58 protein-coding genes (2 of these 58 only partly in view) are annotated in these 57,671 nt (G+C 46.5%); 41 read left to right on the top strand and 17 right to left on the bottom strand.

Features of this window, described 5'->3' with window-relative positions; all coding sequences use genetic code 11:
- Together HZB61_15910 and HZB61_15905 are read left to right on the top strand one after the other, a co-directional pair.
- On the top strand, positions 1-605 hold the end of the coding sequence (locus HZB61_15910; GenBank protein MBI5058096.1) for a sigma-54-dependent Fis family transcriptional regulator. Its footprint begins 862 nt before the window's first position; the window shows 605 of its 1,467 coding nt (coding positions 863-1,467); the start codon falls outside the window, past its left edge; it ends in the stop codon at positions 603-605.
- 47 nt (positions 606-652) lie between these two features.
- Positions 653-1,882: an N-acetylmuramoyl-L-alanine amidase gene (locus HZB61_15905; GenBank protein MBI5058095.1), complete on the top strand. Its 1,230-nt coding sequence runs from the start codon at positions 653-655 to the stop codon at positions 1,880-1,882.
- Positions 1,883-1,888: 6 nt separating this feature from the next.
- Here the strand turns inward: HZB61_15905 and HZB61_15900 are convergent, their stop codons facing one another.
- Both HZB61_15900 and HZB61_15895 read right to left on the bottom strand, forming a co-directional pair.
- Positions 1,889-2,587, bottom strand: a complete 699-nt coding sequence (locus tag HZB61_15900; protein ID MBI5058094.1) for a hypothetical protein — start codon at positions 2,585-2,587, stop codon at positions 1,889-1,891.
- 55 nt (positions 2,588-2,642) lie between these two features.
- Positions 2,643-4,253 (bottom strand): hypothetical protein, encoded by a 1,611-nt coding sequence (locus HZB61_15895; GenBank protein ID MBI5058093.1) that lies wholly within the window; start codon positions 4,251-4,253, stop codon positions 2,643-2,645.
- A 408-nt stretch (positions 4,254-4,661) separates the two neighbouring features.
- Here HZB61_15895 and HZB61_15890 point away from each other — a divergent pair, with 408 nt between their 5' ends.
- From HZB61_15890 to HZB61_15840, 11 genes are all read left to right on the top strand, one after another.
- Complete coding sequence (locus tag HZB61_15890; GenBank protein ID MBI5058092.1) at positions 4,662-6,239, top strand: D-aminoacylase; 1,578 nt, start codon at positions 4,662-4,664, stop codon at positions 6,237-6,239.
- Between the two features lie 213 nt (positions 6,240-6,452).
- A complete protein-coding gene (locus HZB61_15885; GenBank protein MBI5058091.1) occupies positions 6,453-7,487 on the top strand; it encodes an AI-2E family transporter in 1,035 nt (344 codons plus the stop codon).
- Positions 7,488-7,843: 356 nt separating this feature from the next.
- The gene (locus HZB61_15880) at positions 7,844-9,748 is read left to right on the top strand and encodes a hypothetical protein (protein ID MBI5058090.1); all 1,905 of its coding nucleotides are present in this window, start codon (positions 7,844-7,846) and stop codon (positions 9,746-9,748) included.
- A gap of 32 nt (positions 9,749-9,780) precedes the next feature.
- On the top strand, positions 9,781-11,043 hold the full coding sequence (locus HZB61_15875) for a hypothetical protein (GenBank protein ID MBI5058089.1): 1,263 nt from the start codon (positions 9,781-9,783) through the stop codon (positions 11,041-11,043).
- Between the two features lie 160 nt (positions 11,044-11,203).
- Positions 11,204-11,518, top strand: coding sequence for a hypothetical protein (locus HZB61_15870; GenBank protein ID MBI5058088.1), 315 nt, complete (start codon positions 11,204-11,206; stop codon positions 11,516-11,518).
- Entirely contained in the window at positions 11,518-12,099 is a 582-nt protein-coding gene (locus tag HZB61_15865) for a hypothetical protein (GenBank protein MBI5058087.1), read from the top strand. The genes HZB61_15870 and HZB61_15865 overlap by 1 nt, the downstream gene beginning before the upstream one ends.
- On the top strand, positions 12,099-12,545 hold the full coding sequence (locus tag HZB61_15860; protein ID MBI5058086.1) for a DUF2846 domain-containing protein: 447 nt from the start codon (positions 12,099-12,101) through the stop codon (positions 12,543-12,545). The genes HZB61_15865 and HZB61_15860 overlap by 1 nt, the downstream gene beginning before the upstream one ends.
- 104 nt (positions 12,546-12,649) lie before the next feature.
- The gene (locus HZB61_15855; protein ID MBI5058085.1) at positions 12,650-13,651 is read left to right on the top strand and encodes a hypothetical protein; all 1,002 of its coding nucleotides are present in this window, start codon (positions 12,650-12,652) and stop codon (positions 13,649-13,651) included.
- 310 nt (positions 13,652-13,961) lie between these two features.
- Positions 13,962-14,192: a ribbon-helix-helix protein, CopG family gene (locus HZB61_15850; GenBank protein ID MBI5058084.1), complete on the top strand. Its 231-nt coding sequence runs from the start codon at positions 13,962-13,964 to the stop codon at positions 14,190-14,192.
- Positions 14,189-14,500: a type II toxin-antitoxin system PemK/MazF family toxin gene (locus HZB61_15845; GenBank protein MBI5058083.1), complete on the top strand. Its 312-nt coding sequence runs from the start codon at positions 14,189-14,191 to the stop codon at positions 14,498-14,500. Before HZB61_15850 ends, HZB61_15845 begins: the two co-directional genes overlap by 4 nt.
- A gap of 19 nt (positions 14,501-14,519) precedes the next feature.
- The gene (locus tag HZB61_15840) at positions 14,520-15,263 is read left to right on the top strand and encodes a tetratricopeptide repeat protein (protein MBI5058082.1); all 744 of its coding nucleotides are present in this window, start codon (positions 14,520-14,522) and stop codon (positions 15,261-15,263) included.
- On the opposite strand, the gene hemG is transcribed toward HZB61_15840, so the two are convergent.
- The 8 genes from hemG to hemW all read right to left on the bottom strand — a co-directional run bounded on the left by hemG (position 15,254) and on the right by hemW (position 24,537).
- Positions 15,254-16,639, bottom strand: a complete 1,386-nt coding sequence (hemG, locus tag HZB61_15835) for a protoporphyrinogen oxidase (GenBank protein ID MBI5058081.1) — start codon at positions 16,637-16,639, stop codon at positions 15,254-15,256. The two genes, HZB61_15840 and hemG, sit on opposite strands and share 10 nt — an antisense overlap.
- Before the next feature lie 75 nt (positions 16,640-16,714).
- Positions 16,715-17,779 carry a ferrochelatase gene (gene hemH / locus HZB61_15830; protein ID MBI5058080.1) on the bottom strand — a complete coding sequence of 355 codons (1,065 nt, stop codon included), beginning with the start codon at positions 17,777-17,779 and terminating at the stop codon, positions 16,715-16,717.
- Between the two features lie 77 nt (positions 17,780-17,856).
- Positions 17,857-19,104: an HD domain-containing protein gene (locus tag HZB61_15825; GenBank protein MBI5058079.1), complete on the bottom strand. Its 1,248-nt coding sequence runs from the start codon at positions 19,102-19,104 to the stop codon at positions 17,857-17,859.
- Positions 19,101-20,393, bottom strand: coding sequence for a PAS domain S-box protein (locus HZB61_15820; protein ID MBI5058078.1), 1,293 nt, complete (start codon positions 20,391-20,393; stop codon positions 19,101-19,103). Before HZB61_15820 ends, HZB61_15825 begins: the two co-directional genes overlap by 4 nt.
- Before the next feature lie 240 nt (positions 20,394-20,633).
- A complete protein-coding gene (hemE, locus tag HZB61_15815; GenBank protein ID MBI5058077.1) occupies positions 20,634-21,686 on the bottom strand; it encodes a uroporphyrinogen decarboxylase in 1,053 nt (350 codons plus the stop codon).
- Positions 21,687-21,752: 66 nt separating this feature from the next.
- Positions 21,753-22,136 (bottom strand): four helix bundle protein, encoded by a 384-nt coding sequence (locus HZB61_15810; GenBank protein MBI5058076.1) that lies wholly within the window; start codon positions 22,134-22,136, stop codon positions 21,753-21,755.
- Positions 22,126-23,208 carry a radical SAM protein gene (locus HZB61_15805; protein MBI5058075.1) on the bottom strand — a complete coding sequence of 361 codons (1,083 nt, stop codon included), beginning with the start codon at positions 23,206-23,208 and terminating at the stop codon, positions 22,126-22,128. Before HZB61_15805 ends, HZB61_15810 begins: the two co-directional genes overlap by 11 nt.
- 75 nt (positions 23,209-23,283) lie before the next feature.
- Positions 23,284-24,537: a radical SAM family heme chaperone HemW gene (gene hemW / locus HZB61_15800; GenBank protein MBI5058074.1), complete on the bottom strand. Its 1,254-nt coding sequence runs from the start codon at positions 24,535-24,537 to the stop codon at positions 23,284-23,286.
- Between the two features lie 50 nt (positions 24,538-24,587).
- Between hemW and HZB61_15795 the strand changes: the two genes are divergently transcribed.
- From HZB61_15795 to HZB61_15785, 3 genes are all read left to right on the top strand, one after another.
- Positions 24,588-25,199: a hypothetical protein gene (locus tag HZB61_15795; GenBank protein MBI5058073.1), complete on the top strand. Its 612-nt coding sequence runs from the start codon at positions 24,588-24,590 to the stop codon at positions 25,197-25,199.
- A gap of 148 nt (positions 25,200-25,347) precedes the next feature.
- Complete coding sequence (locus HZB61_15790) at positions 25,348-26,514, top strand: DUF1343 domain-containing protein (GenBank protein MBI5058072.1); 1,167 nt, start codon at positions 25,348-25,350, stop codon at positions 26,512-26,514.
- A gap of 97 nt (positions 26,515-26,611) precedes the next feature.
- A complete protein-coding gene (locus HZB61_15785; GenBank protein ID MBI5058071.1) occupies positions 26,612-28,525 on the top strand; it encodes a phosphotransferase in 1,914 nt (637 codons plus the stop codon).
- Positions 28,526-28,626: 101 nt separating this feature from the next.
- Here HZB61_15785 and HZB61_15780 read toward each other — a convergent pair whose 3' ends face one another.
- The 5 genes from HZB61_15780 to HZB61_15760 all read right to left on the bottom strand — a co-directional run bounded on the left by HZB61_15780 (position 28,627) and on the right by HZB61_15760 (position 30,827).
- Positions 28,627-28,824, bottom strand: coding sequence for a hypothetical protein (locus HZB61_15780; GenBank protein ID MBI5058070.1), 198 nt, complete (start codon positions 28,822-28,824; stop codon positions 28,627-28,629).
- A 10-nt stretch (positions 28,825-28,834) separates the two neighbouring features.
- Positions 28,835-29,548: a sulfite exporter TauE/SafE family protein gene (locus HZB61_15775; GenBank protein MBI5058069.1), complete on the bottom strand. Its 714-nt coding sequence runs from the start codon at positions 29,546-29,548 to the stop codon at positions 28,835-28,837.
- 132 nt (positions 29,549-29,680) lie between these two features.
- Entirely contained in the window at positions 29,681-29,860 is a 180-nt protein-coding gene (locus HZB61_15770; GenBank protein ID MBI5058068.1) for a hypothetical protein, read from the bottom strand.
- A gap of 350 nt (positions 29,861-30,210) precedes the next feature.
- Positions 30,211-30,513 (bottom strand): hypothetical protein, encoded by a 303-nt coding sequence (locus HZB61_15765; GenBank protein MBI5058067.1) that lies wholly within the window; start codon positions 30,511-30,513, stop codon positions 30,211-30,213.
- An 11-nt stretch (positions 30,514-30,524) separates the two neighbouring features.
- Complete coding sequence (locus HZB61_15760; protein ID MBI5058066.1) at positions 30,525-30,827, bottom strand: cation transporter; 303 nt, start codon at positions 30,825-30,827, stop codon at positions 30,525-30,527.
- Positions 30,828-31,160: 333 nt separating this feature from the next.
- Between HZB61_15760 and HZB61_15755 the strand changes: the two genes are divergently transcribed.
- The 3 genes from HZB61_15755 to holA are packed head-to-tail and all read left to right on the top strand — an operon-like array spanning position 31,161 to position 35,144.
- The gene (locus HZB61_15755) at positions 31,161-33,626 is read left to right on the top strand and encodes a leucine--tRNA ligase (protein ID MBI5058065.1); all 2,466 of its coding nucleotides are present in this window, start codon (positions 31,161-31,163) and stop codon (positions 33,624-33,626) included.
- Between the two features lie 41 nt (positions 33,627-33,667).
- Positions 33,668-34,201 carry a hypothetical protein gene (locus HZB61_15750; protein ID MBI5058064.1) on the top strand — a complete coding sequence of 178 codons (534 nt, stop codon included), beginning with the start codon at positions 33,668-33,670 and terminating at the stop codon, positions 34,199-34,201.
- Positions 34,191-35,144, top strand: coding sequence for a DNA polymerase III subunit delta (gene holA / locus HZB61_15745; protein ID MBI5058063.1), 954 nt, complete (start codon positions 34,191-34,193; stop codon positions 35,142-35,144). The genes HZB61_15750 and holA overlap by 11 nt, the downstream gene beginning before the upstream one ends.
- On the opposite strand, the gene rpsT is transcribed toward holA, so the two are convergent.
- Entirely contained in the window at positions 35,113-35,409 is a 297-nt protein-coding gene (gene rpsT / locus HZB61_15740) for a 30S ribosomal protein S20 (protein MBI5058062.1), read from the bottom strand. The two genes, holA and rpsT, sit on opposite strands and share 32 nt — an antisense overlap.
- Before the next feature lie 87 nt (positions 35,410-35,496).
- On the opposite strand from rpsT, the gene murJ reads away from it, so the two are divergent.
- Positions 35,497-37,083, top strand: coding sequence for a murein biosynthesis integral membrane protein MurJ (gene murJ / locus HZB61_15735; GenBank protein ID MBI5058061.1), 1,587 nt, complete (start codon positions 35,497-35,499; stop codon positions 37,081-37,083).
- Between the two features lie 12 nt (positions 37,084-37,095).
- Positions 37,096-37,719 carry an MBL fold metallo-hydrolase gene (locus tag HZB61_15730; protein ID MBI5058060.1) on the top strand — a complete coding sequence of 208 codons (624 nt, stop codon included), beginning with the start codon at positions 37,096-37,098 and terminating at the stop codon, positions 37,717-37,719.
- A gap of 100 nt (positions 37,720-37,819) precedes the next feature.
- Here the strand turns inward: HZB61_15730 and HZB61_15725 are convergent, their stop codons facing one another.
- The gene (locus HZB61_15725) at positions 37,820-38,179 is read right to left on the bottom strand and encodes a hypothetical protein (GenBank protein ID MBI5058059.1); all 360 of its coding nucleotides are present in this window, start codon (positions 38,177-38,179) and stop codon (positions 37,820-37,822) included.
- Between the two features lie 235 nt (positions 38,180-38,414).
- Between HZB61_15725 and nifH the strand changes: the two genes are divergently transcribed.
- The 20 genes from nifH to glnA form a co-directional block, all read left to right on the top strand.
- The gene (gene nifH, locus HZB61_15720) at positions 38,415-39,257 is read left to right on the top strand and encodes a nitrogenase iron protein (protein ID MBI5058058.1); all 843 of its coding nucleotides are present in this window, start codon (positions 38,415-38,417) and stop codon (positions 39,255-39,257) included.
- A gap of 113 nt (positions 39,258-39,370) precedes the next feature.
- A complete protein-coding gene (nifD, locus tag HZB61_15715) occupies positions 39,371-40,795 on the top strand; it encodes a nitrogenase molybdenum-iron protein alpha chain (GenBank protein MBI5058057.1) in 1,425 nt (474 codons plus the stop codon).
- Between the two features lie 135 nt (positions 40,796-40,930).
- Positions 40,931-42,436, top strand: coding sequence for a nitrogenase molybdenum-iron protein subunit beta (gene nifK, locus HZB61_15710; protein ID MBI5058056.1), 1,506 nt, complete (start codon positions 40,931-40,933; stop codon positions 42,434-42,436).
- Between the two features lie 213 nt (positions 42,437-42,649).
- A complete protein-coding gene (gene nifE / locus HZB61_15705; protein MBI5058055.1) occupies positions 42,650-45,457 on the top strand; it encodes a nitrogenase iron-molybdenum cofactor biosynthesis protein NifE in 2,808 nt (935 codons plus the stop codon).
- Between the two features lie 4 nt (positions 45,458-45,461).
- Positions 45,462-46,595 (top strand): hypothetical protein, encoded by a 1,134-nt coding sequence (locus HZB61_15700; GenBank protein ID MBI5058054.1) that lies wholly within the window; start codon positions 45,462-45,464, stop codon positions 46,593-46,595.
- Between the two features lie 25 nt (positions 46,596-46,620).
- A complete protein-coding gene (gene nifX / locus HZB61_15695; GenBank protein ID MBI5058053.1) occupies positions 46,621-47,025 on the top strand; it encodes a nitrogen fixation protein NifX in 405 nt (134 codons plus the stop codon).
- Positions 47,026-47,189: 164 nt separating this feature from the next.
- Complete coding sequence (locus HZB61_15690) at positions 47,190-47,507, top strand: P-II family nitrogen regulator (GenBank protein MBI5058052.1); 318 nt, start codon at positions 47,190-47,192, stop codon at positions 47,505-47,507.
- A gap of 55 nt (positions 47,508-47,562) precedes the next feature.
- Positions 47,563-47,979, top strand: a complete 417-nt coding sequence (locus HZB61_15685) for a P-II family nitrogen regulator (GenBank protein ID MBI5058051.1) — start codon at positions 47,563-47,565, stop codon at positions 47,977-47,979.
- A gap of 110 nt (positions 47,980-48,089) precedes the next feature.
- The gene (gene fdxB / locus HZB61_15680; protein MBI5058050.1) at positions 48,090-48,365 is read left to right on the top strand and encodes a ferredoxin III, nif-specific; all 276 of its coding nucleotides are present in this window, start codon (positions 48,090-48,092) and stop codon (positions 48,363-48,365) included.
- A 9-nt stretch (positions 48,366-48,374) separates the two neighbouring features.
- Positions 48,375-48,827 carry a GNAT family N-acetyltransferase gene (locus tag HZB61_15675; GenBank protein ID MBI5058049.1) on the top strand — a complete coding sequence of 151 codons (453 nt, stop codon included), beginning with the start codon at positions 48,375-48,377 and terminating at the stop codon, positions 48,825-48,827.
- A gap of 237 nt (positions 48,828-49,064) precedes the next feature.
- Positions 49,065-49,961, top strand: a complete 897-nt coding sequence (gene nifB / locus HZB61_15670) for a nitrogenase cofactor biosynthesis protein NifB (protein MBI5058048.1) — start codon at positions 49,065-49,067, stop codon at positions 49,959-49,961.
- 28 nt (positions 49,962-49,989) lie between these two features.
- A complete protein-coding gene (locus tag HZB61_15665) occupies positions 49,990-50,715 on the top strand; it encodes a HesA/MoeB/ThiF family protein (protein MBI5058047.1) in 726 nt (241 codons plus the stop codon).
- 132 nt (positions 50,716-50,847) lie between these two features.
- Positions 50,848-51,039 (top strand): hypothetical protein, encoded by a 192-nt coding sequence (locus HZB61_15660; GenBank protein MBI5058046.1) that lies wholly within the window; start codon positions 50,848-50,850, stop codon positions 51,037-51,039.
- A 79-nt stretch (positions 51,040-51,118) separates the two neighbouring features.
- Positions 51,119-52,225: a porin gene (locus tag HZB61_15655; protein ID MBI5058045.1), complete on the top strand. Its 1,107-nt coding sequence runs from the start codon at positions 51,119-51,121 to the stop codon at positions 52,223-52,225.
- A 26-nt stretch (positions 52,226-52,251) separates the two neighbouring features.
- Positions 52,252-53,601: an ammonium transporter gene (locus HZB61_15650; protein MBI5058044.1), complete on the top strand. Its 1,350-nt coding sequence runs from the start codon at positions 52,252-52,254 to the stop codon at positions 53,599-53,601.
- A gap of 105 nt (positions 53,602-53,706) precedes the next feature.
- Positions 53,707-54,045 (top strand): P-II family nitrogen regulator, encoded by a 339-nt coding sequence (locus HZB61_15645; protein ID MBI5058043.1) that lies wholly within the window; start codon positions 53,707-53,709, stop codon positions 54,043-54,045.
- Positions 54,046-54,268: 223 nt separating this feature from the next.
- Positions 54,269-55,564 (top strand): ammonium transporter, encoded by a 1,296-nt coding sequence (locus HZB61_15640; protein ID MBI5058042.1) that lies wholly within the window; start codon positions 54,269-54,271, stop codon positions 55,562-55,564.
- A 52-nt stretch (positions 55,565-55,616) separates the two neighbouring features.
- On the top strand, positions 55,617-55,955 hold the full coding sequence (locus HZB61_15635) for a P-II family nitrogen regulator (GenBank protein MBI5058041.1): 339 nt from the start codon (positions 55,617-55,619) through the stop codon (positions 55,953-55,955).
- Positions 55,956-56,048: 93 nt separating this feature from the next.
- A complete protein-coding gene (locus HZB61_15630) occupies positions 56,049-56,735 on the top strand; it encodes a type 1 glutamine amidotransferase (GenBank protein MBI5058040.1) in 687 nt (228 codons plus the stop codon).
- Between the two features lie 109 nt (positions 56,736-56,844).
- On the top strand, positions 56,845-57,671 hold the 5' portion of the coding sequence (gene glnA / locus HZB61_15625) for a type I glutamate--ammonia ligase (GenBank protein MBI5058039.1). Its footprint extends 586 nt past the window's final position; 827 of the gene's 1,413 nt are visible here — the first part of the coding sequence; its start codon is at positions 56,845-56,847; its stop codon lies beyond the right edge, outside the window.

Raw genomic sequence — 57,671 nt, 5'->3', positions numbered from 1 at the left:
TCGGACAGCTCTCGATGAACCTGCAATCAAAACTCCTGAGATTTCTTGAAGACAGGATCGTGGAAAAGATCGGATCGAACGGCGGGGTGAGGATAGACGTCAGACTCATCGCGGCAACCAATAATGACCTTAAGTCGGCTATAGCCAAAGGGACTTTCAGGAAGGACCTTTTCTACAGGCTGGACGTATTTAATATAAATCTCCCTCCTGTCAGGGACAGGGGCGAAGACAAAGTCATACTTGCCAGATATTTTCTTAATAAATTTTCCAAGGAGATGAATTTATCCAAAACATTTTCGCTTGAGGCAATTGAGGCCATTAAAAGCTACAATTGGCCCGGAAATGTCAGGGAAATTATCAATAAGGTCAGAAGGGCGGTAGTGATGTCTACTGAACCTTCTGTAACAGTCAGTGATCTGGATCTGGAATCTCTCTCTATAAAGATGGATGAAGTCGCGTCACTGAAAGACGTAAGGAGCGCTATCGAGAAACAGAAAATTGTAGAAGCCATGAAGCACTGCAATAATAATATTTCAAAAGTAGCAAGGATCCTCGGTATCAGCAGGCCGTCAGTTTACAGTCTTAGGAGAAAATATAATATTTAATACTGAGTTGTATTGACATTGGAACATTTTTATTTTAAAAATATTACATGAAAAAGGCTTTAATAGCGCCTTTACTGTTTATTGTTTTTGTCAGTTATGCTTCCGCAGCAAGGCTTACCCCGGTCAATGGGGTCCGCACAAAATCCTATAAAAACCATACAAGGGTCATCGTTGAAACAGGCAAGGCAATAGAGTTTACTCAAAACCGCATTATCAATCCCGACCGCCTGTATTTCGATCTGAAAAATTGTATGCTCCAGGAAAAGTCCGCGCCTTCATTGCCGGTGGAAAACGGTATTTTAAAACAGATCCGGATCGCCCAGTTCGACAGGAGCACTGTAAGGATAGTGCTTGACGTACAAAAGCTGGAAAGCTTTTACGCGTTTGTGCTTGATAATCCGCACAGGCTTGTAATCGACGTGTACGACCAGAAACAAACCGCGCCTCCTGCTGAATCGGAAGAAGATATTTCCGGATCTGATATCCAGGCAGTCAAGACAATTGTAATTGATCCCGGTCACGGCGGCGACGATCCCGGGGCCATCGGGCCGACAGGACTGATGGAAAAAAACATTGTGCTTGACGTCGGGAAAAAACTCGGGGACATCCTTGCCTCTAAACAGGGGGTCGAAGTGATTTACACACGTGACAAAGACGTCTTTATCCCGCTTAACGAGAGGACCGAGATAGCGAATTCCAAAAAGGCCGACCTGTTTATTTCCGTTCACGCTAATGCGAGCCCGCGAAAAAACGCAAAGGGAATAGAAACGTATTTTCTCAACTGGACCAATGACGCGGAAGCCATGAGGGTGGCTGCGAGAGAGAACAAGATCACGTTCAGGAAGATGGAGAAGATGCAGGGCGACCTGCAGATGATCCTTCAGGACCTTGCCCGGAAAAACAAGAACGAAGAGTCAATGAAGCTCGCATCGAGCGTGCAAAACGCGATGGTCAATGCCCTGAAAGCAGATTACGGCAAAGTTGAGGACCACGGCGTGAAGTATGCCTTCTTCTACGTTCTTGTGGGGGCCGAGATGCCGTCAATCCTTGTTGAGATATCCTTTATCAGCAACCGGGAAGAAGAAAAGAGGCTCTCAAAAGACCACTACAAAGACAAGCTTGCAGAGGCAATTGCCCAAGGGATCAATTCCTACCTCACACAAACAACGCTTGTTGTATCCCCAGTTAAAAATCAGGAGAAAGATTCGCAAGATGTAAGTGGGTCCGCTTCCGAAGTGCATCTGCAAAGAAAATACGCAAAGGGGCAACATTTTTAAACGGCGTTAAGAAATCCGGCGCATGTTAAAATTTAAATCAATCTTTAAGCCATTGCCTTTAGCGCTTCCTTTTGGGGTTATGGCTATATAATCCCCTGGAATTATAAAAACCTTTTCCTTGTTGTCCCATATGACAGCATTGCTTTTAATGACCTTTTGGGTGGATGCGTCTTCGATAGAGACATCTTTCATCTTCGTTACCCTCTTCCTGAAATCGATGACTCCCTGACCAGCCCTTGCCGACATTGATATTTTTCCATTCTTGTACACCTCAATACTCATTTTATTTATCATTCCCCTGGTGATACGGCCAAACTCTTTTGATGATCCACCTGTATTGCTATGCGGCAAAATGCTCTCGCTGAGAGAAATAAGATCAACCTCAGGGGTCTGTTCCTTTTCGTAAACATACAATTCTATCCTGGCATTAGTTATAGTAACTTCATTAATGGATTTTACGTTAAAGACATAGAATCTTCGTGGGTTCACCTTAAATCCGTCCGCCTCAATCTTTGCCAGAAGTCTGCCGTTGTAGTCATGAATACTTTGAGACAGCCCCGTTATATTCAGAGGAGTGGAAAAGTCTTTATCTGTTATTGCAGTAGAAACAGTAGCTCTTTTTTGTAGCAGATTCAAGATAATAAAACCGGAAAAGAAAATTAGTGTGGATACAATGAGGGCTCTTACTATAAAAGGACGGTTCATATTATAATAAAAACAGGCGCCCGGAAAGAAACCGGACGCCCGTTTTTATTCCTTGTTACTCAAGAATATCAGGGGTGCCGTTTACATCCAAATCTTCATTAATATTTATGTCCGTTGTCGCATTAGGTAAAATTCCACCAAGCGTTAGAGCACCAAGGGGGAACATACCGGGAGTATTATCAGTATTATCTGCAAAGATTGGAAGATAACTTCTGAGATTCGGCCCTTCAAAAAATTTACTCATGTTAAGTGTAAATTCATCCCCGGGATTGCTGGGATTATTATCCAGCATCATGGTGGCTCCGCTTAGAGACGCCTTCATGTCCGCAACATCAGCCAATGCCTGATTTATTTCATCAAGTGTCCAGTCCCCAAGTGTGATCAGGTCATCTGCCTGATTGTCTGTTTCTGCCTTCACAGAATTAATGGCGTCTCTCAGGTCATCCAGAGCTCCGGTCAACTCTGTCTTGGCTGCGCTGAGCCTGTTGACGTCCGGGAGGGTCAGAAAGGCGGGATGATTGTTAAGAAATTTCTGAATGGTGTTGTTTATATCATTCAACTCAAGATCGATGTCAGCTTCCTGATGATATGCTTTACTGATGTCCATGTTTGCAAGCTCGCCTTTTAGCCCCGCCCTGAGGAGTAAAACATCTCCATAGTCAAATTCGGAACTTTCGTTATCAAAGGCGCTTACCTTATTGAAAGCTGATGATACGCTGCCGAGATTGGCAATCGCTCCTTCAATCTCAGGTCTTATCAAGTTGTCTGAAAAGCTCTTGAGGTCGGTAGTTGATGGCGAATTATTTGGCAGTGATCCACGGGCAGGACAAACAACGGCCCTCACGTTTGCGCGCTTTGAATCGTCAGCATCACACCCGAATCTGTCCAGGATATCTCCGGCCCTGTTCATGTCGCCTGAATTGCCGTCAGAGGTAATGTCAAAGCCGAGCGCGATTATCCTTGTGGCTGCATAGAAGAACCTTGCAGTATCTGCGTCATTCGGAGACTCACTGCCGTCAAGCTTGGCAACCGCAGACTTGAAATAATTATTGGCCTTGCTCATCCATCCGCTATTTAATGCATTGAGTCCGCCGGTTATTAAATCATTTAAAGAAGAACCGCTCGGAGGTGTCGGATTAGTAATGCTGTCAGGAATATTTGTATTTTCCGCCTTGCCGCTTACGCCGGAAGTATCGGTCGGGTCATTTTCCGGGATGGCCTTTCCGTCTTGTCCTTCCACATGAACATCTACAAATCCGAGGTTGATATTGACCGTAGATGATAAAGAGAAAACATTTGTGTCAGGTGCGCCGTCATTATTACTGTCAAAGTACATAGGGAATGCACCGCCCCCGGTTATTAGATAAACGCGTACGCTTACTCCGGCAGGAATACCTGTGAGTGTGAATGAATATTTACCATTTGCATCAGGTGTCTTCCCCATGGTGTCATCGCTGGCAACTATGTCCCCGTTATCGTTTACAGCTATTACAGTTGTTCCGCTTACAGTTCCGCTGATAGTTCCTGTGGCAGTCTGACTCACAGGCCCTCCGCCATCGGAAGAACCGCCCCCGCCCCCTCCTCCACAAGCTCCGAGGCCTAAAATCAGGCTGCATGCAAATAAAATAAAAAATAGACCTTTGCTCAACTGCTTACTTCTTTTCATGATACCCCTCCTTAATAATAAAAAAAGTTAACAACAGGCAATCTGCCCTTAATTATGAGTTGTGACGTTATTTAGTAAATGAATTCGAGAAGTAATGCCAGCCCAGTTAGTGAAACGTAGCCTAACAAAAGAGATGTCTTGCTGTCAATCATTTTTTTGATATTTACCACTGAGGCACGGAGACACTGAGAAAATAAAAGCAATCCGTAAAAACTTGTGTCACCCCCACGGTGAACGATGCGTCTTGGTTCTTTCTCTTATTTTTCAACCCGGTGCCTCTGTGTCTCTGTGGTTAACTGCTTTTTATAGGTTAATCAATCATCCCGACGAGGCAGAATCTATTTCGACAAAATGTTAATATTTACCGGATAGGCATGTCCCCTGATTGAAGTTTGCTGAAGGCAACAAATGACCATTGATTATTTGATAAAAGACGGATTCGTTATTGACGGCGCAAGAGACAATAGTGCCCCTTTTAGATCGGACATTGCTATTGAAGGCGGCCGCATAAAGGAAATTGGCGAGCTTTCAAATATTTCAGCGGATAAAGTTATCAGCGCGAAAGGCCTTGTTGTCTGTCCGGGATTCATTGACGCGCACGCGCATTCCGAATTCACACTGCTTGCGGACGGAAGGGCTGAGGGGAAGATCAGCCAGGGGATTACGACTGAGATAAACGGCAACTGCGGGATGTCGGCGGCCCCCCTTTACGGCGCTGCGCGGGAACAGAGAGAAAAGGACCTTGACGAATTAAATATTAAAGACAGGTGGAGCGCCTTCCCCGAATACTTCGCGCTCTTAGAGAAAAGAAGGTTCGCCACTAATTTCATCACCCTTACAGGCCACGGCAATATCCGCGCGTCTGTTGCGGGATATACTGACAAACCTCTTTCGGAAACCCAGATGAAAGAGATGATCGCACTCCTCAGGGACGCAATGGCTGCCGGAGCAAAAGGCCTGTCCACGGGGCTCATATATCCTCCGGGGATCTATTCCGACGTCCTGGAAATAATCGACCTCGCGCGGGAGGCCGTGAGAAGCAACGGGATCTACGCGACCCATATGAGAAGCGAGGGAGACTTGCTTCTTGAGGCGGTTGACGAGGTGATAACAATAGCCCGCGAATCCGGGATACACCCCCACATATCTCACTTAAAAACAGGTGGCGAAAAGAACTGGTGGAAGCTGAAAGAGGTTTTTGAAAAAATTAATTACGCTCATGAAAATGATATCCCCTTAACATGCGACAGGTATCCTTATATTGCGGGAAGCACGGACCTCGACGCGGTCCTGCCGGCCTGGGCATTTGAGGGAGGACGCAAAAGGGAGATCGAAAGATTGAAGAATGAAAGACAAAGGCTTGCCGGAGACATTCTCAAAGAACATCCTGAGGCGTCCTGCTGGGACAATATAGTGATCTCGTCCCTGAACCTTGCGAAAAACAAATGGATGGAGGGCAGGAGCATCTCGGACATCAGCTCGTCTGCGGGCAAGCAGCCGCTTGAATTGGTCTTCGATGTCCTTGTTGAAGAGGAATTGCAGGTTGGGGCGATATTCTTTTCAATGAATGAAGAGAACCTGAAAGAGATATTAAAACAGCCGTACACCATGATAGGCACTGACAGCAGCTCAAGGAGTTTCGATGGAATCACCGCAAAAGGAAAGCCTCATCCACGTGGCTTCGGCAGTTGCCCGAGAGTACTCGGAAGGTACGCAAGAGAGTTAGGGCTCTTAACTTTGAGCGAGGCGGTTTATAAGATGACAGGATTGCCTGCGAAAACCTTTCGCATTGAAAACCGGGGCGTCATCGCCAAAGACCACTTTGCTGATATTGTCGTTTTCGATCCTGATAAAGTAAATGACACTGCGGAATTTAACGATCCATTTCAGAAGCCGGAGGGCATCCATCATGTGTTTGTAAACGGCGTGCCAGTTTATTCCGAAGGCAGGATCACCGGGAATTTGCCGGGCCGCATTTTGAGATAGTGTTGTAAAATGGACATTGCTGAATGTAAAATGCTGATTGAAATTGAAAAAGAAAGGTGAGCCTCTTGCAAAAGTATCGAGGAAATTGCTTTTGCCGTCATACCCGCGAAGGCGGGTATCCAGAAGTCTTTAATTTCAAAGAATACTGGATTCCCGATTACTACCTCGGGAATGACAACCCAAGACTTTTCCAAAAGGCTCAGGTATTAGAAAATGCAGGCTGAGCGCTTATCTACAGTAATTTATTTCGGGATCGTATTGCTCCTTTTCTATCTCTTCTACAAGATACTGAACCCCTTCATGATCACGATCGCGTGGGCCATGGTGCTGAGCATTACATTTTACCCGCTGTATAAATTGGTCCTCAAATACATAAAGCGTCAATGGGCCGCCTCACTGATCACTCTCATCGTCATTTTGATTACCATATTCGGGCCGTTCTCATATATTATCGGCGCCCTCACAGACGAGATCACAGGTGTCTACCGCTCGATCGAGGAGAAGGGGCTTGAGACCATTACAAATATTCAGTCATACCCCAGGCTTCAGGAAATACTCAACAAGATTTCTTCATACAAGGCACTCGGGGAATTTAATTTCCAGGAAAGCATCGTATCCACTTTGAAGACAGCCGGGGAATATTTTGTAAGGCACGTCTCAGATGTCTTTACGAACGTATTTGTCCTCCTGTTCAATTTTATCATCATGTGCCTGACGATCTATTATTTTCTCAAGGACGGTGAGACGCTTACCGAGTATCTGCAGAAACTGCTCCCCTTTTCTGAAGGACAAAAAAATAAATTGGTTGAACGCATCAAGGAGACAGTGGTGGCCGCGGTATACGGACAGCTTGCCGTGGGCATCGCGCAGGGGGGGCTCGGCGGGATCGCCTTCTGGGTGCTGGGATTGCCCTCGCCTGTATTCTGGGGGACCGTGATGGCTATTACCTCACTTGTGCCTCTCTTTGGAACGGCCCTGGTGTGGCTGCCCGGGGCTTTGATTTTGATCTCCTCCGGCAGCCTGGGAAAGGGGATAGGCCTCCTGCTTTTCGGGGCCCTGATAATCAGCAGCATAGACAGCGTCCTGAAACCCCTGATAATAGGAGGCAAGACAAAACTGCACACGCTCCTTGTATTCTTCAGCGTCCTTGGCGGGATAAAGTTCCTCGGCTTTTTAGGCTTCATCCTCGGCCCGCTCATCGCCGCATTGTGCCTCTCCCTGTTTGAGATCTATACCGAAGAGGCGTAGGTGAAAATTATAGAAACAGGCATGGCAGCATTTCACCGTGAGCAAAGACAATATCGGAGACCTCCAGGATTTTGTTGATCAGATAGATGTTTTTGCTGCAGGGCAGAGGGGATAGTCTCTTTTTTTTCTTGTCTTTTCATCTTCGCTTACAGTAAACTTATTCCACGCTCTTATTAATTTTCAAACCTGTCCGTAAAGAAGCGGGACTGAAACAGGCTTTTAGCAAAACCAAAAAACTCAGCAGTTAAAGATCAGTTTTTTCAATATTGTGCTAAACAGAAAGAGGCATAGCATGAAAATGCAGATTCTTTTCTATCTCCAATATTCCTTCTTCTGTTTAATATAACAGGGAAGCCATGAGAAAATATATAAAAATTACCGGAGTGCTATTACTATTTATTTCTCTTTCTTCTACCTTTATTGCATGTGGAAGTGGTGGGGGGGGCGGGAGCGATAGTGGAACTAATAGTAACAGCGGTGACGGTAATAATGATGGCGGAGGCGACAGTAATAGTGTACAAACCACTATAGAGGCATCAGCAACCATTGGCGCTTCAGGTGGAACAGTTGAAGTTACTGATCCTTCAAGCCCTTTGCATGGGGTAAAAGTGGAGATTCCTGCTGGCGCACTATCAACAGATACAAACATAAGTATCTGTATTCCAGAAGATGAGCCTAACATCCCATCTTATTTAAAAAAAGTAAGTGCTCCGGTATCCTTATCCCCTGAAGGAGTTCTTTTTACTATTCCCGTAACTATATCTTTCCCATATAATTCTCAAATTGTCACAGATATAAACATGTTAGGAGGCTATACATATGATACTGTAATGGCATCGTGGGATCCAGTAATGTTAAATGATATGGGGACAGGAGTAATAACGGTTATGACATGGCATTTCTCAACATTTGTTACAGCAGAATTTGTTGAAACTTTGCCTGATTCGCAGGAGGTAAAAAATTATCTTCCAAGCAACAACGGATTTTCGGTAAAAAATAGTAACCAGTGCCATGCTATGGTTGATTTTGCTTTGTGGTATAGGAAGAAAAATAATGGATCCCTTCATAACGATTATTCTGAGTGTGAAGCCAGGGCGATTGTTCAAGCGTCGCAAAATTACGGCAGAACAATTCCGCGTGATAAATTAAAAGATATGAAAAATGGGAAAAAATGGATTGCGAATCAATTGATGGAAGGTATAAGGAACAATCAACTACAGATTCTTGCAATGAATGATATAAATTTTAATCCTGCTTCAGGCCATGCTGTTTTAGTATATAAATATAAAAAGAACCCGGATGCTTCAATTACGTTTTATATTTATGATCCGAATTATCCGTATATTCTGGGGGATCAGATTTACACCAAAGAAAATGCAGATAATAGAAAAATTGAATATACAAAAGATGGCTACTTTGAAAATTATGTTTATAAAAATCTTACCGAATATAGATTGATATATCCAATACAGGAGATATATATAAATGATCATTTCTTCAAACGCATATCCACCCTCGAAATGATGCCTAAAGTCGAAATTGCCTCTCCTGCACCTTTCGGATTTATCACAGGAAACCGACTATATAATAAGATTGACCTCGCCTCTAATGGCAGCGCATCCGGAATATTTATTAATGATTGGGGACAACATACTTTTTCGAGCTTTGGCACACAATCTGTTGAATTGACACGTGCAACTACTCCGTTTATTTCATTAACCGTAATTCCAGGTTTCAAGCTGGATGATTCCATTTCTATTAAAGAGATATCTTCAATTGATATGTTCTTGGACGAAAACTCTCTTAATTTTAAAGGCATTGTTCCTGAGAACAGCAGCAGAGTCAGTGTGTCTTCCACACCCGACTACGATTTAAATCAAGGGAAGCATACGGTGAAATTGCAAGCTGTGGATATGGAAGGTATCACTGCTTGTCCAAACGAATGGGATTTTTACGTTGAGGGTGAGTGCCCTAATATTGCAGGAGACTGGAATACCACCGGAACTGGTACTGAGACTCAAACAATTGATGGGATGACTGAAACAAAAACTTCATCTTGGGATGTTTGGGCTGGGCTGGTAGTTACTTTTAATCAAAGTGCTTGCAATATAAGCTGGAAACTTCCCTGTTGTGATTCATACAGAACAGGAACAATAATTGGAAATAATTTACAGGCGAGCGGGGTATGGACTCTTGCTTTTCCAAATGCAACCTATACAGAAAATAATCAAACTTTTCAGGGAACACTTAGCTATAAATAGTTAATCTTTTTAAGCTATAGAGGGAGGCTGCCATGTGTAAATTTACACCTTGTCGAAAAATCATACTACTTATTTTACTCACCGCTGTTTTAATTGCCTGTGGATCGGGAGGCGGTGGAGGCGGAGGAAATGATGGAGGTGGTGGAGACTCAACCACGATATCTGGGGCTGCTCCTATCACTTACGATGCCACAGATATTACAGATACCTCTGCCAAATTAAACGGACTCTTTGTTAATCACAGCGGATATCAGACTACTGTATGGTTTGAATATGGGGTAACATCTTCATACGGTAATGTTACCGCCTCTGAGATATATGCAAATGGACAAAACGTGGAAATATTTCCTTTAGCAGATATCACAGGACTTATGAGTCAGACCACTTATCATTTCAGGTTTGTAACACAAAACACCGGGGGTACATTTTATGGCAGTGATAAAACTTTCTCTACACTCATTACCCCTACAATCCTTGCATCAGGGCTGGGTGATCCTCGGGGCTTAGCTGTTGACTCGACAAGCGTATATTGGACGGAATATAACAATGGCACAGTCCAGAAAGTAGGGATAAACGGAGGGGCGATAACAACCCTTGCATCGGGACTGACTTCTCCTACGAACTTAGCTGTTGACTCAACAAGCGTATATTGGACGGAATATAACAATGGCACAGTCCAGAAAGTAGGGATAAACGGAGGGGCGATAACAACCCTTGCATCGGGACTGACCTCTCCTTGGGACTTAGCTGTTGATTCAACAAGCGTATATTGGGTGGAATTTAACGGTGGCACAGTCAAAAAAGTAGGGATAAACGGAGGGGCGATAACAACCCTTGCATCGGGACTGACTTCTCCTACGAACTTAGCTGTTGATTCAACAAGCGTATATTGGGTGGAATTTAACGGTGGCACAGTCAAAAAAGCAGGGATAAACGGAGGGGCAATAACAACCCTTGCATCGGGACTGACTTCTCCTACGGACTTAGGTGTTGATTCAACAAGCGTATATTGGACTGACATTAACGGTGGCACTGTCAAAAAAGTAGGGATAAACGGAGGGACTGTGACAACTCTTGCATCGGGGCTAAATGGCCCTACTGACATAGTAGTTGACTCGACAAGCGCATATTGGACGGAATTTAATGAAGTCAAAAAAGTAGGAATAAACGGAGGGACTGTGACAACTCTTGCATCAGGACATTGCGATTTTATAAGAGTTGATTCAGCCAATACATACTTTACAGACTTTCCTTCTGCAGGAAATGGAACTGTAAAGAAGATACCGAAAAATTAAAACACAGCCCACACGCTGCACATGAACGAGTGCCACAGGACGCTTTTTCGGCATACGGTTGGTTTGGTAAAGCGAAACAGTTTTTTACACTTTGATGTGTTTCAGTGGTTCGATTTCCAACTTCCGAGTTAGGTGCCATTAAGGCTAAAAGGACATAAAGATGAGAAGATTACTGGCAATATTTATTTTGTTGGCTATAAGCATATTGTTTGTCTCAGGTTGCAGTAAACACAATGATAAGAAAGATTATGAGGAAATTGTTGCCACGATGTCCATGGAAAGAGCAAAACGTTTTTTTGATAATTATCCGGAAAGCCAATATAGAGATAAGCTTGTAAATGAAATTATAGGATGGTGTAAGCACGATGAAACCGAAGCGTGTTACAAGATGATCATTGATGTCTTGCCGAAAAACCATTCACGATATAAAGAAGTAGTTGATTATTATGAAACTCATTTTGGGAAGAAGAAATAATGAAACTCATAGCAAAAGGAGGATGCATAATGGGAAGAAAAATACCATATGTTGTTTTAAGTGTGTGTTTTTGTTTTTTAATTGGCTGTATGACAAGAATGGTTGTTACTCCAGAAGTCAACTCGATAGAAAACGTGGATTTTAAGTTAAAGGGTAACGTTATATATGACGGCAACGCTGAGTATCTTCCCGGAACAATAACGAATGATCCTGTACCGGAGGCTGTTCTTACTTTCCAATATACATACAACGTAGTTTATGGAAGAGATAATATGCCCCAGTTGCTTCCTCTTTGGAGTCCTCTTACAGGTTTGGGATTTCCTATAGGTGAAGACACATTGGTTGTCATCGGAAAGCTGGACGTATTAAAAGGAAGGGAGGTGATAAAATCTTATTCGTCGACGTGTGGTTTTGAAAAAACGCGCAGTCTGTTTTTTGAAGGCAAGTCTTTCAGTGAACTTAGAAAGAATGGATTAATAGCTGTAAGAGATAATATCGAAGTGCAGATGTATCAGGATAGAAATAGTTTGTCCCAACTGATTAATCCGAGTATTTCACAAACAACGAAAGGAGAGCTTTAATGACAAAAATTATTACAAAACTACTGACGATTTCTCTATTACTGGCAGGCATGTTAGTGTTATCAAATTGCGCCAGTCTCGGCCCAGTTTACCAGAAGGTCGAGATGGTCCCGGATAACGTTGGATTGGTTTATATATATCGACCGAGCGGCTTTGTGGGCGGGGGCGTTTCATATGATATAAAAGTTGGTGAAACCCCCATTACTACATTATATAGCGGCGGCTACTATCCATATTTCTCAAATCCTGGTGAGGTAGAGTTTTGGGCCCAAACGGAGTCAAAAAGCTCTGTAACCCTTGATATAAAAGCAGGACAGACTTACTACATAAAAGGCACGGTTGGTGTTGGTATTTTTGTTGGAAGACCTCATCTGATGGTGATGTCACCAGAAACAGCAGAGAAGGAAATCGTAGAGTGTAAGTTAATACCGGAGGAGAAGAAATAGGAAACGCATAAACATCTCATCCATAATCCACCACAGAAGATCGCCTTGCGATCATAAATCTTTAACGTTATCTGCTCACAGCGGGCGGGGAAAGGGGACGTATCATGAAGAACAATATCAAAATTATGGAGGTATTATTCGCTGCATTACTGTCCGTACTCATAATTGCATGTGGAGGCGGTGGCGGCGGCGGAGATAATGGTGGAGGAGGCGGTAGCGGCGGCGGAATTTCGTATTCCGGGTCTACAAGTCAGGCCGCTATAGATAATAGTAATGCTGGAGAAATATCCACCAGCGCATATCAGAACGGCAGCACAGGCAGTGCATTATCATTGGGATCACTTCAGTCTGATGATAGACAAATTGGCAGCTCGCGTTCGTTAAGACTGACACAAACGTTAGAGAAGGCACTCCTTAAGGTTGACGTGATATCCTCATCAGATGATGCTGTTTCAGGCGCTTCTGCCACTGATGCCGGAACAATACAAGGTGACTGTGCAAGTCCGGGGAACGCGTCATATACCATAACTTATGATGATGTTACCGGAAATTTCTCCGGCAGTATGAACTTTAGCAGTTATTGTTCTGAAGGTGTAACGATTTCCGGCAGTGCAAATTTCTCCGGCAAGGTTGACGTTAACACTGAAGACTTCCTGCAACTGAGCATTTCCTTTGACACCCTCAGCGCAGCATCGGGCAGCGATTCCTTTACAGCGGATGGTGACATTGCTTTCGACTTTGATGCTTCGCCTATGACTGCAACTATTAATGTATTGCTGAAGGACAACAGCACAGCGGATGTTTTTAAAATTGAGAACTTTAGCATGACCATGTCTGATGGGAGCAATTATGTAGATGTGAGTGTTGTCAGCGGGCGCTTTTATCATCCTGATTATGGTTATGTCGATGCCTACACCTCAACTGCGTTACGAATCTATTCCGGTGACGACTGGCCGTCTCAGGGAGTTCTGGTGTGCGCAGGAAATACCGGCACCAAATCCAGACTGACCGCGCTTTCCTCCACTCAGTACACGGTGGAAGCAGACACTAACGGTGACGGAACTTTTGATTACAATTCAGGGCCGCTGAATTGGGCCGACCTTTAAAAGCAGATTACAATCGTTAAACTGAACGAGTGCCACTGGACATTGATATGCAATTCCATTAAGTGTTTAAGTTGTCATTCCCGCAAGCGGAGCGCGTCGGGAATCCTTCTGAAAACAAAGAAAGATTCCGGACAAGCCGGAATGACAAAGGTGTCATCTTGATTGCAAAGTAGAATAAGATTGGTTTTCAGGCATGTAGTGGCACTCGTCAGTCATCAGGGCTATATGCGGAAGGCATAATCAATCAATTGACTCCATGAGGGATGTGGGTTATCATAGCTATAAATAGCCACATTGTTCGGAGGAGATCATGAGGACAATTCAAATGACTTTAGATGATGAATTAGTAGCATCCGTTGACAGGGTTGTTAAGAGGCTGAAAACAACCCGTTCTGCATTTACTCGAAAGGCATTGAAGGACGCTATTAAGCAAGTGAATATCAATATGCTTGAAAAAAAGCATAAAAGAGGATACGAATGTCATCCTGTCGGCAAAAAAGAATTTAGCGTTTGGGAATCAGAGCAGGAGTGGGATGAATGAAACGGGGCGAGGTGAGATGGTACAAGTTTCAAAGTCCTGACAAGAAACGCCCCGTGGTGATTTTAACAAGAAATTCCATATTGGATTATTTAGGCGAAGTCACTGTTGCGCCAATAACTTCAACCATAAGAGACATCCCGAGCGAGGTACTCTTATCGAAAGAGAACGGCATGCATAACGATTGTGCTGTTAATTGTGATCATATCCAGACGGTTTCAAAAGAAAAGATTGGAGCGTTGATTACAACTTTATCTAAAGAAAAACTGTTTCAAGTTCGTAACGCTATTAGTTTTGCATTGAATCTTTGAAGGGGGGAGGCGAGTTTTTATGGCAAGAGTAAGGACCAGGGATTCAAAGGTCCGCAGCTGGCTGGTTATCGGAATTACCGCTTTTACGTTTTCATGTATTTCATTCGCCTGCGCCGAGAAGGCTTCTGTTAAAAAAGACAATGACACAGGGATAAAAGAAGAGATCATTGCCGCTGCAGAGAATGAAAAGACAGCGGAGAAAGAGGCCGTCAGTAAGACTCTGGAAGACTGGCTTGTCCTTGGAATAAGCTACAGCAGCGAAGGCAGGCATAAGGAGGCAATGGACGCCTTCAAGGAGGCGGTCAAGATAAACCCTGACTCCGCGGAGGCGCACTACAGGCTCGGCCTTGAATACAAGGAAGCAGGCGACATCCAATTTGCAATACGCGCCCTCGAACAGGCGGTCCGGCTTAACCCTGATTTTACAGAGGCGTATCTGGGCCTCGGGTTTATATACAAAAATGCAGGGTCGGACAATCTCGCGCTGGAGGCCTTTAAAAATGTAGTGAGGCTCGATGCTGATAACGCGGACGTGCATAACCATATCGGGGAGATATATCTGAGCCTGCATTTAAGAAATGAAGCGCTAACTGCTTTCCTGAAAGCGGTAAAGATCAAGCCTGACTTTGCCCAGGCCCATTACAACCTCGGCAGCGTCTACGTATTGTTCAACAATATAGGCTCTGCGCTTGATGAATACAAAACACTTGTGAATATTGACCGGCGGCTGGCATATAAGTTGTTCAATCAGATCTACAAATGAGCGATGATCTCATCCGCGAGTTTGTACCCGCTCTCCACGCAATCGTTCATGCCGATCCCCCTGTAGGCATTGCCTGTCAGATAAAGTCCCGGATATGATCTCAGTCTTTTTTCGATCAGCATTATTTTTTTGCTGTGTCCAAGCATATACTGCGGGATCGCCTTTTCCCACCTGTAGACCCTTATCATGTCGGGTTCTGCTTTCAGGGAGAGTATCGGCCTGAGTTCATCAAAGACCAGGCTTATGATCTTATCATCATCAAGCATGGCCATCTCAGGGGCCTGGGCGCCGCCGACCATTGTTCTCAGAAGGGCATGGCCCTCTGAGGCCCGGTTCGGGAATATGCTTGAGTCCCAGAGCGTGCCGAGGATCTTCCGGCCTTCGATATGTGGAATGAGGAAACCGAAACCGTTTAAGTGGTGCCCGATCTTTTCTTTTTTGTATCCAAGGCAGACGACCGATACGTGGGGGTAGGGGATATCCGAAAGGAATCTTGAGATCTCCGTGTCAAAGTCCTTTAGTATCTCCGCTGCCGCGTAAGCCGGGGACGCGATAATTACAATATCGGCTTCGACAGTGTCCTTTGATGTGTATAGTTTATATGAGGAGCTGTCTTTTACAATGCCGTAAACTGAGACCCCGAGTTTTACCCTGTCGCCAAGTTTTTCCGCAAGCGTGTCCGTCATTGTCTGAGCGCCGTTATAAAATGAGGTGAGCGTGCCCCCGGGGGCAACCGACACTTTTTCGCCTGAGGCTTTTTGCTGCTGCTTCTTCTGTTTGCGTATCTTTAATAAAGCCTTTATAAGGCCGCCGTATTCCTGCTCAAGTTCCTTGATGCGGGGGAAGCAGCTCTTTATGCTCATCCTGTAGGGGTTGCCTGCGTAAATCCCGGACGCCATAGGATCAATGAGTTTTTCAAGCGCCTCTTTTCCGAGACGGCGGGTTATAAAATCCGCTACTGTTTCATCCTCCGGCCCTTTGGGCGCGTTGTATTCCATCAGCATCCTGAGTTTGCCGCCCCATGAAATGAGGTCTGATTTTATAAAAGCGGGAGGTGACTCTGGCAGGGCATTGAGTTTTCCGTTAACAAAAAGAAACCGCTTCCTGGAATTTTCATTGCTCCTCAAAGGGTCAATGCCGAGGCTCTTGCACAATTCAAGGGTGCGGGGCTTATTGTCAAGAAAACCGTTTGCGCCCTTCTCGCAAAGGAAACCGTCTGTTCTGTCCGTCCATATCTTCCCCCCGGGCCTGTTGTCCGATTCAAAGACAGTGATGTCCATCTGTGTTCTGTGCTCTGTGTTCTGTGCTCTGGTCAACAGCGCGTATGCGACTGTCAGCCCGGATATGCCGCCGCCGACTATGGCTATTCTTTTCATAATGATTTTCTCCTAAACACTGTGTAAGTGTTTAGTGTCAGTGTCAGTTTTTTCGTGCTGGCACTGTCACTGACACTATTGTATTTTAGACATAACAAGCTGCTTCATCGCAAGTATGAATTTTTCGGATGTATTCAACGACCGGCATCTTTGAAGAGTTATACCATGTTTTTTAGCAAGCTCTTTATACAGAATGTCTATTTCATATAGTGTCTCGATATGGTCTGAGACAAAACTGATCGGCACGACAAGTAAATTTTTACAGCCCTCTCCGGCAAGTTTAATAATGGCCTCCTCTGTTGCGGGCTCAAGCCATTTGACAGGCCCGCTTTTACTCTGAAATGAAAGATGCCATTTCAGAGGTAACGAGTAACGGTCAGCGAGTAACGAGTTGACGGCCGCAATGGTGGATTTTATGTGGTCGAGATACGGGTCCCCTTCGTCAATAAAAGACTGCGGCAGGCTGTGCGCGCTGTAGAGGAGTGTAACCCCCCCCGGCCCCCCGGGGGGATTGAATTTCAACATTCCTTCTGCAATTAATTCTGCGAGGGCCTCTATGTAAGGCTGGAAATCATACCATTGTTCAATGTACTGAATGTCGGGTGTTGAGCGTTGAGCGTTGAGCGTAGACATTGCCTGTTTGAAATCTTCTACTGATGAACCTGTCGTCGCCTTTGAGTAATGCGGATAAAGACTGAGGACGACAAGATGCTTAACGCCATCCTGGATGATTTTATCTGCGGTATCTTTCATGAAAGGCCGCCAGTAACGCATCCCGATGTAGACTTTGAAGTGAAGTTGAGAAGTTGAGAGGTTGAGAAGTTGAGATTTCTTATCTTCTGAATTTCCTGTCTTCTCAGCTTCTGCATTTAATGCCTTCTCCAGCGCCTCAGCCTGTGCTTTTGTGATTTCAAGAATGGGAGACTTCCCGCCTATCTGATTGTACATGGCTTCAGTCTTTTTTGAACGCAAAGTTGAGATGAGCCATGCGATAGGCTTTTGGAGAAAGGCCGGGCCGAGCCTGATGATCTCCCTGTCGGAGAAAAGGTTGTAGAGAAACGGCCTGACTGCCTGCAAGGAGTCGGGTCCGCCGAGGTTCAGTAAAACAACGCCGATAGTTTTTTGATCGAGTTCAGTCAAGATTTCTTCAAACAAATACAGGTTTTTATTTTTGCTATATTACCATAAAAGGAGGGCTGATTTTGGGCCCTTGGGGCTTAAGCGGCGGAAACCCGTTCCATTGTATTTACGAAGGCATCTACAATATGCGGGTCGAATTGTTCCCCAGAGCATTGTTTCAACTCTGTGACCGCGTACTGCCTGCCGCGCGAGAGACGGTATGGCCTGTCCGACACCATCGCGTCGAAAGAATCGGCAACGCAAAGTATCCTTGCGAGAAAGGGTATCTCATCTCCCTTCAGCCCGTCAGGATAGCCTGCGCCGTTGACTTTTTCATGATGGGACCTGACGATCGGCAGTATTTTATCAAGCCCTTTTATGGGCCTTAATATCTCCTCGCCTTTTATGGTGTGTGTTCTTATGAGCGAGAATTCCTCATCAGTGAGTGTGTCCGGTTTATCAAGGATGACATCGTATGTCCCGATCTTTCCGATATCGTGCAGGAGGGCGGCCACCCTGAGGGTCTCGATCTCCAGTTCGCTTAATCCCATCTCTCTGGCTATTGCCGTTGCATATTGCGCAACTTCTATTGAATGCCCCCTGGTCCACGAGCTCTTGGCATCCAGGATATTGGAGAACGTTACGATGAGGCCGTCATAGACGGCCCTCATTTCCTTGTAAGTGGCGTCCATGTCTTTAAGCATGTTAAAGAACGCGTCTTTGGACTGGATGAGTTTATATTCCTTTTCTTTCATGTCGGTGATATCGACCAGGACATGCACATAGGTAACAACATTCCCCTCATCATTGAGCATCGGGGTAATGCTTTCGCTGAAAAACTTATTGTATTTCCGGTTGTAGAACTCGTAATTCCCGGTGGCTTTGTTCTTTGCCGCGTTATGCACATGGCAAAGGTTTGACCTGTCCTTCATGCAGACCGTGTCCTGGCATTTTTTACGGAAGACGAGGTCCCTGGCAGGTACGCCTGATAATCCTGCTATGTACTGGTTGGCCCTGATGATATTGCACTCGCCGTCAGTCAGCAAAACACCGTAGGGCATGGAATCAAAGGTTGCTGTCCATTCACGCGCCGCATGTCTCAATTGTTCTTCAGAGTGTTTGGTCTGGTCGAGGAGTTTCTTCCTGTCATTGATAAAATAGGCTGCTATAAATGAGCCGATAAAGGCGCAAAGGACCAGGATGAAGAAAACAGCGTCGAAGGGGTTCTGCGTAGAGAACAAGTGCTTTGTTATCCATTCACCGTGATGCTTATAATCGTAATACAGGTAACCGGTGAAAATAAGGAAAGCGAAAATAATAACAGTAATTGATAACTTTGATTTCATGTCCTGCCGGCCGGTTTATATCGCTGAAGCTCTGCTTTCAGATTTTGGACTTCCGCCTTCAACTCTATCATTTTAATTTCCCTGCCGACAGCCATTTCATAAAATTCCTCAAGCTCTTTCATGCGCTTCTTCAGCTCTTCATCGAGCCGCAGTTTCTCAGTGATGTTGCTTACCCTCTCGGCAACTGACGTAATATTGCCTGAAAGGTCCCTGATCGGATAAGCCGCGGTCTCGACATAAACGGGGTTATCTTCTTTGTCGAAGTGGGTATGGATTATCTTGTTGCCGGCCCCTGTGGCAAACGCGTTCTTTACGCTGCATTCCTCGCCCTCCATGTAGCAGGGCCTCTTGCGGTGATGCGAAACTTCGTAGCAGCGCTTTCCCATTATCTCATCTAAGGGGAAACCGGTCTGCCTGCTGTAACTGCTGTTTGCGTAGAGTATTGAAAAATTTCTGTCAACAACCACCATGCCGTCCTGCATCCCCTCAAAGATGGAAGAAAATAATAACTCCTGGTTTCGGGACAGCGCCTCCATCTTTTTGCACTCCGTGATGTCCATCATCATGCCGGACATGGTCTCCCCCTCAAGGACCGCACTCATCAGGACGTCCCTCGTTTTGCCTGTCTTTGTAAGAAGCGCGACCTCAATGGTCCTGACGCCTCCTGTCACCTTTAAACTCTCAATTATTTTCTCGCGTTCATTTATGTCCTTGTAAAACGTAAGCACGCTCCTGGTCATCACTTCATCAGGGGAGTCAAATTCAAGCATTTTTGCCAGCGCATTGTTTGCGTAAATTACATCTCCTTTGATGTTGGTCTTATACACCCCGGCAAGCGAATTGTCTACGAGTGACCTGTACTCTTTCTCGGACCTCTTTAAAACTTCTTCAGTGCGTTTTTTCTCTGTGACGTCCTGGAAGATCTTGACGATCTGTATGACTTCGCCGTTACTGTCTTTCACAGGCGCCGCGCTGACGCTGAAAATTTTCTTCTCCCCGCTTATCAATACAAAAGGGAGGGTTGAGCTTACCGGCTTGCCTGACAATGTGACTTCTTTATGGGGGCATGTTTTGAATTTGTAATTTTCATTGCACGGGACGGAGAGTTTATGCAGGAACTCATAACAACGCCGGCGCGGAAGCTCGTTGTCGAAGGCGAATAATTTAGAGGCGACCCTGTTGGCGAAAACAATATTATAATCCCGGTCAATGATCAGTATGCCGTCGTTTATTGAATTTATAATATTGTCCCAGTGACTGCCGATGTCTGTTATTTCAGCTTTAAGCATAAGATGATCTGTGCATCCTAATGAAAACTCTTGATGAAAATCCCTTCTGTTGTAAATAGTAGCATCTCTTCTTTAGCTTGTCTACCGCAAAAGACTTTTAGCTTTATAAAGAAATGCAAAATCAATGCCAAAATAGCAATTGCTATTTTTCAGAAGCTTAGCTTAACTGCTGATAATTGTTTTGACAGAATGATGGTCATTTTGACAGGGCGACTTGGTAATTTTACCGAGGGAAAACCCTTATCGCTGTCTGCTTAGCCGGTGGACCATCTCAACAAGCGCGATGACATTATCCGGCGAGGTTTCAGGCAGCACCCCGTGGCCGAGATTAAAGATATGCCCGCGAGCGGAGGATGCCCTCTGGAGGACGTCTTTCACGCGCTGTTCTATCTTGTGCTGCGGCAGGAACATCGCGATCGGGTCGAGATTCCCCTGGACCACTGCATCGTTGCCGAGTTGTTTTATCGCGTCATCAAGATTGATTCTCCAGTCAACGCCGTAAACATCGGCGCCGGAGGTCTTTATTTCTTTCAGCAGCCCGGCAGTTTCCCCGACAAAATAAATGATCGGGACCTGCTCAAGCTTTTCAGCCTCCTGCCATTTCCTGAGTTCATCGATTATCCTGATGACATATGATAATGCGTATTCTTTAAAATCAGCGGGAGAGAAAATGCCTCCCCATGTATCAAACAACTGGATGGCCTGCGCTCCGGCTTTTACCTGGGCCTTCGTGTATTCGATAATTGTGGCGGTTATCTTGTCCATCAACGAGCCGTATAATTCGGGAGACTGGAAGATCATTCTCTTTGTGTTAAGGAAATTCTTTGAAGTGCCTCCCTCGATCATATACGTGGCAGTTGTAAACGGCGCGCCTGAAAAACCGATCAACGGGACTTTATTTGCAAGCTCTTTCCGAAGAATCCGTATAGTGTCCATAACGAATTTCATTTTATCCTCTGGGTCGGGCACCGAGAGTTTTTTTACGGTATTTTCATCACGGATGGCCGGGCTCATGACGGGACCTCTCTTTTCGTGAAACTCGAGATTCATCCCCATTGCCTCAACTGGGATAAGGATATCTGAAAAAAGGATGGCGGCGTCAACCTTCAGAATATCCACCGGCTGGATAGTCACCTCAGCCGCAAGTTCAGGTGTCTTGCAGAGCGTCAGGAAATCAACTTTGCCTCTGACCTTCTGGTAATCAGGTAAATATCTCCCTGCCTGGCGCATGATCCATATCGGGGTGTAGTCTGTTTTTTCTCCACGGCATGCCTTAAGAAATGTATCGTTCATTATTCCTCCATAAAATAAAGTGAGAAGTAAGAAGTGGGAAGTAGGAAGTAATAAATCCTAAAGTTCTCAATTCTTATTTCCGTGCTTTGCTGTTTTTACACCTTTCCCTAAAATGTTTCTTATCTCTTCAGATTCTTTAATTACCTCATTTAGTTGCTCATCTTTCATAATTTTTGAATCATTTAAAAGTCTTAACCAGAGGTTCGTTTCTCTTGCCTCTTTAAAAGCTGTGTTCAGTTTGTAAGTAAAATCATCTTTACTGAACGCTCCTTTAGCTTCTTCATAATTTGCAGTAATTGAAGTTCCCGACCTGATCAATTGTCTTCCGATTTCGTGGGCTGCAATTTCTTTTGGGAGCGTCCTTACCAATAAAACGATCTTTAAAGCAAAATTATACAGTCGCTTGCTTAGGTCGTTTTCTTGTTTCACTTCCCACTTCTCACTTCTCACTTCCTGCTTTTCTTATCTTATACGGGATGTATCCGCAGAAAGGCTCCTCCTCCATATAATCTCCGGTCACAGCGTACGCGCGGGCGCGGCAGCCGCCGCAGACATTGACATATTCGCAGGAGCCGCACCTGCCTTTATAGGCTTTAAAATTTCTCATGTCCTTGAACAGCTCGGAATTCTCCCAGATGTCCTTGAAGGATTTCTCCCTTATGTTCCCGGCTGATTTCGGGAAGTAACTGCAAGGCAGGACATTGCCGTCAACGTCGATAAGGCAGATAAGCTGTCCCGCGAGACACCCTTTGGAGCCGCCTGTTGAAAACTTCAGTGTGCGGCGCTCCATTTTTTCGCCTTCTTCTTTTTGTTTCTGAAGTACCACCCTGTAATAATGCGGGGCGCATGTGGGCCTTACAAGAATATCCTTCTCATTCTTTTCCATCTGATAATGCCATTCAAGCAATTCCTCATAGTCTTCTTTTGAAATGAGCTCATTCATAATGTCTTCTCCTCTTCCGGTAGGCACTATCATGAACATATACCATGCGGTGGCCCCGAGTTTCTTTGCGAGTTTAAAGACCTTCGGGATCTCCTGCTGATTGCGCTTTGTGAAAGATGAGTTAATAAGGAACTTGATGCCGTGCTTATTAAACAGTTCGGTTGCCTTCATCACTCCGGCAAATGCTCCGTTCTGGTTTCGGAAATTATCATGTACCTCTGCCGTAGAACCATCAAGGCTGAGCGACACCATCTTGATGCCGGATGCCTTCATGCCCTCGCATACTTCCTCCGTAACAAGAGAGCCGTTTGTCGCCATACACATACGGAGGTCTTTTGAAGTACCGTACTTTGCTATATCAAAAACATCTTTTCTCAATAAAGGCTCGCCGCCTGAAAGCACCATAACAGGTTTGGCGTAACTCGCGATGTCGTCGATAACCCTGTAGGCCTCTTCTGTTGAAAAATCGGGATGCCCTTTTGCCTCCATCTCGGAAGAAGACCGGCAGTGCACGCACCTGAGATTACATCTCCTCGTGATTTCCCAGGCAATCCATTTCGGCTCAAATTTGTCTATCATAGTTACCTTCTTTGTGTGTAATGAAATAAAGCAGTTACTATTTTACCTTTTTTTATCAGGTTATGTAACCCTTGGTTATACAAATTTTAGAAATACCTCATTAGACAGGGGGGTCCCTTTTCTCGTAAGCCTCAGGTTCGTTTCATATGAACAGCCGGAACTGACAATTTCAATCAACCCCGCTTCCTGCAGCGCTGCTATTTCATTTTGATAACGGCTCAAGATATTTATTTTGTAACGTTTTGAAAAAGACTCTATGTTTATCCCTCCGGTTTTCCTCAATCCAAGAAAGATGGCCTCTGACAAGGCCGTGTCTTCCGTGATATGCTCTGTCTCTTTAACAGGACTTTTATTTTCTGAAATGGCCTTCAGGTATTCTTCAAGATCGCCGGTGTTATAGAAACGGTTCCCATCTACAAAAGAATGCGCGCCCAGTCCGGCCCCGTAATATTCGCCCCTGTCCCAGTAATTCAGATTGTGCCTGCATTGAAAACCTGGCATCGCGAAATTTGATATCTCGTAATGGCCATAGCCTTCGGATGCCAGATAATCGATAGTGTGTTCATACATCTCGATGATTTTGTCTTCTTCTGGCATGGTAAACTTATTTCCCCCTCCCCCTATCCCCCTCCCGCGCGGGGAGGGGGGACTTTGTGAGCGGGTTTTTTTTAATGCCCTCTCCCTTGACGGGAGAGGGTTAGGGAGAGGGTGAAACATCAGATATTCATATAACAACGTCCCTTTCTCCACTGTCAGCTCATATGTGGAAATATGCTCCGGCTTTAGCATCGCTGCTTTCTCAAGTGTTTTCTTCCAGCTTCCGATATCCTGTCCGGGAATACCGTATATGAGATCGATCCCGATATTTTCAAAACCCGCGTCCCTTGCAAGACGGACTGCGTGCACGGCTTCTTCAGAGGTATGTATCCTGCCGAGCAGCGCAAGCTCATCATCATTAAAGGATTGAATGCCGATGCTGATCCTGTTTATCCCGGCAGAACGTATCGCCTGTAATTTTTCTTTATCCACTGTGCCGGGATTTGCCTCGATTGTGGCTTCGTAGTTTTCTGTGAAGCTGCAATGGGAGAAGATATGGCGGATCAGCTTTGTTAACGTGTTCTTAGAAAGCGTTGTCGGCGTGCCGCCTCCAATGAAGAGGGTCGAGAGATGCGTTTTCTCAGGGATATTGTGGATCTCTTTGTTCAGCGCATCGATGTAAGCGTCCGCCTTCCGGGGATCATAAATACCCGACACAAAATCGCAGTATATGCATTTTTTCAGGCAAAAGGGGATGTGGACATAGAGGCTTGTCATGCGTAATTTTAGCACAGATTTTCTCCCTGCTGACTGGTCAGCCAGTATGTGATATAATTTTGTTAATGCCAGATAATAATTTTTTTAAGAAGGGATTGCTGTTTTTAGCAATATCTTTTTTTGCCTTCATTACGGTTGGCTGTAGTTCATTGCTTCCCAGCACAAAGGAGATGACAAAGACACATTTGTGGGGGAGCTTTGAAGAGGCCAAGACGGCTTTCGATATGATAATTCCTTACCAGACCACCGTTGATGAACTGAAACAGCTCGGTTACGATCCTTATTCAACGCCTAATTTTAAGATCCTGACACATCTGGATATTATCCAGCGCTTTATGATCAATCCCTCCATTAAAAAAGAGGACCTTGATAAAGGGATACAGGACTGCATTGAGGCAAAAACTGATTGCAGGTCCTATGAAATTCGTCTGAGGAACAGTACAAGAAAAAGGTATGGCAATGTCTTTCTGGACCTGTTTAATTTCAAGAGGACAACAAAAGAAACCGGATGGACGTTCGAATCTCTGATAGTTATGGTCAATGGGACCGTTGTGCATAAGCTCTGGGGAGGGACCCCGATAATAGATGAGACAACAGAAGTGAAAAATCCGCTTGGTCCATTGCAGGACCCTTCAGGTATAGTAAGGGACAGGGCATATAATGCGGTACAGCCGTAAATAATCCCTTGCTGATGTTTGGTAGAAAAGAAATCCCGCGTATCTCTTTTTTCACCAAACCGTTATAATTCAAACAACCTTCACAAGTTGCACAATTGTTGTAACCCCGAAGCAGAGCTTTGAGGAATTATTTCGATTAAAAACGAAAATGCAAAACGGATTAGACATATTTGAGAAAAACTGGCCCGCGAAATTAAAAGGCGCGCGGGTGGGACTTGTTGTGCATCCCGCATCTGTGAGCAGGAGGCTGGAACACGCGGTGGACTGTTTTATCAAGAGCAGAAAGTTTGAAGTGAAGGCGCTCTTCGGCCCACAGCACGGAATCCGCGGAGAAACGCAGGACAATATGATCGAATGGAAAGGGTTCAGGGACAAAAAGACAGGACTGTCCGTATACAGCCTCTACAGTTATACCAGAAGACCGGAGCCTTCAATGTTGAAAGACATTGATGTGCTGGCAATTGATATGCAGGATGTCGGATCGCGGTATTACACGTTCATATGGACAATGGAGCTATGTATGCAGGCATGTGATGAGATGAATAAATCCGTTGTCATCCTCGACAGGCCGAATCCTCTTGGCGGCGCTGTTACAGAAGGGCCGGTGCTTGATACGGCTTATTCATCTTTTGTCGGACAGCGTCCGATTCCTGTCCGTCACGGCATGACGATATGTGAGATAGGAAACTACTTGAAAAATGAATTCTACCCCTCACTGAGTTTTCACATTGTCCCCATGAAAGGCTGGAGCCGGAAGATGTATTTCGACGAGACAGGCCTTCCGTGGGTCATGCCTTCTCCCAATATGCCGACACCTGATACGGCAATTGTGTATCCCGGCATGTGCCTTCTTGAAGCCACTAATTTAAGCGAGGGGCGCGGCACAACAAGGCCGTTTGAAATTTTCGGGGCCCCGTTCATAGACCCTGAGCAGCTTGTTAATCATCTTGGAAAATTCAAACTCCAGGGTGTCATCTTCAGGCCGGTGTATTTCCAGCCGACTTTCCAGAAGCATTCCGGCAAGCTCTGCGGAGGAGCGCAGATTCACGTTATAAACAGAAAGAGATTTAAACCATTCAAAACAGGCGTTGCGGTTATCAAGGCGATACATGACCTTTATCCTGAACACTTTGAATGGAAACAGCCTCCGTATGAATATGAGGCGGAGAAGATGCCGGTTGATGTCCTCGCGGGCACGGACAGGCTCAGGAAGGATATCGAAAACGCTAAACCGCTTGAGCGGATGGAAGCTTGGTGGACTGAACAGTGCATGGAGTTTAATAAAAAAGTACGAAGGAGTTTTTTGATTTACTAAATAATCAATCCGCAGATTTCACAGATTGCACAGATTAAATAAAAGCACGCAGGGTCCTTAATAAAATCTGTGGCATCTGTGGATAAGATTTTTCACTATGAACAAGACAATCAACATATTCATGCTTGCTGCCGGGCTTGGTGAAAGACTCCGGCCTATCACAGATCATATTCCCAAGCCGCTGCTGCCGGTCCTGGGCAAACCGGTCCTTCAATACATTCTTGAAAGGGTTTCAGTATTGCCTGTAAATAAGATCGGGATAAACCTTCATCATAAGAAAGAGATGATCGAGGAGTGGATCAGCAAACATTTCCTCAGTAGGGGCGGGTTTGAAACCCGCCCCTACGTTCTCTTCCCGGAAGAACAAATTCTCGGCACTGGCGGGGCATTAAAAAATGCAGAGGGATTTTTAAATGAAGGGACATTCTTGGTGCACAATTCGGACATACTCTCTGATATAAGTCTCGAAAGGCTGCTTGACCATCATCGCTCCTCAAAAGATCTTGTGACGCTTGCTGTCCATGATTGTCCTGAATTTAATAATGTTGTAGTTAATGAAAACGGGTTTTTGATGGGTGTTGGGAAAATACCCCCCCCACGCCCCCCCTTAAATAAAGAGGGGGATAAAAGAACAGCCTTCACTGGAATTGCCGTCTATGAACCTGAGTTCCTGCAATTCCTTCCTCCCGGCGCATCGAGTGTTGTGGAGTCATGGTTGAAAGCCGTAAATGCCGGACATAAGATAGGGACTTTTGATGTAAGCAGCGACCGGTATAAACCCCGCCACTACTGGAGCGATATAGGAACTCCTGCCGCATATGCCTCTACAGTTTTTAATTTATTGAAGGCTGAAGGAGAAACGATGTATGTTCACCCGTCAGTAAAAGGCTGCGGAAGTGTTGAAACGCAGGGGTATGTTGTGATAGAAGAGGGATATGTATTTGATAAAGACGTTTCATTGAGGAATTGTATCCTGCTGCCGGATGGCAGTGGAGGGGGAATTGAAAGTGAGTTAATTGAAAACTGCATCATCGGCCCTGATCTCAGGATTGACCTCATTGAACCTGAAGTCCTCGCGGCGTCATTTGAAGACGGCAAAAAGATAATCGGCTCAGGCGGCTCTGACAGGAAATACTACAGGATCAAAAGGGGCAAGAAGTCCTCAGTGCTGATGCAGTGTAAAAGGGACGACCCTGATTTTAACCGGCAGATGGAATACTCGCGGTTCTTTCTGAAATATCTCATCCCCGTCCCTGAATTGCTGGAAGTAGATACCGACGAAAAACATGCCGTATTTGAAGACGCCGGAGATACCTCTCTCTATAATTGGTTGAAATGCCCCCGTGAAGAACCAGAGATAGAAAAAATATACATGAAGGTAATTGATGTACTGGCGAACCTTCACACTACCGCAACCGATTATGTAGCGGATTGCCGGCTTCTTAAAAACAGGATCTTCGATTATGAATATTTCCGCTGGGAGGTGGATTATTTTCTCGAAAGATTTGTCGATGGAATTAAAAATATACAGACCGGTGACATCCCTGAATTTGAAGAAGACTTAAACAGCCTTGCGTTTAAGGCGGACTCTTTCCCCAAGACAATAATTCACAGGGACTTTCAGTCGCAGAATATCATGGTCCTGCAAAACGGTGACTTGCGGATAATTGATTATCAGGGAGCGAGGATGGGACCTTCAGCCTATGACGTGGCCTCACTGCTCTGGGACCCGTACTACCGCCTCGAAGACAATCTGAGGGAGCGGCTTGTGGCTTATTACATAAGTAAGATCGAGGACAAGTTTGACGCTGACTATTTCAGGGAGACGCTGCTTATATGCAGGCTCCAAAGGCATATGCAGGCGCTTGGCGCATACGGCTTTCTTTTCTCAGTGAAAGGGAAAAAATATTTCCTGAAATACGTGCCGGAGGGATTGAGGCTGCTGAAAGAGGATGTGTCGCTTTTAAAAGATGAGTATCCGAGACTGTATGAGTTGATTATGAGATTGTAACTAAAAGTAGTTAGTAGTCAGTAGTCAGGATAAGAAAAGAGCAATATTTGCCCCTGCAGCAAAAACAAAATAAGTCTTTTGTCATGGCCTGTCCCTTGTCTTTACAAAATTCCATTTGCCTTTTTGAACAGATCGTTCAACTTTCTGCTCTCATCGACGATCTGCCGGAGTATTCCTGCAATCTCGTTTTCTCCGATGGCATCTACCTTTGACGCCCATTCGCTGTATGTCTTTACGTGGGCTTCGTTGTGTTCCATCCAGTGTTCGAGCAGGTGTTTAAGCTTTTCCATATCTGTCATGAAATTATTCCTATAATCCGAAGAGCAGAATCGACGCTCCGCAGACACTTATTATTGCCCCGGCTATTGCGTGAGTATATTTTTCCAGTTTTTCAGACGGGATGATGTTTATTCCGTAATATGAGACCAGCACTATCCCGAGCATGGTAAGCACCGTTATTGAACCGAATACCCCGGTGACAAGCAATAAAGCTGAGGTGCTGCTTTTTGCAGCCGGGTACATGAGCATCGGTATCAACGGCTCGCAGGGGCCGAGGATGAAAATTATAAAGAGCACCCAGGGTGTCATGTTTTTTTTGGACTTTGCTTCATGGACGTGCATATGTTCAGTTGTGTGGTTATGATGATGAACATGATCAACATCGCCTTCATGCATATGGAAGTGTTCATGGGATTTATGCCTCATCGCCCTCCGCATCCCCCACACGAAATATATTAAACCGAACGCGATGAGCGCCCACGTTGCTATATTGCCGCGTGACGATTCGAGGATTTGCAGTTTTGATACGGCCAGGCCGAACATTATGCCCAGGATACCCAAGACAACAGAGCTTAATACATGGCCGACACCGCACAGAACAGTGACCCAGGTTGTCTTGCGCAGTGACCATTTACCCGAACGCGACATAGCAATGAACGGGATATAATGGTCGGGGCCTAAAAGCGTATGAAAAAAAGCGATTGAAGCCGCGGCAGTTAAAAGGATCAATAATTCCTCTGACATAATTTTTTCTCCTGTCTCTAAAAATAAAAAAAACCACGAAAGCGTTCCGGCGTTTTTGCCGTTAAAGCCTTCGTGGCTTGTTGTGGTTATATTAATAACATACAAAAAGAAGTGTGTCAAGCTTATCGCTACCTAAGCCATATCAATGGAGATTAAAATATATTCATTCTTTTTGCCGAAGTACACAACAGCCCCGCCATCTTCATTCTCATAAAGAACAATGCCATCGCTGAACTCTTTCACTTTCTTAAGTTTCATCTTCTCTGTTTTTATTGTTTGCCCGCCTTCAACGATTTTTACCTCTGCCTGCATAATTCCCCCTTTCTGTTTTAGTCACGAATTATCACGAATAGACACGAATTATTTGCAGCAGCATGGCGAATGGCTGTTTGTCCCTGCCCATTATTTATTCGTGTGTATTCGTGCATATTCGTGGCAAACAGCCTCTTTTTATAATTGACTGGTTCATGATAGTCATTATTGCACCAAGCATTTGGGATTGCAAGAAGGAAAGAATTTTAAAATTTATTTTTTTACGGCTCCACCGGGAAACCAGCCTGCTTCCAGTCCGCGAGCCCGCCGTGCAAGACAGACAGGCGGGTGAATCCGCGCTTATATAACAGCAGCGCCGCACGGGCGCTGATGTGCTCGGCAGGTCAGTTTCAGTAAAAGACGATCTCCCTGTCGCGGGGGAGGTCATTCAGCCGGGATTCGATCTCTTTAAAAGGGATTGATACCGCGCCTGCCACGCGCATGGTATCATACGCTTTTACCGAGCGGACATCTGCAATCAGAATGGGTTCGCCTTTGTCGAGGCGGTCCTTGAGCTCCTGCGAAGTAACGCGGGGTACGGAATTTATATCTTCAAAAGCGGCGTTTTTGCCGGCGGTTGTGGTTTGCCGCAGAGAGCATCCGGGCAGGGCAAGAATAATGGCAAGTAAAATGATCGTGTAATGCCGGGTCATCGCATTCAAGTTCACCTCTGATAGTCACAGCGTTTAATGGACCTGACATTGTAAGGCCCTGCTTTTCCCAAGGTATTAATTAACGTCCTATCTGCAACGGACTCATCGGCAATAAGGACTATTTTTTCTTCTTCAGGGGACATAATGACATCCTTTACTCCGTGTATTTTTGACAGGGACTCTTTTACAATTAACGGACAGACCTCGCAGTTTAACCCCTCGACTTCCATTACTATATTCTGTTCCTCTGCATGAGCATAAGCAACCGGTACGAACAGACAACAAATAATTATCATCGCTCGAATCATTCTCATTTACACCTTCATTTCTGCGCGTCTCCGCGACGGATCTGCGAAATACACCTGCCCGGTACTGAGCAAAAAAAGTGCTAAACAATTTAGTTGAAAATTTTATTTCGATGAATCAAAGGGATAGGAGTATTTCGCTTTTTCCACTGAAAGCCATAAAGAGCAACAAATCTTGACGCAAAGCCGCGCGTGGAAGATAACACTTTAAAAACAACAAACTTTTTAGAATGCAATAATTGTTGCATATGCAAGAATTCTTTCAGACATTGTGTCCTGCCGCTGGCAGTTTGATTATGGTACAATACAAAACTTATTTTAAAGCATGAGCGGAGGCGTTTCTTGGAAGAAAGATATGACCCTAAAAACATAGAAAGCAGGCGGCAGGAACACTGGGTGAAAGAGGACCTGTTTGCTGTCAGGGAAGATGATGATCTCCCGAAGTTCTACTGCCTTGAGATGTTTCCGTACCCCTCCGGCAGGATCCACATGGGGCACGTGAGAAATTACGCCATCGGGGACGTCATCACCAGGTACAAGAGGATGCGCGGATTCAACGTGCTTCACCCGATGGGCTGGGATTCATTCGGCCTGCCCGCAGAGAACGCCGCAATAAAACACGGGGTGCATCCCGCGAAATGGACCTTTGAAAATATTGACTACATGAGGGCGCAGTTAAAGAAGATAGGCCTGAGCTATGACTGGCAGAGGGAAGTCACAACCTGCAAGCCTGAGTATTACAGATGGAACCAGTGGTTCTTCCTCAAAATGCTTGAACGGGGGCTCGCCTATAAAAAAACTTCCGCTGTCAACTGGTGTCCTTCGTGCGAGACAGTCCTTGCAAATGAGCAGGTCATAGATGAAAAGTGCTGGCGCTGCGACAGCGTTGTGATACAGAAGGAGCTTGAGCAGTGGTTTTTTAAGATCACAAGTTATGCCGAGGAGCTCCTGAAAGACGCGGACACTCTCACGGGCTGGCCTGAGAAGGTCGTAACCATGCAGCGCAACTGGATCGGGCGAAGCGAGGGAGTTGAGGTTGATTTTAAGATCGCGGGCATGGACAGGAAGATCAGGATCTTCACCACGAGACAGGATACGCTTTATGGCGCGACGTTCATGAGCATTGCAAAGAAGCATCCGCTGGTAACCGAGCTGGTAAAAGATGAAGAGACGTTGAAGGCGATAGCCTCTCTCTCAGACGACCCTGAGAAAAAGGAGGGCGTCTTCACAGGTCATTACGCGGAGAATCCGCTGACCGGGGATAAGATACCGATCTGGGCTGCCAATTTCGTTCTTATGGAATACGGCACAGGCGCAGTCATGGCAGTGCCAGCGCATGACCAGCGGGATTTTGATTTTGCGACGAAATATGATTTACCAATAAAAGAGGTAATAATACCTCAGAAGACAGAGGACAGAAGACAGAAGACAGACAAGGCCTTTGAAGACGATGGCGTTCTTATCAACTCCGCACAATTCTCCGGACTGTCAAGCAAAGAAGCGAGAGAGAAGATTGCCGATCATATCGAACAAAAGGGCTTCGGTAAGAAGGTTGTCAATTACAAGCTGAGGGACTGGGGCATTTCCCGTCAGAGGTATTGGGGGACACCGATCCCGATAATCTATTGCGACACTTGCGGCGCTGTGCCGGTGCCTGAAAGCGAATTGCCGGTGGTGCTTCCACAGGATGTTGTGTTTAAAGGCAAGGGCGCGTCTCCGCTGTCTGAGTCGAAGGATTTTATAAACACAAAATGTTCCCGGTGCGGAAAAGACGCGCGGAGAGAGACGGACACGATGGACACCTTCGTGGATTCATCGTGGTATTTTATCGCGTACTGTCTTGGAGGGAATGAGAAGATCGATTTAAATTCAGCCCTCGGCAATCAGCAATCAGCCCTCTCTTACTGGATGCCGGTTGATCAGTACATCGGAGGGATTGAACACGCGGTCCTTCATCTGCTTTATTCACGCTTTTTCACAAAGGTCATAAGGGATATCGGCCTCATAAAAGTCGATGAACCCTTTACCAGCCTCCTGACGCAGGGGATGGTAATCAAGGACGGCGCAAAGATGTCCAAGTCAAAGGGCAATGTCGTAGACCCGGATTTTCTGATCAACAAATACGGCGCTGACACCGTGAGGGTCTTCTGCATGTTCGCGGCCCCGCCTGAGAGGGACCTCGAATGGTCGGACCAGGGAGTGGATGGGGCGTCCAGGTTTTTGAACAGGATATGGGGGATTGTTTATAAAAATAGTGCAGAAGTGCAAAAGAGCAAAAGTGCAAAAGGAGAAAACGTTCTCCCTGTTTTGAACTCCGGGGCTTCCGCACTTTTACGAAAAACACATCAGACCATCAAGAGGGTCACAAACAGCATTGAACGCGATTATCATTTTAATACTGCTATCGCGGCGCTGATGGAGCTTATTAATGAGATCACTGCATTTAGTCCGCTGAGCAAAGAGGACCATGGTGTTTTGAAGTTCAGTATTGAGCAGATGCTACTGCTCCTGTCTCCTTTTGCCCCGCATATTACAGAAGAGCTCTGGGAGCAGGCCGGCGGCAAGAAGAGCATCCAGAAAGAACCCTGGCCTGTGTGGGACGAGGAGATCGTAAAGGAAGAAGAGGTCGAGCTTGTGATACAGGTAAACGGAAAGGTGAGGGGCAAGATCCTGATACCTGCGGGGCTTGATGATGACGCTGTTAAGGAAAAGGCCTTCTCAGCTCCGAAGGTCCAGGAATATATTAAGGGTAAGACGTTGAAAAAAGTTGTGGTCGTCAAAGGCAAGCTTGTCAATATAGTGGTTTAAAATAAGTAAGAAGTTAGAAGTAGGAAATGGGAAGTTAGATAATGAGAAAAATAAAAATAAATGAGAGAGGTCTTTTATCTATTGCTTTTTACTTCTTACTTCTCACTTCTTACTTCTTACTTTCATCTTGCGGCTACCACATGGTCGGTTCCAAGCTTCTGCCGTTTAACTCCATAACGATAAATCCCGTTCAGAATAAAACCTATGAGCCGAGGCTGGAGGAAAGGCTTCACAACGCCCTTTCAAAGGAGTTTATAAATGAAGGCATTGAGGTCAAAGGTGCGGGGGGTGATGCCATGCTTGAGGCGACTGTGACGACCTTCGAGCTTGGCGCTATCGCGGCAGTCGATGATAAGATCAAGGAACAGGTAATAACAATGCGGGTCAACATCAAGCTCAACGACAGGGGAAAGATCACCGAATTTAAGACAATGGAGTCGCCGATAAAGATCACCTTCCAGACAACCGGGACAGTCAGTGACAGTGTCGCGGAAAAGGAAAGGTCCACGGACAAGGCTTGCAGCGAGATCGCAAAAGAGATAGTAGGCAGGATCGTCATGACGTATGCTAAATAAGGCGCTCCAAAAAGAAGTTGAAAACGGACTTCCCGGCCCTCTATATTTTATCTGGAGCGAGGAAGGCTGCTTTCTTGAGGAGGCCCTTTCAAAGATCATCGAGGTTGTTATTGCCTCCGCCCCTGTGGACTTTAATTACAGCGCCTTCTATCCTTCCGCAGCGCCTCCCGAAATTTTAAATGCAGCATTGACCCTTCCATTCATGGCCTCAAGGAGGCTGGTGGTCATAAAAGACTTTCACCTGTTTCCTGCCGCCGCTGTAAAAGCTTTAACGCCGTATCTGAAAGGGCCTGCTGATACAACCTGCATGGTGGTCTTTTCACAAAAAGCCCCTGCCGCGTCTTTGGATGTCGGCTGGAAGGTTTATTCCCTGAATATCCAGGAAAGGGACATGCCCGCATGGCTGAAGCACGCTGCATCGCAGAAAGGACTGAAGCTGTCTGACGAAGCGGTTGATTATTTGATAGAGTATGTGGGATTTGACGCTGGCCTTTTATTGATGGAGATCGAAAAGCTGACATCTCTTGGGAACAAGACCATCAGCGGCAAGGACATCATTGACTCAACCAGCATGATGAGGGAATATACGACCTTCGATCTGGTCGATTCATTGATAGCAAGGCAGGGCACAAAGGCCTTCAGGATTTTAAAGACCTTCTTCTCAGGCCGGAGCGGCGAACTTCCCGTTATCCTGGGGACGTTGAACTGGCACTACAAACAGTTTTACTCCCTGTGGTTAAACAAGGGCAGGAGGCCCGCAAAGATGAGGGAAGGCACTTACCGGACGCTTTCAAAATATCTTCCCCAGTTTAAGGAAGAAGATTTTTTAGGCATTTTCCAAGACCTGCATGAAGCTGATCTGGGAATTAAATCATCAGGAAGACCGGAGCTTGTGCTTGAGGTCCTGCTTGTCAGGCTGCTGCAGAAGGGGAAAGGGAATTGACGAGCCTTGTGAGCTGGGAGACTTTCCGGGCAGCGGTATTTTCATGGATGATCCTTTTTCTGGCCGCGTTGTCAATGGCGGAGATCGCTTTCTTTAATATGGCCTTCGCGCCATCAGCGTTTTTATTGTCGACCTCTTCCCTGACATTTTTGGAAAGTGTCCTGAGCAGGTTCTTCACTGATTTGTTTTTCAGCGTCTTTACTTCTGTCTGCCGGGCCCTTTTGAGCACGGACTTGCTTCTTTTAGGTGCTGCTTTTGCTGGCAATTGATTGCCCTCCTTGTTTATAGTAATTGAGTCGAAAAATAGTTGAGTTACTAAGATATTAGAAAATTAGCATGAAAGTCAAGGCTGATGGATGAAAAGAAAAACATAACCAGGGCGGCCGGACTGATGTCGGCGGCGACTTTTATAAGCCGGATACTCGGGTTTATAAGGGACATGATCTTTGCGTTGTTCTTCGGCGCAACAGGGCTTTCAGACACCTTTTTTGCGGCATTCAGGATCCCGAACCTGCTGAGGGAATTTTTTGCCGAAGGTTCGATGTCAGCCGCTTTCATTCCCGTATTGACTGAATACCGGCAGAAGCATGGCGAGGAAGAGGCGAACCGGCTCATAAGAATAGCCTTCACCTTTATCATCATTGTTGTCGGGATCATTTGCCTCGCAGGCATTATCATCGCTCCGGCCATCGTTACAGTCATTGCCCCGGGGTTCCTTAGTTCGCCGGAAAAATTTTCATTGACAGTGCTGTTGACAAGGATCATGTTCCCGTTCCTTTTGTTCATAAGCCTCGCCGCGCTGGTGATGGGCGCACTAAACACCAAGAAGATTTTTTTTGTCCCCGCGCTTGCCCCCGCGATGCTGAATATCACCCTTATCTTCAGCATTGTATTTTTTGAATCAAGGGCCAGTCAGCCCATAATGGCCGCGGCAATAGGAATAATGGCAGGAGGCTTTGTTCAGTTTGCATTTCAGCTCCCCGCATTTTTCAAAAACAAATACACGCTCGGTTTTGATACAACCTTCAGTCACCCCGGACTTAAAAGAATCTTCGTCCTGCTTATACCCGCCACTTTTGCCTTGTCGGTGAATCAGGTCAATATTGTCGTGAGCAATATACTCGCTTCGTATCTTCCCGCCGGGAGCATTACATATCTGTTTTACTCGATGAGGCTGATACAGTTTCCCGTAGGCATATTCGGCGTAGCAATGGGGATGGCCATTCTTCCGACTCTTTCAGCGCACGCGGCAAAAGGTGAGTTTGAAAACCTCAGGAGTGATTTTTCGTTTGCGTTGAGGCTGCTGTTCTTCATAACAATACCTGCAATGGCGGGGCTGATATTTTTAAGAGGGCCGATAGTGAATATTCTTTTTCAGAGAGGGATGTTTGACTATGCCGCTACAACCGGCACTGCGCAGGCGCTGCTTTTTTATTCTCTTGGGATATGGGCGATAGTCGGCATGAGGATCGTTGCGGCCGGCTTTTATTCCATGCAGAATACAAAAACCCCTGTGAAGATCGCGGCCATTGCCATGCTTACAAACGTGGTGCTGAGCCTTCTGCTCCTTAAGCCGATGAAACACAACGGGCTCGCCCTTGCCAATGCCATTGCCTCGTCAGTGAATTTCATCATTCTCTTTATAATGCTGAGGAAGAAACTCGGCAGGATCGACGGTAAAAAGATAGCAGCGTCATTTGTTAAAGTTGTGACCGCCTCCGCCGTGACAGGGCTCATGAGCTGGTCCATTGTCAGGGGAGACATGTGGATGCAGGGCGGAAGGACAATTCAAAAAGCAGGCATCCTGACGGGAGTAATCGTGCTCTTTGTTTTAGTGTACCTTGCGATCATGCATTTTTTGGGGAGCGATGAGATGAAATATCTCGTGAAGATGTATAAGGAACGGAAGGCGAAAAAAGTAAAAGCCGGTATTGAATAAAGGAGGAAATTAATGGTTATCAAAAAGCTCGTTATCGGGCCGCTTCAGGAGAATTGTTATATAGTAGCAGACGAAATATCGGACCAGGCGATTGTCATTGACCCGGGAGATGAGCCGGACAGGGTCATTGAGCTGATAAAAGACAGCGGCCTGCAGGTCAACTCGGTAATATTGACTCACGCGCACTTCGACCACATCGGCGCTGCAGGAGATATTAAAAAGGCTACGGGCGCAAAAATTTTAGTGCACAACGACGATATGGAGTTGTATAAGGGCGTCAGGGACCAGGCGTCCTTCTGGGGCTATGAGGTTGAAGACCTGCCGGAGCCGGACGGGTTTCTTAATGAAGGCGATGAAGTGCGGGTCGGGGACATACTTTTCCAGGTCCTGCATACCCCTGGGCACAGTCCCGGGGGAATTTGTCTGTACGGGGAGGGCGTGGTGTTTACAGGCGACACAATTTTCCAGGGCTCCGTGGGGAGGACTGACTTCTACGGCGGGGACATGACACAGCTTAAGGGATCGTTCAAAAGGATAATCAGTCTTCCCGATAACACCGTTATCCTTTCAGGTCATGGCCCTGAGACGACGGTTGGAAGAGAAAAAGAAGAGAATTTTTTTGTAGAGGAATTGTAAGAAACCTATATCACCGGAGATGAAATCGTAATGCGTGATGCGTAAAGCGTAGTGGGTGAAACATGAAGCTATCAGTAATAACATATTCTGAGTATCTCTACTAATCCCCACGCGTATTAAAGACTTTCCGCCAGATATACCACAGTAAAACAATCAACAACAATAACGGCGGGACCCATAAAAGAAGGGCGCTGCCTTTATGAGTTTGCCATCTCTGTATTATTGACGGCAATGCTAAAACAACTGACAGGACAAACCAGATAGCGGTCACAAGTATGTGCTGCCAGAGACCGGGGCTTTTTGTTTCCTGTTTGCCGCAGCCGGCTATACGGCAGCTATCCTGAATATCCGACTTTGAGTTGTCTCTCGCATATTCGCGCGACTTGCCGAGCGCGCGCAATGAAGTTGTCACTGCCGTCAGTGCGCTTATCACAGATGCGATCAAGAAGATATTTTCCATAATAGAGACAGAAAAAAATTAACTCCTGAAAGTTTATCAGAAGGCAGCCAAAAATTAAATCTCTCCGGTTCTGTGGTTGGGGATGGTGCGAAAAACAGAACATAATTGTAACAGGTACAACAATAATGAAATGGAACTACAAATCTGTCTCATGTTAAATCAGGAAGTTATGTCCTGGCATGATTTTGGCAATACTCCACCAAACAATAAAACAAACCTTGAAAGGAGATATTGTATGAGACAGATAGCAATTTATGGAAAAGGCGGTATCGGCAAATCAACAACAACGCAGAACCTGGTTGCGGCGCTTGCCGAGGCCGGCCGCAAGTGCATGATCATAGGCTGTGACCCAAAGGCGGACTCTACGCGGCTTATTCTTAACCGCAAGGCCCAGAACACGGTCATGGATATGGCGCGTGAAAAAGGAACCGTTGAGGACCTTGATCTTGAGGAGGTCCTGTTGCACGGGTTCAAAGGCATCAAGTGCGCCGAGTCGGGCGGGCCTGAGCCGGGCGTGGGTTGTGCAGGCCGCGGGGTTATCACGGCCATCAACTTTCTCGAAGAGAACGGCGCATACGGTGAGGACACGGAATTTGTTTTCTACGACGTGCTCGGAGACGTCGTCTGCGGCGGATTCGCCATGCCGATCCGGGAAGGCAAGGCCAAGGAGATATACATCGTGACCTCCGGCGAGATGATGGCGATGTATGCTGCAAACAATATCTCACGGGGTGTTCTTAAGTACGCACAGAGCGGCGGCGTGCGGCTTGGCGGCCTGATCTGCAACAGCAGAAAGACGGACAAGGAGTTCGAACTCATATCGGAGCTGGCCGCAAAGCTCGGCACGCAGATGATCCACTTTGTGCCGAGAGACAACGAGGTCCAGCGGGCCGAACTCAGGAGAAAGACCGTGATTGATTATGCCCCGAATCATCCGCAGGCCGACGAGTACCGCGAGCTTGCCAGGAAGATCGCAGACAATAAGAACTTCGTAATCCCCACGCCTATCACCATGGATGAACTGGAACGGCTCCTGATGGATTACGGAATTATGGAGAGCGAAGAGGCGGCAGTTTAAGAGAGTGCAAAAGAGCAATAGAGCAAAAGTGCAGAAGTAGAAACATAAGACAATTTCTTTGACTTTTGCGCTCCTGACTTTTGTACTTCTGCTCTAACATAAAGGAGGAATAAATGAGCACAGCGATTAAAGAGACTCAGAAGATGATAGAGGAAGTTCTGGATGCGTATCCTGAGAAGGCGAAGAAGGACAGGGCCAAACATTTAGCAGCCAATGACCCGACGGGGCAGTGCAGCACCTGCCAGGTTAAGTCCAATATAAAATCCCGTCCCGGTGTAATGACGGTCAGGGGATGCGCGTACGCAGGAGCAAAGGGTGTTGTCTGGGGGCCGGTCAAGGACCAGATCACTATCAGTCACGGCCCTGTAGGCTGCGGCCAGTATAGCTGGTGGTCGCGCCGAAATTATTACAACGGCCAGACGGGTATCGATACATTTGGAACAATGCACATTACAACAGACTTTCAGGAGAAGGATATTGTTTACGGCGGCGACAAAAATTTAGATGCGGCGCTCCACGAATTAAAGGGACTGTTCCCGCTTGCAAAAAGCATGGGCATACTCTCGGAATGCCCGGTCGGTCTTATAGGAGACGACATTGAGGCGGTATCCAAAAAGGCTGAAAAGGAATTCAGCATGCCTATCGTGCCGGTGAGATGCGAGGGATTCAGGGGCGTGAGCCAGTCGCTTGGACATCACATCGCCAACGATACCATAAGGGACCACATACTGGGCAAAGGGCAGCTTGATAAATCCACTCCTTATGATGTCGCGCTCATCGGAGATTACAACATCGGCGGAGACGCATGGGCCTCAAGAAAGATGCTTGAGGAACTCGGTCTCAGGGTCATTGCACAATGGACCGGTGACGCCTCGATAAATGAGATGGGAATTGCTCACAAGGCAAAGGTGAATCTCGTGCACTGCTACCGCTCAATGAACTACATTTGCAGGCACATGGAAGAGCAGTACGGCATCCCGTGGACGGAGTTTAACTTCTTCGGCCCGACAAAAATATACCAGAGCCTCAGAAAGATCGCCTCGTACTTTGATGACAGTATCAAAGAGAAGGCTGAGAAGATGATTGAAAAATACAAGCCGGCGATGGACGCGGTCATCGAAGAGTTTAAACCGGGACTTGAAGGCAAGAGGGTGATGCTTTATGTCGGCGGACTGAGGCCGCGACACACCATCGGCGCATATGAAGACCTCGGCATGGAGGTCGTTGCTTCAGGATATGAATTCGGCCACAGCGACGATTATAAAAGGACCTATCCTGAGATGAAGGAAGGCGCTGTGATCATGGACGACGCCACGCTTTACGAGCTTGAAGAGTTCACCAGAAGGCTCAGCCCTGATATGGTCGGCTCAGGGATAAAAGAGAAATACTCCTATCACAAGCTTGGCGTGCCTTTCAGACAGATGCACTCGTGGGATTATTCAGGCCCGTATCACGGCTTTGACGGTTTTCCTGTTTTTGCAAGAGACATGGACATGACGGTAAACAGCCCGACGTGGGGGTTGATAAGAAGAAAGTAGCTGGTAGCAAGTAGTTAAGGGCAAGAAACAAGAACAAGTAGTTAGTAAGTAGCAAGTAATTACGGGAAAAATTATGAGTGCTGTCCCTAACTACCAGCTACTAACTACCAACTACTAATTACTACGGAGGAACACATGAAGATAAAAGATCACAATGAGTTGTTTCAGGAGCAGGAATATCTCGATCAGTTTGAGCGGAAGAAAGAATTTGAGAATTGTCCGTCTGCTGAGGAAGTGCAGCGCATAGCGGAATGGACAAAGACAGAGGAGTACAGGGAACTTAATTTCAAAAGGCAGAATATAAAGATCAACCCTGCTAAGGCCTGTCAGCCTCTGGGCGCGGTATTCTGCGCCTCTGGTTTTGAAGGGACGCTGCCCTTTGTGCAGGGAGCGCAGGGATGTGTCGCTTATTTCAGGAGCCATCTGAGCAGGCATTTTAAAGAGCCGATGACGGCGGTTTCCACATCCATGACTGAAGACGCCGCGGTGTTCGGCGGACTGAACAACATGCTTGAAGGACTTGAGAATGCCCACACTCTTTATCATCCGAAGATGCTTGCGGTTTGCACTACATGTATGGCAGAGGTGATCGGCGATGACCTCAACGCCTACATAAGGACTGCCCGGGAAAAAGGAGTCATCCCCCAGGACCTGCCGGTCCCTTTTGCGCACACGCCGAGTTTTGTCGGCTCAAATATTACCGGGTATGACAACATGATGAAGGGCATACTCACCGCTGTTACAGCAGGCAGGAAAGGCGAGCCGAACGGAAAGATAAATATTGTCCCTGGCTTTGATACTTACACGGGAAACTACAGGGAACTGAAAAGGCTTCTCGACATAATGGAAGTAAAGCACACGATACTTGCAGACGTGAGCGATATTTACGATTCTCCCAATTCCGGGAAATATAAATTGTATCCGGGCGGCACGCCGCTTGAGGATGCGGCGGATTCGATCAATGCCCTGGCAACCATTGCGCTCCAGAAATATTCGACTTCAAAGACCATGGACTACATCGCTAAAGAGTGGGGTCAGAGCGCAGTAACTCTTCCACCAATAGGCATTAAGAATACGGACAGATTTTTTGAAGAGATAAGCAAAATTACAGGCAAACCGGTCCCGCAGGAAATTGAGAACGAAAGGGGACGCGCAGTGGATGCAATGATAGACTCGCATCCCTACGTTCACGGGAAGAGGTTCGCCCTTGTCGGTGACCCGGACCTTCTGCTTGGCTTGATAAGTTTCCTGATGGAGATGGGCGGGATACCTGTTCATATCGTCTGCACAAACGGTGATAAAAAATTTCTGGAAGATGCCGAAGCCATCCTGAGTGAAAGCCCGTTTGGCCGGGAAGGCAAAGTTTATACCGGCAAAGATATGTGGCATCTGCGGTCATTGATGTTCACTGACCCGGTAGATTTCCTCATAGGGAATTCCTACGCGAAGTTGTTATGGAGAGATACAGGCACACCACTCATCAGGATCGGTTTTCCGCTTTTTGACAGGCACCACCTCCACAGATATCCGATCATCGGCTATCAGGGAGCGCTTAATCTGGTAAGTCTGATCGTCAATACAGTGCTTGATGAAATGGACAGGAAGACGATGAACACAACGAGCTTTGATGTGATCAGGTGAGAGGAGAATTTATCGATCCACAGATTACGCAGATTTATTTATTGAGTTTTGGAAAATGGTTGCCCGCTGTCATTCCCGCTTGTCGGGAATCTAACGGCGGGGAATAAGAAAGATTCCGGACGAGCCGGAATGACACTTGCAGCGTACTTATAAATCTATTTTCAATCTGTGTCATCTGCGAAATCTGCGGATGAACAACATTAGAGGTTTTTTATGTTAACCAATATAGACAAATTAACACAGGACGGATGTGAACGGGAAAAGAAGGACAAGGTCTGCCGCTCGCGCGGGGGCGAGTCCTGCGCCTTTGACGGCGCGATGATCGTGCTCCAGCCTATTGCCGATGCGGCGCACATTGTTCACGGGCCGATTGCGTGCTGCGGAAACTCCTGGGAAGGACGGGGAACGTTGTCGAAGGGAGGGGTGTATCGCACGCCCCTACATCAAATGGGCTTTACAACGGATATGACGGAGATGGACATCATTTACGGCTCTGAGGAAAAGCTGTATAAGGCAATTAGTGACGTTGCTGAAAAGATAAGACCGAAGGCGATATTTGTGTATACAACCTGTGTGAGCGGACTGACCGGAGAGGATATTGAATCCGTCTGCAAAAAAGCTGAAGCAGAGCTTGGCATCCGCGTCATTCCGGTCAATGCGCCCGGCTTTGTAGGGCCGAAGAATCTCGGGAATAGAATAGCGGGAGAGGTATTGCTTGATCATGTGATAGGGACGAGCGAATTGCCCAAAGAAAGTAACACACCCCTGAACCCTCTTAATAGAGGGGAATTTATCAACCTCATCGGAGAATACAATATTGCCGGAGACCTGTGGCTCGTTGAGCCGGTCTTGAAGGCGGCAGGGATAAGTATCCTGTCGAGGATCACAGGTGATTCAACTTTTGAGGAAATAACTTACGCACACCATGCAAAGCTGAATGTAGTTGTTTGCAGCCGTGCACTTATCAATGTCGCAAAAGAAATGGAAAGGCTATACGGCATTCCTTATATTGAAGTTTCGTTTTTCGGCAAGTCGGAAATGTCGAAGGCGTTGAGGCGAATTGCCCAAAAAGTGCAGAAGTCAGAAGTCGGAAGTCAAAAGTCGGAAGCAGCCGCAGGCTTCAGCCTGCGTGAGAAGGTAGAATCAATTATCACGAGAGAAGAAAAACAACTTGATGAAAAGCTTAAGTCATATTCTCATCTCAAAGGGAAAAAAGCGGTGCTCTACACCGGCGGGGTGAAGAGCTGGTCCTTCATATCCGCGCTGCTTGATCTGGGGATTGAGATAGTTGCCGTTGGAACAAAAAAGAGCACGTTTGAAGATGAGGAGAAGATGAAAGAGATACTTGGCGAGGATGCGCCGCTGATTGAAGATGTAACGCCAAAGAATCTGCTGAAGCTGATGAAGGAGAGAAAAGCTGACATCCTTGTGGCAGGAGGGAGGAATCAGTATCTTGCGATAAAGGAAGGTTTCCCGTTTGTGGATGTGAACCAGGAAAGGCATACAGCGTACGCGGGTTATGAAGGGCTGGTTAATTTAGCGGAGCAGATAAGCAACAGCATGAAATTCTATAAAGGGATTGGGGATTGGGGATTGGGGATTGGTAAAGACAAAAACAGGGCGTCGTTTGTCTCTACTGACCCCCGACCCCTAACCCCTAATACCTGTCTCATCAATCCGTTGAAGCATTCCCAATCCATAGGGGCTGCGATTGCGTTTCAGGGGATCAATAATGCAATTCCGGTCATTCATGGGGCGCAGGGCTGCACGTTCCTGGGGAAAGTTCTTTTGACAAAACATTTCAGGGAACCGATTGCGCTGCAAAGCACAAAGCTGTTTACTGAAGACGTGGTGATGGGCAGTGATGAAAATCTTGTTAAGACCATCGAGGGAATTATAGAGAAAAACAACCCGGATGTTATCGGCGTGCTGACATCAGGGTTGTCGGAGGTAAAGGGAGATGACATTCAGTTAGTAGTTAGTAGTCAGAAGTTAGGGGTTAAGGAAGAAGTTAACGAATTCAGAATAAAGAATAAAGGATGCGTTATTGCTCATGTCTCTACGCCGGACTATGAGGGTGGATTGGAAACAGGTTATGAAAAAGCTGTTGAGACAATCATCAAGCAAATACTCTGCGGTCAAAATAAGTCTACTGACTCCTGTCTACTGACTTCTGACTACTGTTTTATCAACGTCCTTGCGGGTCCGCATCTTACACCTGCTGATTTTACGGAGTTGAGGGACATCATTGAGGCATTCGGGTTGAAACCGATTATTCTGCCCGACCTCTCTGCGCTTGACGGCAGCAGGCAGGGATTTTCTGCTCTCGCTTCTGGAGGGACTGACGTTGAAGATATAAAGAGAATGTCGAGCTCCGCATTTACACTTGCAATAGGAGCAAGCATGGAGTTACCGGCAAAGCTATTAAATGCAAAGTTCGGCATTGAATATTCGGTAATTGAAAGTTTGTCGGGGTTGAATGATACGGACATCTTTATGCAGACGCTTTCATTTTTGAGCGGCAATCCGGTCCCTGCTAAATATGAAAGGCAGAAGAGAATACTGGTTGACGGGATGAGGGATGCACATTTTTATTTCGGAAGCAAAAAGATTTGTCTCGCCCTTGAGCCTGATATGGCGATCCAGACTTCAAGATGGATCAGTGAGATGGGCGCGGAGGTAACCCTTGCGGTCATTCCGCAGAATGCAGAGAGCGCAGGGGAAATTCTTGCGAAAGAAGTGCTTGTCTCTGACCTGTTCTCGATTGATGGTGAGTTTGATCTGCTCATTTCAAACTCTCATGCGGAAGACACGGCAAAAAAGTTCGGAGTCCCATTGTATCAGACGGGATTCCCTGTTTATAAGATCATAGGGAACAGTTCAAAGATCACCATCGGATACAGAGGAACTCTTGCGATGATAAATGAAATTGCAAATATGCTTTTACTTGAAAAACATGTATCTGTTGCAAAATCCCCCTTCACCCCCCTTTTACAAAGGGGGACAAGAAAAGGAGAGTAACGAGATGAAAAATATAAAAGAGACTTTGAAACAATTGATGTGGGACACGTCAGGGGCATTCGGCGACATAGGTGTTCTGCTCCCGATAGCCATTGTGTTAATCGGCAAGAACGGGTTTAACCCGACCGCGCTGTTTTTTGCCGCAGGATTGTTCTATATCCTGTCTGCTTACTACTTCAGGATCACCATGCCAGTTCAACCGCTGAAGGCGATGTCTGCCATAGCGATTACCGCCGGGCTTGGCCCCGATGTTATAAATACAGCGGGTGTGATCATCGGGTTTATTTTTCTTTCGCTGACAGTTACCGGGCGGAGTGTGAAGATCGGGAAATTCTTTCCCGTTTCAGTGATAAGGGGGATCCAGCTCGGCCTGGGGGTCATGCTGGTGAAGGCCTCAATTACTCTTCTAACTGCAGATCCCGTCACAGCGGCAGTCTCCGGCGCTGTCCTCGCTGGAGGCATTTACTTTATAAAAATCGTACCGCCTCTAATCCTGCTTATGTTGTTCGGGCTTGTCATATCCATGAGCAGGATACATGGCTTATCAATCGGTCCGGTTGCTTTGACTCCTGTGTTGCCGGGGATTGATAACCTTTGGGTCGCATTCACAGCGCTGGTCGTGCCGCAGATAGCGTTGTCAATCGGCAACGCCATTGTGGCTGCCGAGGCAACAGGAAAAATGCTTTACGGTAAAAAAGCCGACAGGCTTACTCTTAAAAGTATCCCGGTGAGCATGGGTATGGCAAACATACTGTCTGGCATTATAGGCGGTGTTCCGATGTGTCACGGCTCCGGCGGCATGACCGCGCACGCCAAATTCGGCGCGACGAGGGCAATGTCAGGATACATTATCGGCGGCTTACTGATAACCCTTGCGCTTGTGCTTGGCAAATCGGGACTGGCCGTTATATCCGCATTCCCCGGCGGGATATTAGGTGTTTTGCTTTGCTTTGTCGGGATACAACATGCGATGTTTATACGGGACATAATAAATGATAAAGCGGACGTTTTTATTGCGGCCTCTATTGCCGTGATCAGTTTAATTACCAATAACCTGACTATCGGTTTTCTTGCAGGTATCGGAATTCACTATACCGCCGGGCTTTTTAAAGAGTGCTCGGACTATCCGGTATGTTGAAAATATTTTAAAAGGAGGCGGCATCATGAAGGTGGCATTTGCAACAACAGACGGCGTTAATGTTGATGAACATTTCGGCAGGGCCGGGATGTTTGTAATTTACGAGTTAATTAGGGACGGCTATAAATTTCTGGAGACAAGGAAGTTCGCTGACGGCAGGGACACTGAAATAGAAGGAACAAAAGAAATGGGACAGGTTCATGACGACAGTGTGCAGGCAAAAGTAGACAAGCTTGCGGATTGCAAGATTATCTACCTTACGGAAATCGGCGGGCCTTCAGCAGCGAGACTTGTAAAAAAAGGGATAATGCCAATAAAGATAAAAGAGACAGCGTCTATAGAGGAATCAATGAACGTACTTCTTGAGACAATAAAGAAATCTCCGCCGCCATGGCTGAGAAAGGCGATTAACAACAATTTGGATAAATGAAATCTAATAAACCACAGAGACACGGAGGCACCGAGAAAAGACATAGAGTTGAAAAAATGAGAGGATGAGAAAAGGCCATGCGATTTTTTATCTCAACTTCTTATCTTCTATTTATTCTCTGTGCCTCAGTGCCTCTGTGGTTTTCTAAAAAAGGAGGAACACACATGAAAATGATCAGGGCTTTTATACGGCCGGAAAAAGAGCAGGAGGTAGTTTTGGCGTTGGAAGGGGCCGGGTTTCCGTCTCTCACAAAGATGCCGGTATTCGGAAGAGGAAAGCAAAAGGGACTTCAGGTAGGCCCTGTGCATTATGATGAGCTTCCAAAGACACTCATCATGACGGTTGTTGATACTGAGGACGTTGAAAAGGTTGTCGGCATAATTCATGACAAGGCAAAGACAGGTTTTATCGGTGACGGGAAAATATTTGTCAGTCCTGTTGAGGCTGCATATACAGTCAGAACAGGGGAGGCGGTTTTATGAAACAGAACAAAGATAACAGAGCACAGAACACAGACAGAAAAATTGGAGACAACCCATGAAAGAAATTACTGCGATCATAAGGAGAGACAAGCTGCCTGAAACCAAGAGGGCGCTTGATGAACTGGGATATTCTTCACTGACGATCCAGAGTGTGGACGGAAGAGGGAAACAGAAGGGCGCGATGTGCGCGGAGATGGATTCTGAAATGCCTGAGAGCTTTTGCACGACAGTCAAATTAAAACCGACTCCGTCCACTTACGCGCTTGAGCATACCTTGCCTAAGGCCGCCCTTTATGTGCCGAAGAGGATGCTCACTCTGATCGTCCCAGATGATGTTGTGAGCAAGCTTGTGAAATCAATTGTCAAGGTCAACCAGTCAGGAAAGCGCGGAGACGGAAAGATATTTGTTTCCCCGATAGAGGGAGCAACAAGAGTAAGGACAGGCGAGATGGATGGAGAAGCGATTTCGTAAAAAAGGGATTAGGGGTTGGGGATTGGGGATTAGTAAAAACAACTTGCTGCCTTTTTTGTCTTTATCCAAACCCTAACCCCTGATCCCCAATCCCTCAAAAAGGAGGAATTATGTCAATTATCGGATACACGCGCGGCGGACAGACATGGACGCCGAGATTTATTGAATCAATTGATGTGAACAAGTGCATCGGCTGCGGACGCTGTTACAAAGTTTGCAGCAGGGAGGTGCTTGAGCTGATTGAAAAACCCTTTGAAGGTGAAGACGAGTACGGAGATGACATGGGCAACAAGGTAATGTCCATCGCAAAGCCTGAGAACTGCATCGGCTGCGAGGCCTGTTCAAAGATCTGCACAAAGAGATGTCAGGTTCATGTGGAGGTGTGATTTAATCACATGAATTTTACAATGCGACATGCGAGGCCGGACGATGTAACTGAGATGTGCGACCTTCTTTCGGAATTATTTTCCATTGAGCAGGATTTCAAACCTGATATGGAAAAGCAGTCGGCAGGGCTGGGGCTTTTACTCGATAACACATTAGGCCCATCAGTCGTGTTTGTGGCTGAGAAGGACAATGAAATAATCGGCATGTGCTCTGTGCAGACAGTGATCTCCACTTCTGAGGGAGGCGCAGCCGGGCTGCTTGAGGATTTAATCGTGCGGCAGGACGTAAGAGGCAAAGGTATCGGATCGAAGCTCCTTTCGGAAGTCATCAAGTGGTGCAAGACGCAAGGCATTCAAAGGATTCAATTGCTTAGAGATATTGATAATGCAAAGGCCTTGGATTTCTATTGCAGCAAGGGATGGGATAATACCAAACTTGTATGCATGAGAAAGTTACTGTAATTATTACGCTCTGCGGTCTCTGCCACAGTTTTAAATTTCCGTCATTCCGCCTTGCCCGGAATCTTTCCGCACAAGCTGCCCCGCTAAAATGTTACTACAAGATTGAATTATCAGAAACATAATTGTAATAGCTTCACGCCTTATTAATTTTCTCAAACAAACATAATCAACGAGTTAACAGATTGGCATGTCTATTGCTCAATAATTGAAAAGACTTTACTGAAAGTGAGGTGTGCAATGAAAACAATTCTTAAGCACAGCGGCAAAAGCCATATCATAAGTACGCATCCCTGTTTCTCCCAGGAGGCGCACAACAGGTTCGGCAGGATACATCTGCCGGTTGCGCCTGCCTGTAACATTCAGTGCAAATACTGCTTAAGAAAGTATGACTGCGCAAATGAATCAAGGCCGGGCATCACGAGCAGGGTTTTAACTCCACATGAAGCATTGGATAGAGTCAGGTCATTAGTTGAAAGGAATGAACGCCTGACTGTTATAGGCATAGCCGGGCCGGGAGACCCTCTGACAAATGACGCGACATTTGAGACATTCAGTGCGGTCCACAGGGAATATCCCGAACTGACACTCTGTGTCTCAACAAACGGGCTTCTGCTTTCCGACAGGCTTGATGATCTCATCGAGGCAGGAGTGAGTAGTCTGACCGTCACCATAAACGCAGTGACCACCGCGACGGCTGAAAAGATATATTCATGGGTGTCGTACAAAGGCAAGCTTTATAAGGGGAGAGAAGCCGCCGAATGTTTATTGAACAATCAGTGGGAGGGGCTCGGAGCGGCTGTTGAGGCGGGGCTTATTGTGAAGGTCAACACGGTTTTCATTCCGGGAGTTAATGACGAAGAGGTCCCCTTTGCCGCATGGTTTGCCGCGCACAGGAAAGCGGACCTGATGAATATCATGCCGCTGATACCGAAGGCTGAATTTGAACATTTACACAGGCCGTCGCATGAAGCAATAAACATGATGCGTAACCGATGCAAAAAGTCTATTCCCCAGATGACCCATTGCAGGCAATGCAGGGCGGACGCCTGCGGCGAACTTGGAGAGGACAAGGACATGGAGCTTGAGGTGCTGAATTCGAGGATCGGAGAAGAATATTGTGAAACTGTTAACTGAAAAAAACAGTCAGCTTTCTGAAACAGAAATGGAGCGTTACCGCAGGCAATTGATGCTTCAGGGATTCACCGATGAGCATCAGCGGAAGCTGAAAGAGTCAACCGCGCTGATCGCGGGCATTGGCGGACTCGGAGGGACTGCGGCAATTTATCTTGCCGTTGCCGGAATAGGGAAAATGGTATTTGCTCACTACGGAAATCTGACCCTGTCGAATATGAACAGGCAGATACTGATGAAACATGACTGGATAGGCAGGAGCAGGGTCGTGCAGGCCAAAAAGACAATTGAAGAGATAAATCCCGATGTGGAGGTTGAGGTATTCGATGAAAGGATATCGGCAGACAACATAGGGGATTTTCTGGATGGGGTACAGATCGCACTTTCCGCCCGTCCCAACTTTAAAGAACGAAGGCTGCTGAATGCAGCCTGTATCAGTAGAAATATCCCTATGGTTGAAGCTGCCATGAACAGCATGGAGGGCTACCTTTTCAATGTCATCCCTCATGTAACCCCCTGCCTTAATTGTCTGTATCCCGAAGACAATCCTGAATGGGAGGAGATGGGTTTTCCTGTGCTTGGCGCAGTATCGGGGATTTTCGGCTGCATGATGAGCATCGAAGCGGTAAAGCTGTTGACAGGATACGGGGAGCCTCTGCTTTCTAAGATGCTGGTATTTAATGCCATGAATATGGATTTTAGAAAACTGAATATACGCAGAGAACAAAATTGCAAAGTTTGCGCCGGTAAAAATTAAAGCCTACAAAATTGTTCCTACAATATTGTCCCAAAGTAACATAATTGTAGTATCATCTCACTTTGGAACTCAAAAGATTCAAGAGGTTTCGCCCTGGCATAATTCTGGCAATATGCAAGATCAAAGGACGCGATGATGAATTCATTGAAAGAACAGATCAGGGAAATTGAAAAGGAAGAAATAATCAGGGCGTTGAAAGAATGCGACTGGGTAATGGCAAAGGCCGCAAGACAGCTCGGCATCACAGAGAGGATGATAGGGTACAAGATAAAAAAATACGGTATAAGGAGGGAGGGAACAGAGTTACGAGTTAAGAGTCAGTGACGCAGGGGCGTATTTCAATGCGCCCATTAAAAAAAAATCGCGGGCGTTGGTCTGCGGAATAAAGATCTGGAGGTGTGCGGTGAAGGGTTTAAAGGCAGCTTTTTTGGTGATAGTATTAATGTTGACCGGCTTTGCAGGCAATTTAAAAGCCGAAGAAACGAAAATGGGTAGCATGACTTTGGATGAATTCAGGAAGGCCCTCGGCATGAGCATTTATCTGCAGGGCGGCTACACTTATAACTTCAAGAACAGCAATTCTCAGGAGAATGAGTTAAGGGTTTTTGACCACAAGGCAAACAGTTTTATGTTAGACCTTGCCCAGTTGGTATTCGTCAAGGACGCGCCGGTTGACGGCGTGGGTTTTAAATTCAAACTCTCGGCAGGCGAAACCGCAAAGTGGATACATTCAAGGGGCCTCGGCGCAAGCGATGATTCCATTGACATTACCGAGGCGTATGTTGGATATCTTGCGCCATTGGGCAATGGGCTGAAATTCGATTTCGGTAAGTTTGCAACTTATCACGGGGCTGAAGTGATTGAGGCAAAGGACAATCCCAATTACTCACGTTCGTTCCTCTTTAATTATGCGATACCTTTTACCCATACAGGGCTGAAGGTCAGCTACCCGTTCACGGAGACTTTTAATGCCGGCATTCACATAGTCAACGGCTGGGACAATACGGACGACAACAACAAGGGCAAGACAATCGGACTGAGCGCGGGGGTAATACCTGTCGAGCAGCTCTCGATGTTCTTTAATCTTATGTACGGGCCTGAGAAGGACAATAATACCGCCGACAATAGGTTCCTCTTTGACTGGGTCGGGATCGTAAAACCGGTAAAGAATTTATCCATCATCCTCAATGCGGACTATGCCACTGAAGAGAAATCCGCTCCGGACGGTGATACCGCAAAATGGTACGGCGTTGCCGGAACAGCAAAATATGACTTCAACGATCTTGTCAGCATGTCGGCAAGGGCTGAATACTTCAGGGACAAAGATGGAGTAAGGACCGGAACGGAGCAGACTCTGAAAGAGATAACTATCACCCCTGAATTCAGGGTGGCGCAAGCGGTCATCGTAAGACCTGAGTACAGGCATGACTGGTCTGATAAGGAAGTGTTTGATTCAGGTAAGGCAAAGAAGCAGGATACAATTGCGGTTGCGGTGATGTATACCTGGTAATTTAAAAAGTAAAATTAGGAGGAAACATGAAAAGGTTATTAAGTATTTTGATGATGATTGGTTTGCTGGGGTTTGCAGGCCTCGGCTTTGCAGAGGAGGCACAGGTTGAGACTTTAGCTCCCGCAGCGGTTGAACAGGCTGCGCCTGCTCCAAAAGTTGATACAGGAGACACTGCGTGGGTTTTGATCTCCACCGCGCTTGTCATGCTGATGACCCCGGGGCTTGCGCTCTTTTACGGCGGAATGGTCAGGCGCAAAAATGTATTGGGGACCATAATGCAGAGTTTCATAGCGCTCGGAGTTATGACTATCCTCTGGGTGCTTTACGGGTACAGCCTGTCATTCGGGCCGGATGTAGGGCACATCATCGGCAATCTCGACTGGGTAGGTTTAAAGGGTGTGGGCCTTGAACCTAATCCCGATTACGCGGCAACGATCCCGCACCAGGCGTTCATGATATTCCAGATGATGTTTGCCGTTATCACCCCGGCGCTCATAACAGGGGCGATTGCCGAACGGTTTAAATTCAGCACGTATCTCGTATTCCTTGTGCTATGGGCCACGTTTGTATATTTCCCTCTCGCGCACTGGGTTTGGGGCGTTGGAGGCTGGATAAGAAATCTTGGAGCGCTTGATTTCGCGGGCGGCCTTGTAGTGCATATCAGCTCAGGTGTTTCAGCCCTTGCCGCTGTACTTGTTGTCGGCAAAAGAAAGGGATACGGCAAGGAACCGATGATGCCGCATAACATTACCATGACTTTAATAGGCGCGGCATTGCTGTGGTTCGGCTGGTTCGGGTTTAACGGAGGCAGCGCGGTCGCATCAGGCGCTCTTGCAACATCAGCCTTTGTTGTTACGCATATCGCAACGGCAGCAGCGGCGTTGTCCTGGATGTTCGCGGAATGGAAGCACAGGGGAAAACCGACTGCTCTCGGCGCTGCATCAGGCGCGGTTGCGGGGCTTGTGGCAATTACCCCTGCATCAGGTTTTGTCGGGCCCATGTCATCAGTCATTATCGGGCTTGCAGCAGGTGTGATCTGCTACCTGGCAATTAATCTCAAATCGAAATTCGGCTACGATGACTCCCTCGATGTAGTGGGCGTTCACGGCGTAGGCGGAACATGGGGCGCGATTGCAACAGGCCTGTTTGCGTCAAAGGCGATTAATTCAGCAGGAAATGACGGCCTGTTCTTCGGCAACCCGTCTCTACTTGTGAATCAGTTGATAAGCGTTGGCGCGGCATGGGTTTATTCATTCGTAATTACGATCATCATCTTAAAGGCACTTGACGCGGTAATGGGACTCAGAGTTGACGATCAGGCAGAGTTTGTAGGGCTGGACCACGCGCAGCATGGAGAAAGCGGGTATTCATTATAAAGAAGGGGTTGGGGGTTAGGGATTGGAAAAGAAAAACCGGTTGATGGTTATCTTTACTAACCCCTAATCCCCAAACCCCAATCCCAAAAAATAATCGGAGGATAAATGAAAAAAATAGAGGCGATAATAAAACCATTTAAACTGGACGACATCAAGAAGGCGCTGCATGAATTAGGCGTTAATGGAATGACGGTCACGGAGGTGAAAGGTTTCGGCAGGCAAAAGGGCCACCTCGAATTCTACCGTGGCGCAGAATATGACATAAACTTTGTTCCAAAACTGAAGATAGAAATTGTCATACAGGACCAACTGTTAGAGCAGGCGGTAGCTATAATCCAGGACAAGGCAAAGACAGGCGAGATAGGCGACGGCAAGATATTCATCTCAAACGTTGAAGAGATAATCAGGATAAGGACCGGGGAAAAGGGTGATGCAGCGGTTTAGACTGAGGGTACGGACAGGCCATGTTCCCCTACAAAATTGTTGCTCCTACAATTTTGTAGGCTCTATCTGCATCTCATTGTATTTTCAATTGAAATCAGGAGGAAAGCTGTAAACTCCTACATTTTTGTAGGAAAGCGGTTATTTAAATTTCAATTAAATTAGTAAGTTAGGTGAGGCACAGCTTTTGCAAAACTCCCTGCAAAATATCTTCAATGGAGGGAGTATGAAATTTAAACTCATTGTGATAACGGCAACGCTTTTATTGCTGCCGTGTTTAAGTTATGCAGGAGAAGCATCCACGATAAACAGCGGTGACACCGCCTGGATGCTTATCTCAACTGCGCTTGTTACGCTGATGACGCCGGGGCTTGCGCTTTTTTACGGCGGAATGGTCAGGAGAAAAAACGTGCTCGGAACTATCATGCACAGTTTCATAATGCTTTTTATGGTGAGTGTGATCTGGGTGTTGTGGGGATACACGCTTGCGTTCGGTCCTGATAAAGGAGGCATTATCGGCGGGCCTGAGTGGTTCGGGCTGAATGGTGTCGGACAGGAGAGTTCTCCCTTCGCGCCAACAGTCCCTCATCTGCTGTTCATGATGTTTCAGGGGACCTTTGCGGTGATAACCCCTGCCCTGATCACGGGCGCGTTTGCCGAAAGGATGAAATTCTCGGCATTAATATTTTTCACAATACTCTGGGTAACATTTGTTTATTCCCCGTTATGTCACTGGGTGTGGGGCGGGGGATGGATGGCCAAGACCCTTGGCACGCTCGACTTTGCAGGCGGTATTGTTGTTCATATAAGCTCGGCTGTTGCAGCTTTAGTGGCGATAATGATGATCGGAAAGCGCAGGGGATACGGCAGGGAGCCGATGCTGCCGCATGACCTGCCGATGACGGTTTTAGGACTGGCGCTTTTGTGGTTTGGCTGGTTTGGTTTTAATGCGGGCAGCGCATTGACATCAGGCGGACTGGCCTCCGTAGCATTTGTAACTACAAACACTTCAGCAGGCGCCGCGGCAATGAGCTGGATGTTAATTGAATGGCTTCAGAGAGGAAAACCTACAGCGCTCGGGGCCATGAGCGGAGCAGTCGCAGGACTGGCCGGTATCACACCTGCTGCCGGCTTTGTCAGCCCGTTGTCGTCGATAGTAATTGGATTAATAGCAGGGTTATTATGCTACGTAGGCGTTAATATGAAATCAAAATTCGGATACGATGACTCTCTCGACGTAATTGGAATTCACGGTGTCAGCGGCACATGGGGCACACTGGCGGTGGGACTTTTTGCGTCAGCCGCGATAAATCCCGCGGGCAAGGACGGCTTGTTCCACGGCAATTCTTCCCTGTTTATAACGCAGGGTATTTCCGTGATAGTATCTTTTGTATTTGTCTTTGTAGCAACATTTATTATCCTTAAGCTCGTTGACTGGATAGTTGGATTAAGGGTCAAAGACGGAGAAGAGTTTATCGGCCTGGACCAGGCTCTGCATGGAGAAAGCGCGTATACGCAGTAAAACAGGGATCGGGGATTAGGGGTTAGGGATTGGTAAAAAATCAGGAGGCAACATGAAGAAAATTGAAGCGATAATAAAACCGTTCAAGCTTGACGAGATAAAAAAGGCCCTGAATGATTTGGGCGTGCAGGGTATGACAGTAACAGAGGTCAAGGGTTTCGGGAGGCAAAAGGGACACTTAGAATTTTACCGCGGAGTAGAGTATGATATTAACTTCGTTCCAAAGCTGAAAATAGAAATAGTTTTGACTGCTGATATGGCGGAGAAAGCGATTGCCGTAATTCAGGAAAATGCAAGGACAGGCGAGATAGGCGATGGTAAGATCTTTGTGTATCCAATCGAAAACATCATAAGGATAAGGACGGGCGAAAGCGGAGAGGCGGCGGTTTAATAGTAGTTGGGGATTAGTGATTGGGGTTTAGTAGCTAACCCTGACCCCAAAAGTCAGTAATAGTCTTTTGACTAAGATGAGGATATATTTGTTATGTCAGTTTTAATTTGCAAAAATATCGATACAGAAGGGCCGGGGACCATTGAGGATTTTTTGATTGACAAAAAAATCCCGTACACGACAGTTGATCTGTCAAAAGGGGAGGGCATACCCGGTAAAGAAGATTTCAACACGCTTATAATGATGGGCGGGCCGATGAGCGTGAACGATGATATCCCTTACATACGGGAAGAAGAACAGCTTGTCAGGGATTTTATTTCTAATGGCAAGAAAGTTTTCGGTATATGCCTCGGCGCTCAGATAATGGCAAAGGCGCTGGGGGCGCGGGTCTATGCCGGGACGCAAAAAGAGATTGGCTGGTACGGCATCGAGTTGACGGGAGACGGTTTGATGGACCCTCTTATGAGGAGCCTCGCAGTGCACCCTTTCGTGAAAGACTTCTGGCGGAAGTTCAGGGTCTTTCACTGGCACGGCGAGACATTTGACATCCCTGAAGGGGCGGTAAGGCTGGCGTCTTCAGCGCTTTATCCGAACCAGGCGTTCAGATACGGGAACAACGCGTATGCGTTTCAGTTCCATATTGAAGTCAGAAAAGAAATGATATATGATTGGCTCAGCAGCGGACCAATAGATTTCGACAATCTGAAAGAAGAGACAGAAAGGCTCTACGCCGAATACAGCGGCAGGGCCATGAACTTTTATAAAGGCTTTTTCACTTAAAGGACTAATCCACAGATTACGCAGATTTCACAGATTAAATTTGCCTCTATAAAAATCTGTGTTAATCTGGGCAATCTGCGGATAACTTAAAACTTAAAAAGGAGGAAACATGACACCAAAAGACGTAATCAAGATGGCGCAGGAAAACAAGGCCGTGATGGCCAACTTCAAGTTCCTTGATTTCCCCGGCATCTGGCAGCACTTTGCAGTGCCTGTAGCAGAATTAAAAGAGGAGATATTTGAGGAAGGCCTCGGGTTTGACGGCTCTTCCATCAGGGGATGGCAGGCGATAAACACATCGGACATGCTGATAATACCTGATCCGAAGACAGCCTTCATGGACCCTTTTATGGAGTATCCTACGATCAGCTTAATTTGCAACATTGTGGACCCTATCACAAAGGAATTTTACACGAGGGACCCGAGATACATCGCGCAGAAGGCGGAGGCTTATCTCAAATCAACAGGCGTCGGCGACACGGCATACTTCGGCCCTGAGGCGGAATTTTTTATTTTTGACGGGATCAGGTTCGACCAGAACTCCCACAGCGGGTACTATTTCATTGAGTCCTTTGAGGGTATCTGGAATTCAGGACGAGAAGAAAACCCCAACCTTGGCTACAAACCGAGACACAAAGAGGGATATTTCCCTGTTCCGCCGACAGACAGCCAGGTGAATCTCAGGACCGAGATGGTCATGGAGATGCTGAAGTGCGGTATCTATGTTGAGAGAGAACACCACGAGGTTGCAACCGCAGGACAGGCTGAGATTGACATGAGGTTTGATTCCCTTGTCAGCATGGCTGATAAGAACATGCTCTTTAAATATATAATCAAAAATGTTGCAAGGCGGCATAACAAGACAGCGACATTCATGCCGAAGCCATTATTCGGAGACAACGGCTCAGGTATGCACGTTCACCAGAGCATATGGAA

Source organism: Nitrospirota bacterium (assembly GCA_016214845.1).
Taxonomy (GTDB): Bacteria; Nitrospirota; Thermodesulfovibrionia; order UBA6902; family UBA6902; genus SURF-23.
The sequence above is the reverse complement of the archived record's forward strand: the minus strand, read 5'-3'. Positions and strand labels throughout refer to the sequence as shown.

Bases quoted from the DNA above. Each gene is read 5' to 3' on its own strand.
- nifD (MBI5058057.1), top strand. From the start codon at position 39,371: ATGAGCACAGCGATTAAAGAGACTCAGAAGATGATAGAGGAAGTTCTG.
- HZB61_15630 (MBI5058040.1), top strand. From the start codon at position 56,049: ATGTCAGTTTTAATTTGCAAAAATATCGATACAGAAGGGCCGGGGACC.
- HZB61_15820 (MBI5058078.1), bottom strand. From the start codon at position 20,393: ATGCTTAAAGCTGAAATAACAGACATCGGCAGTCACTGGGACAATATT.
- HZB61_15890 (MBI5058092.1), top strand. From the start codon at position 4,662: ATGACCATTGATTATTTGATAAAAGACGGATTCGTTATTGACGGCGCA.
- hemE (MBI5058077.1), bottom strand. From the start codon at position 21,686: ATGAACGATACATTTCTTAAGGCATGCCGTGGAGAAAAAACAGACTAC.
- HZB61_15765 (MBI5058067.1), bottom strand. From the start codon at position 30,513: ATGACCCGGCATTACACGATCATTTTACTTGCCATTATTCTTGCCCTG.
- HZB61_15875 (MBI5058089.1), top strand. From the start codon at position 9,781: ATGTGTAAATTTACACCTTGTCGAAAAATCATACTACTTATTTTACTC.
- HZB61_15885 (MBI5058091.1), top strand. From the start codon at position 6,453: ATGCAGGCTGAGCGCTTATCTACAGTAATTTATTTCGGGATCGTATTG.
- HZB61_15900 (MBI5058094.1), bottom strand. From the start codon at position 2,587: ATGAACCGTCCTTTTATAGTAAGAGCCCTCATTGTATCCACACTAATT.
- HZB61_15850 (MBI5058084.1), top strand. From the start codon at position 13,962: ATGAGGACAATTCAAATGACTTTAGATGATGAATTAGTAGCATCCGTT.
- HZB61_15660 (MBI5058046.1), top strand. From the start codon at position 50,848: ATGATGAATTCATTGAAAGAACAGATCAGGGAAATTGAAAAGGAAGAA.
- nifX (MBI5058053.1), top strand. From the start codon at position 46,621: ATGAAGGTGGCATTTGCAACAACAGACGGCGTTAATGTTGATGAACAT.
- HZB61_15860 (MBI5058086.1), top strand. From the start codon at position 12,099: ATGACAAAAATTATTACAAAACTACTGACGATTTCTCTATTACTGGCA.
- hemG (MBI5058081.1), bottom strand. From the start codon at position 16,639: ATGAAAAGAATAGCCATAGTCGGCGGCGGCATATCCGGGCTGACAGTC.
- HZB61_15775 (MBI5058069.1), bottom strand. From the start codon at position 29,548: ATGTCAGAGGAATTATTGATCCTTTTAACTGCCGCGGCTTCAATCGCT.
- nifB (MBI5058048.1), top strand. From the start codon at position 49,065: ATGAAAACAATTCTTAAGCACAGCGGCAAAAGCCATATCATAAGTACG.
- HZB61_15700 (MBI5058054.1), top strand. From the start codon at position 45,462: ATGAAAAATATAAAAGAGACTTTGAAACAATTGATGTGGGACACGTCA.
- fdxB (MBI5058050.1), top strand. From the start codon at position 48,090: ATGTCAATTATCGGATACACGCGCGGCGGACAGACATGGACGCCGAGA.
- HZB61_15795 (MBI5058073.1), top strand. From the start codon at position 24,588: ATGCCAGATAATAATTTTTTTAAGAAGGGATTGCTGTTTTTAGCAATA.
- nifK (MBI5058056.1), top strand. From the start codon at position 40,931: ATGAAGATAAAAGATCACAATGAGTTGTTTCAGGAGCAGGAATATCTC.
- HZB61_15805 (MBI5058075.1), bottom strand. From the start codon at position 23,208: ATGATAGACAAATTTGAGCCGAAATGGATTGCCTGGGAAATCACGAGG.
- HZB61_15690 (MBI5058052.1), top strand. From the start codon at position 47,190: ATGAAAATGATCAGGGCTTTTATACGGCCGGAAAAAGAGCAGGAGGTA.
- HZB61_15635 (MBI5058041.1), top strand. From the start codon at position 55,617: ATGAAGAAAATTGAAGCGATAATAAAACCGTTCAAGCTTGACGAGATA.
- HZB61_15760 (MBI5058066.1), bottom strand. From the start codon at position 30,827: ATGAGAATGATTCGAGCGATGATAATTATTTGTTGTCTGTTCGTACCG.
- HZB61_15730 (MBI5058060.1), top strand. From the start codon at position 37,096: ATGGTTATCAAAAAGCTCGTTATCGGGCCGCTTCAGGAGAATTGTTAT.
- HZB61_15840 (MBI5058082.1), top strand. From the start codon at position 14,520: ATGGCAAGAGTAAGGACCAGGGATTCAAAGGTCCGCAGCTGGCTGGTT.
- HZB61_15785 (MBI5058071.1), top strand. From the start codon at position 26,612: ATGAACAAGACAATCAACATATTCATGCTTGCTGCCGGGCTTGGTGAA.
- HZB61_15685 (MBI5058051.1), top strand. From the start codon at position 47,563: ATGAAAGAAATTACTGCGATCATAAGGAGAGACAAGCTGCCTGAAACC.
- HZB61_15855 (MBI5058085.1), top strand. From the start codon at position 12,650: ATGAAGAACAATATCAAAATTATGGAGGTATTATTCGCTGCATTACTG.
- HZB61_15790 (MBI5058072.1), top strand. From the start codon at position 25,348: ATGCAAAACGGATTAGACATATTTGAGAAAAACTGGCCCGCGAAATTA.
- HZB61_15865 (MBI5058087.1), top strand. From the start codon at position 11,518: ATGAAACTCATAGCAAAAGGAGGATGCATAATGGGAAGAAAAATACCA.
- holA (MBI5058063.1), top strand. From the start codon at position 34,191: ATGCTAAATAAGGCGCTCCAAAAAGAAGTTGAAAACGGACTTCCCGGC.
- HZB61_15870 (MBI5058088.1), top strand. From the start codon at position 11,204: ATGAGAAGATTACTGGCAATATTTATTTTGTTGGCTATAAGCATATTG.
- HZB61_15725 (MBI5058059.1), bottom strand. From the start codon at position 38,179: ATGGAAAATATCTTCTTGATCGCATCTGTGATAAGCGCACTGACGGCA.
- HZB61_15780 (MBI5058070.1), bottom strand. From the start codon at position 28,824: ATGACAGATATGGAAAAGCTTAAACACCTGCTCGAACACTGGATGGAA.
- murJ (MBI5058061.1), top strand. From the start codon at position 35,497: ATGGATGAAAAGAAAAACATAACCAGGGCGGCCGGACTGATGTCGGCG.
- HZB61_15770 (MBI5058068.1), bottom strand. From the start codon at position 29,860: ATGCAGGCAGAGGTAAAAATCGTTGAAGGCGGGCAAACAATAAAAACA.
- HZB61_15750 (MBI5058064.1), top strand. From the start codon at position 33,668: ATGAGAAAAATAAAAATAAATGAGAGAGGTCTTTTATCTATTGCTTTT.
- HZB61_15905 (MBI5058095.1), top strand. From the start codon at position 653: ATGAAAAAGGCTTTAATAGCGCCTTTACTGTTTATTGTTTTTGTCAGT.
- HZB61_15650 (MBI5058044.1), top strand. From the start codon at position 52,252: ATGAAAAGGTTATTAAGTATTTTGATGATGATTGGTTTGCTGGGGTTT.
- HZB61_15645 (MBI5058043.1), top strand. From the start codon at position 53,707: ATGAAAAAAATAGAGGCGATAATAAAACCATTTAAACTGGACGACATC.
- HZB61_15880 (MBI5058090.1), top strand. From the start codon at position 7,844: ATGAGAAAATATATAAAAATTACCGGAGTGCTATTACTATTTATTTCT.
- nifE (MBI5058055.1), top strand. From the start codon at position 42,650: ATGTTAACCAATATAGACAAATTAACACAGGACGGATGTGAACGGGAA.
- HZB61_15675 (MBI5058049.1), top strand. From the start codon at position 48,375: ATGAATTTTACAATGCGACATGCGAGGCCGGACGATGTAACTGAGATG.
- HZB61_15845 (MBI5058083.1), top strand. From the start codon at position 14,189: ATGAAACGGGGCGAGGTGAGATGGTACAAGTTTCAAAGTCCTGACAAG.
- HZB61_15665 (MBI5058047.1), top strand. From the start codon at position 49,990: ATGGAGCGTTACCGCAGGCAATTGATGCTTCAGGGATTCACCGATGAG.
- HZB61_15825 (MBI5058079.1), bottom strand. From the start codon at position 19,104: ATGAAATCAAAGTTATCAATTACTGTTATTATTTTCGCTTTCCTTATT.
- HZB61_15895 (MBI5058093.1), bottom strand. From the start codon at position 4,253: ATGAAAAGAAGTAAGCAGTTGAGCAAAGGTCTATTTTTTATTTTATTT.
- HZB61_15640 (MBI5058042.1), top strand. From the start codon at position 54,269: ATGAAATTTAAACTCATTGTGATAACGGCAACGCTTTTATTGCTGCCG.
- nifH (MBI5058058.1), top strand. From the start codon at position 38,415: ATGAGACAGATAGCAATTTATGGAAAAGGCGGTATCGGCAAATCAACA.